General features: G+C 77.4%; 47 protein-coding genes (1 of these 47 running past the window's edge). 24 read left to right on the top strand and 23 right to left on the bottom strand.

The window, feature by feature from the left end; genetic code table 11:
* Window positions 1–346: the 5' portion of a phosphoribosylamine--glycine ligase gene (purD, locus tag AB8M62_RS13575; RefSeq protein ID WP_369069914.1), read on the bottom strand. Its footprint begins 932 nt before the window's first position; only the first 346 of its 1,278 coding nucleotides appear in the window; it begins with the start codon at window positions 344–346; the stop codon falls past the left edge of the window.
* Window positions 347–426: 80 nt separating this feature from the next.
* Here purD and AB8M62_RS13570 point away from each other — a divergent pair, with 80 nt between their 5' ends.
* From AB8M62_RS13570 to AB8M62_RS13555, 4 genes are all read left to right on the top strand, one after another.
* Window positions 427–1,539 (top strand): FUSC family protein, encoded by a 1,113-nt coding sequence (locus AB8M62_RS13570; RefSeq protein ID WP_369056461.1) that lies wholly within the window; start codon window positions 427–429, stop codon window positions 1,537–1,539.
* A 179-nt stretch (window positions 1,540–1,718) separates the two neighbouring features.
* A complete protein-coding gene (locus tag AB8M62_RS13565) occupies window positions 1,719–2,096 on the top strand; it encodes a VOC family protein (RefSeq protein ID WP_369056462.1) in 378 nt (125 codons plus the stop codon).
* A 122-nt stretch (window positions 2,097–2,218) separates the two neighbouring features.
* The gene (locus AB8M62_RS13560; RefSeq protein WP_369056463.1) at window positions 2,219–3,172 is read left to right on the top strand and encodes a siderophore-interacting protein; all 954 of its coding nucleotides are present in this window, start codon (window positions 2,219–2,221) and stop codon (window positions 3,170–3,172) included.
* Between the two features lie 56 nt (window positions 3,173–3,228).
* Window positions 3,229–4,050 (top strand): siderophore-interacting protein, encoded by an 822-nt coding sequence (locus AB8M62_RS13555; protein WP_369056465.1) that lies wholly within the window; start codon window positions 3,229–3,231, stop codon window positions 4,048–4,050.
* 4 nt (window positions 4,051–4,054) lie between these two features.
* Here the strand turns inward: AB8M62_RS13555 and AB8M62_RS13550 are convergent, their stop codons facing one another.
* Entirely contained in the window at window positions 4,055–4,996 is a 942-nt protein-coding gene (locus tag AB8M62_RS13550; RefSeq protein ID WP_373694942.1) for a 3-methyladenine DNA glycosylase, read from the bottom strand.
* A 64-nt stretch (window positions 4,997–5,060) separates the two neighbouring features.
* Here AB8M62_RS13550 and AB8M62_RS13545 point away from each other — a divergent pair, with 64 nt between their 5' ends.
* The 4 genes from AB8M62_RS13545 (at window position 5,061) to AB8M62_RS13530 (ending at window position 8,896) form a co-directional block, all read left to right on the top strand.
* Window positions 5,061–5,993, top strand: coding sequence for a DMT family transporter (locus AB8M62_RS13545; protein WP_369069930.1), 933 nt, complete (start codon window positions 5,061–5,063; stop codon window positions 5,991–5,993).
* Between the two features lie 229 nt (window positions 5,994–6,222).
* A complete protein-coding gene (locus AB8M62_RS13540; protein WP_369069913.1) occupies window positions 6,223–7,704 on the top strand; it encodes a flavin-containing monooxygenase in 1,482 nt (493 codons plus the stop codon).
* The gene (locus AB8M62_RS13535) at window positions 7,676–8,515 is read left to right on the top strand and encodes an SDR family NAD(P)-dependent oxidoreductase (protein ID WP_369069912.1); all 840 of its coding nucleotides are present in this window, start codon (window positions 7,676–7,678) and stop codon (window positions 8,513–8,515) included. Before AB8M62_RS13540 ends, AB8M62_RS13535 begins: the two co-directional genes overlap by 29 nt.
* A 45-nt stretch (window positions 8,516–8,560) precedes the next feature.
* Complete coding sequence (locus AB8M62_RS13530) at window positions 8,561–8,896, top strand: bifunctional 3-phenylpropionate/cinnamic acid dioxygenase ferredoxin subunit (RefSeq protein ID WP_369069911.1); 336 nt, start codon at window positions 8,561–8,563, stop codon at window positions 8,894–8,896.
* Window positions 8,897–8,911: 15 nt separating this feature from the next.
* Here AB8M62_RS13530 and AB8M62_RS13525 read toward each other — a convergent pair whose 3' ends face one another.
* Entirely contained in the window at window positions 8,912–10,990 is a 2,079-nt protein-coding gene (locus AB8M62_RS13525; protein ID WP_369069910.1) for a chorismate-binding protein, read from the bottom strand.
* Between the two features lie 211 nt (window positions 10,991–11,201).
* Between AB8M62_RS13525 and AB8M62_RS13520 the strand changes: the two genes are divergently transcribed.
* The 3 genes from AB8M62_RS13520 to egtC are packed head-to-tail and all read left to right on the top strand — an operon-like array spanning window position 11,202 to window position 14,473.
* Window positions 11,202–12,464: a glutamate-cysteine ligase family protein gene (locus AB8M62_RS13520; RefSeq protein ID WP_369069909.1), complete on the top strand. Its 1,263-nt coding sequence runs from the start codon at window positions 11,202–11,204 to the stop codon at window positions 12,462–12,464.
* A complete protein-coding gene (gene egtB / locus AB8M62_RS13515) occupies window positions 12,461–13,774 on the top strand; it encodes an ergothioneine biosynthesis protein EgtB (protein ID WP_369069908.1) in 1,314 nt (437 codons plus the stop codon). The genes AB8M62_RS13520 and egtB overlap by 4 nt, the downstream gene beginning before the upstream one ends.
* Window positions 13,775–14,473: an ergothioneine biosynthesis protein EgtC gene (gene egtC / locus AB8M62_RS13510; RefSeq protein ID WP_369069907.1), complete on the top strand. Its 699-nt coding sequence runs from the start codon at window positions 13,775–13,777 to the stop codon at window positions 14,471–14,473. It abuts the gene before it with no gap.
* Here the strand turns inward: egtC and AB8M62_RS13505 are convergent.
* Window positions 14,430–15,113: a TetR/AcrR family transcriptional regulator gene (locus AB8M62_RS13505; protein ID WP_369069906.1), complete on the bottom strand. Its 684-nt coding sequence runs from the start codon at window positions 15,111–15,113 to the stop codon at window positions 14,430–14,432. The genes egtC and AB8M62_RS13505 overlap by 44 nt on opposite strands.
* A 47-nt stretch (window positions 15,114–15,160) precedes the next feature.
* Between AB8M62_RS13505 and AB8M62_RS13500 the strand changes: the two genes are divergently transcribed.
* Window positions 15,161–16,120: a DMT family transporter gene (locus AB8M62_RS13500; RefSeq protein ID WP_369069905.1), complete on the top strand. Its 960-nt coding sequence runs from the start codon at window positions 15,161–15,163 to the stop codon at window positions 16,118–16,120.
* On the opposite strand, the gene AB8M62_RS13495 is transcribed toward AB8M62_RS13500, so the two are convergent.
* Window positions 16,101–17,477 (bottom strand): L-serine ammonia-lyase, encoded by a 1,377-nt coding sequence (locus AB8M62_RS13495; RefSeq protein ID WP_369069904.1) that lies wholly within the window; start codon window positions 17,475–17,477, stop codon window positions 16,101–16,103. The genes AB8M62_RS13500 and AB8M62_RS13495 overlap by 20 nt on opposite strands.
* A 123-nt stretch (window positions 17,478–17,600) precedes the next feature.
* Here AB8M62_RS13495 and AB8M62_RS13490 point away from each other — a divergent pair, with 123 nt between their 5' ends.
* Together AB8M62_RS13490 and AB8M62_RS13485 are read left to right on the top strand one after the other, a co-directional pair.
* Window positions 17,601–18,860, top strand: a complete 1,260-nt coding sequence (locus tag AB8M62_RS13490; protein ID WP_369069903.1) for an NAD(P)/FAD-dependent oxidoreductase — start codon at window positions 17,601–17,603, stop codon at window positions 18,858–18,860.
* 102 nt (window positions 18,861–18,962) lie between these two features.
* Window positions 18,963–19,439 (top strand): Lrp/AsnC family transcriptional regulator, encoded by a 477-nt coding sequence (locus AB8M62_RS13485; RefSeq protein WP_369054676.1) that lies wholly within the window; start codon window positions 18,963–18,965, stop codon window positions 19,437–19,439.
* Here AB8M62_RS13485 and AB8M62_RS13480 read toward each other — a convergent pair.
* A complete protein-coding gene (locus AB8M62_RS13480; protein WP_369069902.1) occupies window positions 19,400–25,441 on the bottom strand; it encodes an Ig-like domain-containing protein in 6,042 nt (2,013 codons plus the stop codon). The two genes, AB8M62_RS13485 and AB8M62_RS13480, sit on opposite strands and share 40 nt — an antisense overlap.
* 289 nt (window positions 25,442–25,730) lie before the next feature.
* Between AB8M62_RS13480 and aroC the strand changes: the two genes are divergently transcribed.
* The gene (gene aroC / locus AB8M62_RS13475; RefSeq protein ID WP_369054679.1) at window positions 25,731–26,972 is read left to right on the top strand and encodes a chorismate synthase; all 1,242 of its coding nucleotides are present in this window, start codon (window positions 25,731–25,733) and stop codon (window positions 26,970–26,972) included.
* Window positions 26,973–27,014: 42 nt separating this feature from the next.
* Here the strand turns inward: aroC and AB8M62_RS13470 are convergent, their stop codons facing one another.
* From AB8M62_RS13470 to AB8M62_RS13445, 6 genes are all read right to left on the bottom strand, one after another.
* The gene (locus tag AB8M62_RS13470) at window positions 27,015–28,505 is read right to left on the bottom strand and encodes a M20/M25/M40 family metallo-hydrolase (RefSeq protein ID WP_369069901.1); all 1,491 of its coding nucleotides are present in this window, start codon (window positions 28,503–28,505) and stop codon (window positions 27,015–27,017) included.
* Window positions 28,506–28,619: 114 nt separating this feature from the next.
* A complete protein-coding gene (locus tag AB8M62_RS13465) occupies window positions 28,620–29,078 on the bottom strand; it encodes a GNAT family N-acetyltransferase (protein ID WP_369069900.1) in 459 nt (152 codons plus the stop codon).
* The gene (locus AB8M62_RS13460) at window positions 29,075–30,361 is read right to left on the bottom strand and encodes an adenylosuccinate synthase (protein ID WP_369069899.1); all 1,287 of its coding nucleotides are present in this window, start codon (window positions 30,359–30,361) and stop codon (window positions 29,075–29,077) included. Before AB8M62_RS13460 ends, AB8M62_RS13465 begins: the two co-directional genes overlap by 4 nt.
* 107 nt (window positions 30,362–30,468) lie before the next feature.
* Window positions 30,469–31,566 (bottom strand): NAD(P)/FAD-dependent oxidoreductase, encoded by a 1,098-nt coding sequence (locus tag AB8M62_RS13455; RefSeq protein ID WP_369069898.1) that lies wholly within the window; start codon window positions 31,564–31,566, stop codon window positions 30,469–30,471.
* Window positions 31,563–31,991 (bottom strand): DUF3151 domain-containing protein, encoded by a 429-nt coding sequence (locus AB8M62_RS13450; RefSeq protein ID WP_369054686.1) that lies wholly within the window; start codon window positions 31,989–31,991, stop codon window positions 31,563–31,565. Before AB8M62_RS13450 ends, AB8M62_RS13455 begins: the two co-directional genes overlap by 4 nt.
* Window positions 31,988–34,645, bottom strand: a complete 2,658-nt coding sequence (locus tag AB8M62_RS13445; protein ID WP_369069897.1) for an ATP-binding SpoIIE family protein phosphatase — start codon at window positions 34,643–34,645, stop codon at window positions 31,988–31,990. Before AB8M62_RS13445 ends, AB8M62_RS13450 begins: the two co-directional genes overlap by 4 nt.
* Before the next feature lie 243 nt (window positions 34,646–34,888).
* Between AB8M62_RS13445 and AB8M62_RS13440 the strand changes: the two genes are divergently transcribed.
* On the top strand, window positions 34,889–35,311 hold the full coding sequence (locus tag AB8M62_RS13440) for an STAS domain-containing protein (protein ID WP_369054689.1): 423 nt from the start codon (window positions 34,889–34,891) through the stop codon (window positions 35,309–35,311).
* Between the two features lie 90 nt (window positions 35,312–35,401).
* On the opposite strand, the gene fbaA is transcribed toward AB8M62_RS13440, so the two are convergent.
* A complete protein-coding gene (gene fbaA, locus AB8M62_RS13435; RefSeq protein ID WP_369069896.1) occupies window positions 35,402–36,424 on the bottom strand; it encodes a class II fructose-bisphosphate aldolase in 1,023 nt (340 codons plus the stop codon).
* A gap of 121 nt (window positions 36,425–36,545) precedes the next feature.
* On the opposite strand from fbaA, the gene AB8M62_RS13430 reads away from it, so the two are divergent.
* On the top strand, window positions 36,546–37,124 hold the full coding sequence (locus AB8M62_RS13430) for a type 1 glutamine amidotransferase domain-containing protein (RefSeq protein WP_369054692.1): 579 nt from the start codon (window positions 36,546–36,548) through the stop codon (window positions 37,122–37,124).
* A gap of 10 nt (window positions 37,125–37,134) precedes the next feature.
* Window positions 37,135–38,136, top strand: a complete 1,002-nt coding sequence (locus tag AB8M62_RS13425) for a TIGR03557 family F420-dependent LLM class oxidoreductase (RefSeq protein ID WP_369054769.1) — start codon at window positions 37,135–37,137, stop codon at window positions 38,134–38,136.
* Between the two features lie 183 nt (window positions 38,137–38,319).
* Here the strand turns inward: AB8M62_RS13425 and AB8M62_RS13420 are convergent, their stop codons facing one another.
* The 7 genes from AB8M62_RS13420 to AB8M62_RS13390 all read right to left on the bottom strand — a co-directional run bounded on the left by AB8M62_RS13420 (window position 38,320) and on the right by AB8M62_RS13390 (window position 49,394).
* A complete protein-coding gene (locus AB8M62_RS13420; RefSeq protein WP_369054694.1) occupies window positions 38,320–38,724 on the bottom strand; it encodes a DUF1801 domain-containing protein in 405 nt (134 codons plus the stop codon).
* 72 nt (window positions 38,725–38,796) lie between these two features.
* A complete protein-coding gene (locus AB8M62_RS13415; protein WP_373694941.1) occupies window positions 38,797–41,841 on the bottom strand; it encodes an alpha-mannosidase in 3,045 nt (1,014 codons plus the stop codon).
* A gap of 55 nt (window positions 41,842–41,896) precedes the next feature.
* The gene (locus AB8M62_RS13410) at window positions 41,897–42,829 is read right to left on the bottom strand and encodes a carbohydrate ABC transporter permease (RefSeq protein ID WP_369069895.1); all 933 of its coding nucleotides are present in this window, start codon (window positions 42,827–42,829) and stop codon (window positions 41,897–41,899) included.
* Window positions 42,829–43,653 (bottom strand): carbohydrate ABC transporter permease, encoded by an 825-nt coding sequence (locus AB8M62_RS13405; RefSeq protein ID WP_369069928.1) that lies wholly within the window; start codon window positions 43,651–43,653, stop codon window positions 42,829–42,831. The genes AB8M62_RS13410 and AB8M62_RS13405 overlap by 1 nt, the downstream gene beginning before the upstream one ends.
* Window positions 43,654–43,774: 121 nt before the next feature.
* Window positions 43,775–45,127, bottom strand: a complete 1,353-nt coding sequence (locus AB8M62_RS13400) for an extracellular solute-binding protein (RefSeq protein WP_369069894.1) — start codon at window positions 45,125–45,127, stop codon at window positions 43,775–43,777.
* A 73-nt stretch (window positions 45,128–45,200) separates the two neighbouring features.
* Window positions 45,201–46,448, bottom strand: coding sequence for an ROK family protein (locus AB8M62_RS13395; RefSeq protein WP_369069893.1), 1,248 nt, complete (start codon window positions 46,446–46,448; stop codon window positions 45,201–45,203).
* A 30-nt stretch (window positions 46,449–46,478) separates the two neighbouring features.
* Window positions 46,479–49,394, bottom strand: a complete 2,916-nt coding sequence (locus AB8M62_RS13390; protein WP_373694940.1) for an FAD-binding and (Fe-S)-binding domain-containing protein — start codon at window positions 49,392–49,394, stop codon at window positions 46,479–46,481.
* Between the two features lie 142 nt (window positions 49,395–49,536).
* On the opposite strand from AB8M62_RS13390, the gene AB8M62_RS13385 reads away from it, so the two are divergent.
* The 5 genes from AB8M62_RS13385 (at window position 49,537) to AB8M62_RS13365 (ending at window position 54,118) form a co-directional block, all read left to right on the top strand.
* Entirely contained in the window at window positions 49,537–50,367 is an 831-nt protein-coding gene (locus AB8M62_RS13385) for a GNAT family N-acetyltransferase (protein WP_369069892.1), read from the top strand.
* Window positions 50,368–50,424: 57 nt separating this feature from the next.
* Window positions 50,425–51,507, top strand: coding sequence for a hypothetical protein (locus AB8M62_RS13380; RefSeq protein ID WP_369069891.1), 1,083 nt, complete (start codon window positions 50,425–50,427; stop codon window positions 51,505–51,507).
* A gap of 78 nt (window positions 51,508–51,585) precedes the next feature.
* Window positions 51,586–52,542, top strand: coding sequence for a DUF5996 family protein (locus tag AB8M62_RS13375; protein ID WP_369069890.1), 957 nt, complete (start codon window positions 51,586–51,588; stop codon window positions 52,540–52,542).
* A gap of 53 nt (window positions 52,543–52,595) precedes the next feature.
* The gene (locus tag AB8M62_RS13370; RefSeq protein ID WP_369054704.1) at window positions 52,596–52,901 is read left to right on the top strand and encodes a GNAT family N-acetyltransferase; all 306 of its coding nucleotides are present in this window, start codon (window positions 52,596–52,598) and stop codon (window positions 52,899–52,901) included.
* A 131-nt stretch (window positions 52,902–53,032) separates the two neighbouring features.
* Complete coding sequence (locus tag AB8M62_RS13365) at window positions 53,033–54,118, top strand: alkene reductase (RefSeq protein WP_369054705.1); 1,086 nt, start codon at window positions 53,033–53,035, stop codon at window positions 54,116–54,118.
* An 18-nt stretch (window positions 54,119–54,136) separates the two neighbouring features.
* On the opposite strand, the gene AB8M62_RS13360 is transcribed toward AB8M62_RS13365, so the two are convergent.
* The 3 genes from AB8M62_RS13360 to AB8M62_RS13350 all read right to left on the bottom strand — a co-directional run bounded on the left by AB8M62_RS13360 (window position 54,137) and on the right by AB8M62_RS13350 (window position 56,615).
* Complete coding sequence (locus AB8M62_RS13360; RefSeq protein WP_369054707.1) at window positions 54,137–54,664, bottom strand: AMIN-like domain-containing (lipo)protein; 528 nt, start codon at window positions 54,662–54,664, stop codon at window positions 54,137–54,139.
* Window positions 54,665–54,759: 95 nt separating this feature from the next.
* Complete coding sequence (locus AB8M62_RS13355; protein ID WP_369069889.1) at window positions 54,760–55,569, bottom strand: TIM barrel protein; 810 nt, start codon at window positions 55,567–55,569, stop codon at window positions 54,760–54,762.
* A gap of 20 nt (window positions 55,570–55,589) precedes the next feature.
* Entirely contained in the window at window positions 55,590–56,615 is a 1,026-nt protein-coding gene (locus AB8M62_RS13350) for a Gfo/Idh/MocA family oxidoreductase (RefSeq protein WP_369069888.1), read from the bottom strand.
* 106 nt (window positions 56,616–56,721) lie between these two features.
* Here AB8M62_RS13350 and AB8M62_RS13345 point away from each other — a divergent pair.
* On the top strand, window positions 56,722–57,671 hold a 950-nt coding region (locus AB8M62_RS13345), incomplete at its 3' end, for a LacI family DNA-binding transcriptional regulator (protein WP_369069887.1).

Raw genomic sequence — 57,671 nt, 5'->3', positions numbered from 1 at the left:
GCACGTTCGCCGCCGCCATGACCTCCTTGGCGAACGCCTTGGACCCCTCCAGGCGGGCGGCCGCGGCCGACGGCCCGAAGCAGGGGATCCCCGCGGCCCGCACCGCGTCGGCGACCCCGGCGACCAGCGGCGCCTCGGGCCCGACGACGACGAGGCCGGCGCCCAGGCGCTGCGCCAGCTCCGCGACGGCCGCCGGGTCGGTGGCGTCCACGGGCTCGGCGGGCGCCTCCAGCGCGGTGCCGGCGTTGCCGGGCGCCGCGACCACGCGGTCCACGCCGGGGTCGAGGGACAGGGCACGCACGAGGGCGTGCTCACGGGCACCGGAGCCGATGACGAGGACGTCCACGGGCGAGGAGCCTAGGGCCTCGCCCGGTGCCGCCCGGCTCCCCGGGCGCGGCCCGCGGGCACCTGCGGGACGATCACCGGGTGCCCGCTCCGACGTCCGGCCGGCTGCCCCGCCGGCTGCCCCGCGCCGTGGCGCTGCGCCGGCGCGCGCGGGTCGGCTGGCGGCGCTGGCAGGGCTCGTGGTGGTCGGTGCTGCAGTGCGGGCTGGGCGCGGGCGTCGCGTGGGTGCTCGCGCAGGCCCTGTGGGACCAGGCGTACCCGGTGTTCGCGTGCGTGGCCGTCGTGGTGTGCCTGGGCGTGCAGAACAACCAGCGCCTGCGCCGGGTCGGCGAGCTGGGCGTCGGCGTCTCGATCGGCGTCCTGCTCGGGGAGGCGATCGTGCACGTCATCGGGCGCGGGCCGTGGCAGATCAGCGCCATCGTCGTGACCGCCATGTTCGTGGCGCGGTTCCTGGACTCGGGGATCCTGCTGGTCAACCAGGCGGCGCTGCAGGCGGTGTTCATCGCGGCGTTCCCGCCGCAGCAGGGCGGCGGGACGGGTCGCTGGCTGGACGCCATGACCGGGGTGGCCGTCGCGCTGGCGATCGCGGCGCTGTTGCCGCAGGACCCGCGCCGGGAGGTGCGCGGGCGCGCCCGCGCCTACGCGGGCCAGCTCGCGGACCTGCTCGACGACGCCGCGCACGCCGTGCGCGCGCACGACGCGGCCGAGGCCGAGCGCGTCCTGCAGGCGGCGCGGGACACCCAGAAGGAGCTCGACGGGTGGGCGCAGTCGGTGACCGCCGGGCAGGAGGTGCACCGGCTGTCCCCGCTGCGCCGGCGCAGCCGCGTGGAGATCGAGCGGCAGCGGGCCCTGCAGACCGGCGTGGACCGCGCCACCCGCAACCTGCGGGTGGCGCTGCGGCGCATCACGACCGCGCTGACCTACGACGAGCAGCTGCCCGTGTCCCTGGCCGGGGCGATGGAGCAGCTGGCCGCGTCGGTGCGCTCGCTGGGCGAGCCGGCCTACGAGGGCGAGACCGTGCCGCCGTCGCGGGCGGGCCTGCAGGAGCTGGCGGTGCAGCTGGGCCCGCGCACGCTGGGCGCGGAGTCCCTGTCGGCGACGACCGTGGTCGCGCAGCTGCGCTCGGCGGTCGTGGACCTGCTGGTGGCGCAGGGCGTCCCGCCGTCCGAGGCGCACCGCCTGCTGCCGCACTGAGGGGGTTGACACCACCCGCGCCCGGCGGGAGCGTCGTCGCGAGCCCCGGACGGGCGAGTCGCGAGGAGGTACCCGACCACCGGTCGGCGCGAGGCACCGCACAGCCGCGGTCCCTCGCGGCACGGGCACGGCCCGGCGACCGGTCCGCCCCCCCGGAGCCACCGCGCGAGGAGACCACCGTGTCCGCGTCCTTCAACCACACGATCATCGGCACCACCGACCGCCACGCCTCGGCCGCGTTCCTGCGCGAGCTGCTGGAGCTGCGCGACGCCCCCTCGTGGGGCGCCTTCACCAACCTCCTGACCGACGACGGCGTGCTGCTGCAGTTCGCCGAACCGCCCGTGGAGGTGCAGGTGCAGCACTACGCCTTCCTCGTGGACGACGAGCTGTTCGACCGCGCGTACGGGCGCCTGCTCGAGCGGGGGATCGTCCACTGGGCCGACCCGCGCATGCAGCGCGAGGGCGAGTGGAACACCGAGCACGGCGGCCGGGGCGTGTACTTCAAGGAGCCGAGCTCCGGTCACGCGCTGGAGCTGCTGACCCGGCCGTACGTCTGATCCGCGCCCGTCGCGGGGCGTGGGCCGGGTCCGTGTCCCGGCTCACGTTCCCCGCGGCCCGCGGGTGCGGTTAGCCTGTCCTCACCGGCTACCGCCGGGACGCACCGCGGGAGGGGACGCAGATGGCGGCGAGCACGGCCACGGCCACGAGGGCGGCGGTCGCCGACCCCGCCTACCGGGTGTTCCCGGCCCGGGTGGCCCGCACCGCCCGGCTCTGCCCGAGCTTCGTGCGCGTCACCTTCACCAGCGAGGAGCTGGACGGCTACGGCCCCGGCGGCTTCGACCAGCGCCTGAAGCTGCTGCTGCCGCAGGGCTCCTCGGTGCCGCCGGCCGTGCCGGAGGCCGACTGGTACGGCTGGTGGCGGGCCCTGCCCGACGACGTGCGCCCCACCATGCGCACCTACACCGTCCGCGCGTTCCGCCCGCAGCTGCGCGAGCTGGACGTCGACTTCGTCCTGCACGGCGTGGACGAGGGGCACGCGGGCCCGGCCTCCTCGTGGGCCGCGGGCGCGCGCCCCGGCGACGAGGTGTGGCTGATCGGGCCGAGCGTGCCGGGCACGGGCCGCATGTGGGGCGTGGAGTTCGCCCCGCCGGCCGAGGCCCGCACCGTGCTGCTGGCCGGCGACGAGACCGCCGTGCCCGCCGTCTGCTCGATCCTCGAGCAGCTCGACCCCGCGCTGCGGGTCACGGCCCTGCTGGAGGTCCCGCACGCCGGCGACGCCCTCGACGTGCCCGCCGGCGCCGACGTGCGCTGGCTGCCTCGCGGCACCGGCGCCGCCGCGCGCCCGCACGGGCAGCTGCTGCTGGAGGCCGTGCGCGAGGTCGCCGGCCCGCTGCTGGACGAGGTGAGCGCCCCGGCGGCGGACTTCACCGACGTCGACGTGGACGCGCAGATCCTCTGGGAGGTGCCGGAGCAGCCGGCGGCCGCGGGCCCGGAGTGCCTGTACGCGTGGCTGGCCGGGGAGTGCGGCGTCGTCAAGGAGCTGCGCCGGCACCTCGTGCGCGACCTGGCGGTCCCGAAGCAGTCGGTGGCCTTCATGGGCTACTGGCGCGCCGGCCGGGCGGAGGGCGCGTGAGGAACCCGTTCCGGCGCAACGCCTCCGCCACGCCCGCCGCGGTCCGCCGCCAGCGCCTGGCCGTCGTGCAGCGCACCGAGCGGCTGACCCCGCACCTGGTGCGCCTGGTCCTGGGCGGCGACGACCTGGCCGACCTGCGCGCCGAGCACGCCGACTCCTACGTCAAGCTCTGCTTCCCGCGCCCCGGCGTGGTCTACGACGAGCCGTTCGACGTCGCGCGCGTGCGCGCCGAGCGTCCCCGCGCCGAGTGGCCGGTGCAGCGCACGTACACGCTGCGCGCGGTCGACCCTTCCCGCGGCGAGGCCGTCGTGGACGTCGTCGTGCACGGCGACGAGGGCGTGGCCGGGCCGTGGGCCGCGGCCGCCCGCCCCGGCGACACGGTCGTCCTGCTGGGCCCCGGCGGGGCCTACACGCCGGACCCGGCCGCGCCGTGGCACCTGCTGGCCGGGGACGAGAGCGCGCTGCCCGCCATCGCCGCCTCCCTGGAGCGCGTGCCCGCGGGTGCGACGGCGGTCGCGGTCGTGGAGGTCGCCGACCCCGGCGAGCAGCTGGACCTGTCGTGCCCGGGCGACCTGCACCTGACGTGGGTCTACCGGCGCCCGGAGGCGGACCCGGAGCTGCTGCTGACCGCGGTGCGCGAGGCCGTCGCCGACGCGGGCCCGCCCGCCGGGGCGCCGCACGCCTTCCTGCACGGGGAGGCCGACAGCGTGCGCGCGGTGCGCCGCTGGGCGCGCACCGAGCTGGGCGTGCCGCGCGAGCTGCTGTCCGCCTCGGGCTACTGGCGCCGCGGTCGCACCGAGGACGGCTGGCGCACGGAGAAGGCGGAGTGGGCCTCGGCGACCGAGGCCGACGACGCGGCCGCTCCCGCGGGCGTCTGAGCGCTCAGGCGCCGTCCCCGCCGTCCCCGCCCGGCGGGGACGCGGCCAGGAGGACGTCGCAGGCCCCGACGAGGGCCGCGCGCAGCGGCGCGGCCCGCTCGGCGAACCCCCGCTGGGCGCGCGCGTACTCCGCCTTGCCCTGCGGCGTCTCGACGCGCACCGGCTCCAGCCCGAGCCCGCTGACGTCGTACGGGGAGGCGCGCATGTCGAGCACCCGCACGTCGCGGGCCAGCGCGTAGCAGTCCAGCAGCAGCTCCCCCGGCACGGCCGGGGACAGCTTCACCGCCCACTTGTACAGGTCCATCGACGCGTGCAGGCAGCCCGGCTGCTCCAGCTCCGGCTGGCTCTCGCGGGTGGGGCGCAGCTCGTTGCGGGGCACGGCCGAGGGGGTGAAGAAGCGGAAGGCGTCGTAGTGGCTGCACCGCACGCGGTGCGTCTCGACGACCTCGTCGGTGCCGGCGTGGCCCAGCCGCAGCGGCAGCCCGGCGTGGCGGACCTCCTCGGGGGAGGCGCGGTGGACCATCGCCCACTCGTGCAGGCCGAAGCAGCCGAGCTGCGCGGGCCGGCCCCGCGCCCCGTCCAGGACGGCGCGCGCCCAGCGGACGGTCCTGCCCCGCTGGGCGGCGAGGGCGGCGGTGTCGACGGCGGCACCGCGCGCCGTGGCGCGGTAGTGCGCCCACCCGGCGCGCTCGGCGGCGCCGAGCAGCTCGACGCCCGCGCCGGGGTGCCAGCGGCGCAGCCGACCGGGCGCCCACGCGTAGTAGGTGTGCAGGAAGTCCTCGACGGGGTGGGCCTCGCCGCGGGCGCGGCGCTCGCGCACGGCGGCGGTGAGGGCGTCGGCGCGCGCGGTGTGGGCGGCCTCGCGGGCCCGCCAGTCGGCGGGGTCGAGGGCGCTCGCCGCTCCCGGCGCGTCCGGGGCGGCGGCGGGCACGGCACCGCTCTCCACGAGCTCCACGGTAGCGAGGACGGACGGGTGCCCCTGTTCGCCGCCGCCTGGACGGGCCCCTCAACTGCTACCGTCGTCCGTAACGACAACAGATAGCGCTACCGGCACGGCGAGCCCACCGCTACGCGCGACCCGCAGCGGGTGGCTGTGGGGCGGCACCGGGGTCCTGGCCTTCTCCCTGACCGTGCCGCTGACGCGCGTGGCGGTGGGCGGGCTGCCGCCCCTCGTCGTGGGCGCCGGGCGGGCCGTGCTGGCCGCCCTGGCCGCGGCCGTCCTGCTGGCGCTGCTGCGCGCCCCCCGGCCCGCCCGCCGGCACCTGCCCGGCCTGGCCGTCGTGGCCGGCGGTGTCGTCGTCGGCTTCCCCGTCCTGACGAGCCTGGCGCTGCAGCGCGTCAGCGCCGCGCACGCGGCCCTGGTCATCGCCGTGCTGCCGGCGGCGACCGCCGTCGCGGCGGTGCTGCGCGGGCGCGAGCGGCCGGCGCCGGTGTTCTGGGTCGCCGCGGGCGCGGGGGCGCTGGCCGTGGCGGCCACGACGCTGCTGCTGGGCCCGGCCGGGCCGCCCTCGGCCGCGGACCTGCTGCTGGTGGGGGCCGTCGTCGCGGCGGCCGCCGGCTACGCCGAGGGCGCGCGCACGGCCCGCGAGCTCGGCGCGTGGCAGACGATCTGCTGGGCGCTCCTGCTGGGCCTGCCGGTCACCGCGCCCGTCGCGGCGGTGGCGTGGGTCGCGGGCGGGGGTGCTCCAGCGGGTGCGGGGGCGTGGCTCGCGTTCGCCTACCTGGGACTGGTGAGCAGCCTGGCGGGGTTCTTCGCCTGGTACCGGGGCCTGGCGATCGGCCCGGTGACCAGCGTCAGCCAGACGCAGCTGGTGCAGCCGGTCCTCACGGTGCTGTGGTCGGCGCTGCTGCTGGGCGAGGCGCTGACGCCGGCCGTCGTGCTCGGCTGCGCCGCCGTCGCCGCGGCCGCCTGGGCGGTGCGCGCCCGCGTCGCCCGCCCCTGACCCCGCCCCTCCCCCTCCCCCGCACCGTCCCCTTCCCCGCCCCCTTCCCGCACCGCCCCCTTCCCGCACCGCCCCCTCCCCGCCGTGATCTTGCAGGGAAACCCAGCGAGATCACGGTGATCATGGATGGGTGAGTGTTCAGCCGCGCGTGATCACGGAGGGGGGAGGAGGGGCGGGCGGGACGGGGTGAGCGTTTGACAGGGGTGGGCGGGCGCCGGACGGTGGGGGCGTGGACGACGGGGACCAGCCGGAGCACGTCGACGTCCTCGTCGTGGGCGCCGGCGTCTCCGGGATCGGCGCGGCCGTGACGCTGACGCGCGAGCGGCCGGGCGACGCGGTGCTCGTGCTGGAGGCGCGCGAGCGGGTAGGCGGCACGTGGGACCTGTTCCGCTACCCGGGCGTGCGCTCGGACTCCGACATGGCGACGTTCGGGTACGCGTTCGCCCCGTGGCCCGGCGAGCAAGTCCTCGCCGACGGCGCCTCGATCCGCGCGTACGTCGAGCGCGTGGCCCGGGACACCGGCGTGGACCGCCTGGTCCGGTTCGGCCACCGCGTCGTCGCCGCGGAGTTCTCCAGCGCGCGCGGGCGCTGGGACGTCGAGGTCGACGTCGCCGGTTCGCGCCGGAGGTTCTCCTGCCGGTTCCTGCTGGGCTGCACCGGCTACTACCGCTACTCCTCCGGGCACCGGCCGCGGTTCGCCGGCGAGGAGGGGTTCACCGGCACGCTCGTCCACCCGCAGGAGTGGCCGCAGGACCTGGACGTGACGGGCCGGCGGGTCGTGGTCGTCGGCAGCGGCGCGACCGCCGTCACCCTCGTACCGCAGCTGGCGCGCACGGCCGCGCACGTGACGATGCTGCAGCGCAGCCCGACCTGGATCACCTCGCTGCCCTCGCGCGACCCGCGGGCGGCGCGGCGCTCGCACCGGCGCGTGCGGGCGCAGCGGATCGCGGCGCACTGGCTGACGTACCGCCTCGCGCGGCGCGCGCCGCGCCTGACCGGCCGGGTCCTGCTGCGCGGTGTGCGCCGGCGCCTGCCCCCGGGTTTCGACGTCGCCACCCACTTCACGCCGCGGTACGCGCCGTGGGACCAGCGCCTGTGCGTCAGCGCCGACGGCGACCTGTTCCGCGCCCTGTCCGACGGTTCCGCCTCGGTCGTCACCGACGCCCTGGACTCCTTCACGCCCACGGGGGTGCGGACGGCCTCGGGGCGCGAACTGCCCGCCGACGTCGTGGTGACCGCGACGGGCCTGGAGCTGCAGCTGTTCGGCGGCGCGGCGCTGCGCGTGGACGGCCGCGACGTCGACCCGGCTCGCGCGCTGGTGCACCGCGGCTCGATGGTCTCGGGGGTGCCGAACTTCGCGTTCGTCCTCGGGTACACGAACAGCTCGTGGACGCTGCGGGTGGGCCTGGTGGCCCGGCACGTCGTGCGGGTGCTGGACCTGCTGGACGCCTCGGGCGCGGCCACGGTCGTGCCGGGGCCGGTGCCCGACGGGCCGACGCGGCCGCTGTTCGACCTGGGGTCGGGCTACGTGCGGCGCGCCGCGGAGCGGCTGCCCCGCCAGGGCGTCCGCGACCCGTGGCGGCTGCGGCAGAGCTACCCGCACGAGCGGTGGCGCTTCCGCCGCCTGCCGGTGGACGCCGGGCTGGTGCTGGGTCCGGCTGCGCGGCAGGAGGTGCCGGCGCGTGCGAGCGTTCCGGTTCGCGGGCGCTGAGGCCGTCGTCACGGGCGCCGCGCACGGCATCGGGCGCGAGCTGGCCCTGCAGCTGGCGCGCCGCCGCAGCGCGCTCGTGCTGCTGGACCGCGACGGCGACGGCCTGGCGGAGGTGGCGGACCTGGCGCGCCGCGAGGGCGTCGCGGTCACCGGGCACGTCGTGGACCTGACGGACCCGGACGCCACGACGAGCACCGCGCAGCGGCTGGCGCGCGAGCACCCCGGCACGACGCTGCTGGTGAACAACGCCGGCGCGGTGCTGACCGGGCGGTTCGAGCAGGTGACCGTGGAGGAGTTCCTGTGGTCGCTGGAGGTGAACCTCGTGGCGCCGGTGCGGCTGACGTCGGCGCTGCTGCCGGTGCTCCGGGCGAACCCGGGTTCGCACGTGGTGTTCCTGTCCAGCCTGTTCGGCCTGGTGGCGCCGCCGGGGCACACGTCGTACGCGGCGGGCAAGTTCGGGGTGCGGGGTTTCGCGGAGGCGCTGCGCGGGGAGCTGCGCCCGGCCGGGGTGGGCGTGACGACGGTGCACCCCGGCGGGGTGGCGACCGGCATCGCCCGCGGGGCGCGCCGGGGCAGCGGGGTCAGCGCCGAGCAGGCGCGCACCGGGACCGAGCAGTTCGAGCGGCTGCTGCGGCTGCCGCCGGAGGTGGCGGCGCGCACCGTGCTGGACGGCGTGGAGCGACGGCGCGCCCGGGTGCTGGTGGGGCGCGACGCCCGCGCGGCCGACGCGCTGGTGCGCGCGCTGCCGACGGTGTTCCCCGACCTGGTGGCCCGGGGCGCGGTCCGGCTGGCGCGCCGGCTGCCGCCGTGACCTACTGTCCAGCGACCACCCACCACCGACCCCGACGGGGGAGCCGTGCCAGCCCAGACCGGACCGAACGACGTCGTCGCCTGCGCCGTGGGCGACCTGCCGCCCGGTGAGGCGCTGCGCCTGGACCTGGACGTGCCCGTGTCGGTGTTCAACGACGAGGGCGAGTTCTACGCCCTCGACGACACCTGCTCGCACGCCGAGGCGTCGCTGGCGGAGGGTTACGTGGAGGACTGCGCGGTGGAGTGCCCCCTGCACGCCTCGGCGTTCGACCTGCGCACAGGGCGGCCCTCCGGCCCGCCCGCCGTCCGCCCGGTGCGCACGCACGCGGTGTCGGTCGTCGACGGTCAGGTCGTCGTGCACGTCGGCACGCCCCGCGCCTGACCCCCGCGTTCCACCTCAGCCCTCCAGCGGGCCCACCACGTCGAGGAAGGGGCGCGCCTTGACGAGCACCTCGGCGTGCTCGTCGGCGGCGTCGGACAGCTGGGTGACCGCTCCCCCGACCCCGTAGGTCAGCCGGCCGCCGTGGTGGACGAAGGAGCGGATCACCATGCCCAGCACGGCGGAGCCGTCGGCGCCGAGGACGCCGAGCACCCCGGAGTAGATTCCGCGGGGGGCGCCCTCGAGGCGGCGCAGCAGCTGCACGGTGCGCAGCTTGGGCGCGCCGGTCATCGACCCGCCGGGCAGCAGCGCGCGCACGCAGCGGACGGTGGGCACCTCCTCGGGCAGCTCCGCGGCGACGGTGCTGGTCATCTGGTGCGAGGCGGGGAAGGCGTGGACGCCGAACAGCTCCTCCACGCGCACGCTGCCGGGCACGGCGACGTGCGCGAGGTCGTGGCGCACGAGGTCGACGACCATGAGGTTCTCGGCGCGGTCCTTCTCCGAGGCGGCCAGCTCGGCGCGCAGCCGCGCGTCCTCGACCGGGTCGGCCCCGCGCGGGCGGGTTCCCTTCATGGGGCGGCTGCGGGCGGTGCGGGTGCCCGTGGCGGGGTCGGGCACGACGTCCAGGAAACCCTCCGGCGACAGGCTGACCACGCTCGTGCCGGGGCAGCGCACGACGCCCGCGGACGGCACGGGCCGCTCGGCGACGAGGGCGCGCAGGACGCGCTCGGCCGCGAACTCCCCCACCTCGGCGGACAGCGCCGTCGTCAGGCACAGCTCGTAGGACTCCCCGCGCCGGATGAGCTCGTGGCAGGCGCCGACGAGGTCCAGGTACTCCGCGCGCCCGTGCCGCGCGCGCGGCCCGTCCCCGCCCACCCGCACGCCGTGGCCGGGCGGGACGGGCGGTGGGGGCGCGCTCAGCAGCGCGGCGGCCTCGACGGTGAAACCCCCGGCGCCCTCCCCCAGGGCCAGCAGGTGCACCTCGCCGCTGCGGTGGTCGAACTCCACGACGCGGTCGCCGAACACCCAGACCGCGTCGGGGGTGGCGGCGAACCCGGCGGGCGGGTCGAGGTCGGCGCAGGCGGCCTCGTAGCCGAGGAACCCGACGAGTCCCGGGTGGCCGGGCACCTCGGGCAGCCGGGCGCAGGCGCGCTCCAGCCACTCCACGGCGCTCAGGTGCTCGCCCACCACGGCGCCGGCCCGCTCGACGTCGACCCGCGGGAGGGCGTCGTCCGCGCGCGCCCACCAGCCGGCGTCCCCGGCGACGGCCACCGAGACCGAGCGCCCGCAGCGGCCGAAACCTTCCTCGTCACCGGCCAGGCAGGCGGCCACGGGGGCGCCGGAGAACAGCACCTCGTGGGCCAGCGCGGGCGTCCAGCCGGGCGCGGGCCGCACGGTGCGGCGGGCGACGGGACCAGTGACGACCTCCCGCGGACCGTTGCGCGGCAACGGGTCCGGCACCTGGAGGGCGGGGACCGCCACCCGGCCGGCGTCCGTGCCGCACCGCGCGGTGAACGCGCGCAGCAGCTCCCGCCCGGCGCGGGAGCTGACCGACTCGGGGTGGAACTGCACGCCGTACCAGGGCCGCTCGCGGTGGTGCAGCGCCATGACCTCCCCGTCGGCGGTCCAGGCGTCGACGACGAGGTCCGGGCCGGGGTCGGTGACGACGAGGGAGTGGTAGCGCACGGCCTCCAGCGGCCCGGGCAGCCCGGCGAACAGGCCGTCCCCGCGGTGGTGGACGGGCCAGACGCGGCCGTGGACGGGTTCGTGCGCGGGGCCGACGGTGCCGCCGGCCGCGGCGGCGATCGCCTGGTGGCCCAGGCACACGCCGAGCACCGGCACGCGCGCGGCGGCCAGGACGGCCGAGCAGTGGCCCAGGTCGGTGGGCACGTGCGGGGACCCCGGGCCCGGGGACAGGACGACCCCGTCGTGGTCGTCGAGGTCGGCGAGGGAGAAGCCGGGGTCGTCGTTGGCGACGACGCGGGGGCGCACGCCGGTGACCTCGTGCAGCAGCTCGACGAGGTTCCAGGTGAACGAGTCGTAGTTGTCGACGACCAGCAGCCGCGGCCCGTCCCCCGCCGCCCGCACCTCCCGCACGCCGTCCATCGTCGCGCACCGCGCCGCCCCCGCGGGTCCACCGGCCCGCGGCGGGCGGCCGGAGCGACCAGCCGGAGGCCCGGCCGGGCGCGCTCGGAGGGCCTTGCCGGTGCCGGGAGCGCGTGCCAGGCTCGCGACGAGGCCACCACCGGTGGTCCCACGCCGACCCGCGGCTCCCCCAGGAGCCGGTCCGGACCTGGAAGGGGCCCCCGTGTCAGCGACGTCCTCCCTCGAGCGGTCGCCCGGTGACGGGGCGGTGGAGCACGACACCCCCCTCGACGTCGACCGCGTCCTCGCGCACGTCACCGCCGGCGCCCTGCGCGAGGGGCCGGTGGGCTCCGTCGGCCTGGAGCTCGAGCGGCACGCCGTGGACGTGCGCGAGCCCGGCCGCCGCGTCGCCTGGGACCGTCTCACCGGCGCGCTGCGCGGGGTGGTCCCGGTCGCCGGCAGCCGCGTCACCCTGGAACCGGGCGGTCAGGTCGAGCTGTCGGGCCCGCCGCTGCCGGGGGCGGCGGCCGCCGTGGAGGCGCTGCGCCGCGACGCCGCGCAGGTGGACGCGGTCCTCGCCGCCGACGGCATCGCCCTGCTGAGCACCGGCACCGACCTCGTGCGCGCTCCCGAGCGCGTCAACCCCGCGTCCCGGTACGCGGCGATGGCCGGGCACTTCGCCGCCGTCGGCCACGCCGCGGACGGCGCCGCCATGATGTGCTCCACCGCCTCGCTGCAGGTCAACCTCGACGCCGGTCCCGCCCACCGCTGGCCGCACCGGCTGGCGCACCTGCACCGGCTGGTGCCGGCCCTCGCGGCCCTGGGCGCCTGCAGCCCGCTGCTCGCCGGCCGCGCCGACGGCACCCGCTCCACCCGCCAGGGCGTGTGGCGCCGCCTCGAGCCCGGCCGCTGCACCCGCCCCGCCGCCGGCCCCGGCGGCACCGGCGGTCCCGCCGGCGCCGACCCCGCGGGGGCGTGGGCCGCGTTCGCGCTCGCCGCCCCCGTGATGCTCGTGCGCGACGACGCGGGCGCCTGCCGCGCGGTGCGGGAGCCGGTCAGCCTGGCCGACTGGGCGAGCGGGCGCCGGCCGCTGGGTGGACGGGCACCCACCGCCGCCGACGTCGACCTGCACCTGAGCACCCTGTGGCCGCCGGTGCGGCTGCGCGGTTTCCTCGAGCTGCGCGTCCTGGACACCCTGCCCGCCGCCTGGTGGCCCGGCCTGGCCGCCGTGGTGGCCGCCGTCGTCGACGACGAGGGCGCCGCCGACGCGGCCGCCGCCGTCGTGGACGCGTGCGGTCGCGACACCGCCCGCGCCGCACGCGGCCTCCTGGACGCCGCCCTGCCCGCCGTGCCCGGCGCCCTGCGCGGGTGCGTCGAGGCGTGGGCCGACCTGCTCGACGCCGGGCGCCACCCGGCCGACCTCGTCCTGGACCGGGCCCGCCGCAGCGGCCCGGCCGCCTGCCCGACCGCGGAGGAGCTGCGATGACCGGTGCACCGACGGACACCCCGCCCGGGGCGCGGGGTCTCGGGGCGGCCCTGGCCGCCCTGGAGTCCGCGCGCCGCGCCACCCTGGCCCTCGCGGACGCGGACGACGCGGAGCTGACCGCCCAGCACTCCCCGCTGATGAGTCCGCTCGTGTGGGACCTCGCCCACGTCGGCCAGCAGGAGGAGCACTGGCTGCTGGGGGTCGCCGACCCGGGCCGCGACCCCGTCTTCCACCCGGCGGTCGCCTGCCTCTACGACGCCTTCGAGCACCCCCGCGCCACCCGGACGCTGCTGCCGCTGCTGGACCCGGCCGCCTCCCGCCGCGCCCTCGCCGAGGTGCGCGGGCGCGTCCTGGACGCGCTGGAGCGCGCCCGGCCCGACGACGGGCACTTCCCCGCCGGCATGGTCGCCCAGCACGAGTTCCAGCACGGCGAGACCATGCTCGCCACGCACAACCTGCGCGCCGGCGACCCGCTCCTGGTCCCCACCCCCGTCCCGCCGGGCCGGCTCGTGCCCGCCGACGCCGTCCTCGTCCCGGCCGGCCCGTTCCCCCTGGGCGCCGACCCCGCCGCCGAACCCTGGGCGCTGGACAACGAGCTGCCCCAGCACGAGGTGCACGTGCCCGCGTTCCGCATCGCCCGCGTCCCCGTCACCAACGGCGAGTGGTCCGGGTTCGTCGCCGCCGGCGGCTACGACGACCCGCGGCTGTGGACCGCCGAGGGCTGGGCCCACCGCGGCGAGCAGGGGTTGCGGGCACCGATGGCGTGGGAACCCGACGGCGCCGGGTGGTGGACGCAGCGGCGGTTCGGCGCCGTGCGGGCCGTCGACCCCGCAGAACCCGTGCAGCACGTGGACTTCCACGAGGCGCAGGCGTACGCGCGCTGGGCGGGCGCGCGGCTGCCCACCGAGGTGGAGTGGGAGAAGGCCTGCGTGTGGGACCCCGCCGCCGGCCGGCGGCGGCGCTGGCCGTGGGGGTCGGGGCCCGCGACGCCGGCGCGCGCGAACCTCGGCGGCACCGCGCTCGGGCCCGCCCGCGTCGGCGCCTACCCCGCGGGCGCCTCCGCGTACGGCGTCGAGCAGATGATCGGCGACGTGTGGGAGTGGACGAGCTCCGTCTTCGCCCCCTGGCCGGGTTTCTCGACGATGCTGTACGCCGACTACTCCGCCCCGTTCTTCGACGGCCGCTACCGCGTGCTGCGCGGCGGCGCGTGGTCGACGGCAGCCGACGCGGTGCGCCCCTCGTTCCGCAACTGGGACCTCCCGGTCCGGCGGCAGATCTTCACGGGTCTGCGCCTGGCCTGGGACGCCTGAGTGTGCCGCCACCTCGCCTGGCTGGGGGTCCCCCGGACGCTGGCGGAACTCCTGCTGGAACCCCGGCACGGCCTGCTGCACCAGAGCTGGGAACCGCGCCGGCAGGCGCACGGCACCGTCAACGCCGACGGCTGGGGCGTCGGCTGGTACAGCCCCGCCGGTCCGGAACCCGCCCGCTGGCGCTCCTCGCGGCCGATGTGGGCGGAGGCGTCGCTGACGTCCGTCGCCCCGCACGTCGCCTCCGGCTGCGTGCTCGCCGCGGTGCGCGACGCCACCGTCGGCATGCCCGCCGACGAGAGCGCCTGCGCCCCCTTCGCGCGCGGGCGCTGGCTGCTGTCCCACAACGGCGTCGTGGACCGCGCCGTCCTGCCCGCGGGGGCGTGGGCGGACGCGGAGTCCGTGTGCGACAGCGCGGTCCTCGCCGCGCACCTGCTCGCCGCCCCGCAGGAGCTGGCCGGGCGGGTGGCCGCGGCCGGGGCCGCCGACCCCGCCGCGCGCCTGAACGTCCTGGCCACCGACGGCGAGCGCCTCGTCGCCACCGCATGGGGCGACACCCTCAGCGTCCTGACCACCGCCGACGGGGTCGCCGTCGCGAGCGAACCGTGGGACGACGACCCCGCCTGGCGCGACGTGCCCGACCGCACCCTCGTCACCGTCACGCCGGGAGGTGTGGAGCTGACCCCGCTGGAGGTCCCGTGAGCACCGCCGGCCGGTCCGCCGCGGCCAGCAGCGCGCGGGCCGCCTCGCGCGCCGAGCGCGGGGCGTCGCGGTCCCCGCCGGCGGTCATCGTCACCATCGCCCCCTCGTGCAGCAGGTGCAGCTGGGCGCCCAGCCGCCCGTCACCGGCGAGGTCGACGAAGAAGCGGCGCATCCACGCCTTCTCGGCGCGCACGACGGGCACGGCCGGGTGGTCGGTGCCGCCGACCTCGGCGTAGGCGTTGACGAACGCGCAGCCGCGCTCCTGCGCGCCCATCCAGTCCTCGACGGCGTCGAAGGCGGCGAGCACGCGGTCGGCGGGCGCGGGTCCGGCGGCCTCGACGCGGGTGAGCAGGTGCCGGCGCCAGCGGTGGGCGCGGCGCAGCAGGTAGAGGGCGACGAGCGCGTCCTTGGACCCGAAGCGGTCGTAGAGGGTCTTCTTCGTCGTCCCGGCGGCCTCGGCGATGAGGTCGACCCCGACGGCGCGCACCCCGCGGGCGTAGAACAGCTCGCTGGCGGCGTCGAGCAGCCGCGTCCCGGCGGGGGTCAGCTCCGGCAGCGGTTCCAGCACGGGCGCCACGTCCGCACCCACCACGTCGACCACGTCCACCCGCTCGACCTCCACCCGCCCATCGTCGCTCACGACCGCTGCACTGCGCAGTATACCGACCGGTGTGGTTACCTGGGACGGTGACCGCTCAGGACACCACCTCGGCACCCCCCGACCGGGCTGCGACCGGGTCCCCCGGCCGGCGCTCGCGCGACCTGCTGCTCGGCGCCGGTCTCGTCGTCTGCTGGAGCTCCGGCTTCATCGGCGCCGAGCTCGCCGCTCCCCACGCCCCGCCGGCCACCACCCTGGCCTGGCGCTACCTGCTGACCACCGTCCTGCTGACCCCCTGGCTCGTCCGCGCCGCGCGCACCTGGGGCCCGCGGCTGCGCCCCGCGGACGTCCTGCGCCAGGTCGCCCTCGCCCTGCTCAGCCAGGTCGGCTACCTCGCGGGCGTCTTCGCCGCCGTCTCCGCGGGCGTCCCGGCCGGCACGACGGCGCTCGTCGCCGCGCTCCAGCCGGCCCTCGTGGTGCTGCTGGTGGCGCTGACGAGCCGGCGCGCGGTGGGCAGCCGCCGCCTGGTGGGCCTGGTCGTGGGCACGGCCGGCGTGGCCGTCGTCGTCTCCGGGGACCTGCGCGCCGGCGCCTTCGGCGGTGCGGCGGTCCTCCTGCCGGTGGCCGCCACCGCCTCCCTGGCCGTGGGCACCGTCCTGCAGCGGCGCTGGCCCGCGCCCGGCGGTCCCCTGACCACCCTGGCCGCGCACAGCGCCGTGAGCGCCGTCGCGTTCACCGCGTGGGCGCTGGCCACCGGGGCGCTGGTCCCGCCGCCGGTGCCCGGCTTCGCGGGCGCGGTGCTGTGGTCGGCGCTGCTGGCGGGCATCGGCGGGTACGGCACCTACGTCGCCGTCGTGCGCCGCTCGGGCCCGGCCCGGGCCAGCACCCTGCTGTGGCTGACGCCGCCGGTCACGGCCCTGTGGGCGTGGGCGGTCTTCGGCGACCCGCTGCGCCCGGCCACCCTCGTCGGCCTCGCCGTCTGCGCGGCCGCCGTCGTCGTGTTCGGCCCCGCGCGCGAGGAGGGTGCCGTCAGCACTCCACGACGTTGAGGGCCAGCCCGCCGCGGGAGGTCTCCTTGTACTCCTCCTTCATGTCGGCGCCCGTCTGCCGCATCGTGCGCACCGCGTCGTCCAGGCTCACGTGGTGCCGGCCGTCCCCGCGCAGCGCCATCCGCGCCGCCGTCACGGCCTTCACCGCCCCCACCGCGTTGCGCTCGATGCACGGGATCTGCACGAGCCCGCCCACCGGGTCGCACGTGAGGCCGAGGTTGTGCTCGATGCCGATCTCGGCGGCGTTCTCCACCTGCTCCGGGGTGCCGCCGAGGACCTCCGCCAGCCCCGCGGCGGCCATCGCGCACGCCGACCCGACCTCCCCCTGGCAGCCGACCTCGGCGCCGGAGATCGAGGCGCCCTCCTTGACGACCACCTCGACCGCGGCCGCGGCGAGCAGGAACCGCACGACCCCGTCCTCGTCGGCGCCCGGCACGTGCCGCAGGTAGTGGTGCAGCACGGCCGGCACGATCCCGGCGGCGCCGTTGGTGGGGGCGGTGACCACGCGCCCGCCCGCGGCGTTCTCCTCGTTGACGGCGATCGCCCACAGCCCCACCCACTCCAGGGCGCGCAGCGGGTCGGTCCCCTCCGGCTCGGCGAGCAGCCGCTCGCGCAGGGCCGCCGCGCGCCGGCGCACCCGCAGGCGGCCCGGCAGGGTGCCCGTGGCGCGCTCACCGCGGGCCACGCACTCGCGCATGACCTCCCACACCGCCAGCACGCCCGCGCGCACCTGCTCCTCGCTGCGGCCGCGGGCCACCTCGTTCGCCATGACGACGTCGCTGACCCGCAGCCCCGTGCGGGCGGTGACCTCCAGCAGCTCCGCGCCCGTGCTGAACGGGTGCGGCACCGGCGTCGGGTCCGCCAGCAGCGTCTCGCGGTCCGTCTCGTCCTCGTCGAGGACGAACCCGCCGCCCACCGAGTACCAGGTGCGCCGCTGCACCAGCGCCCCCGAGCCGTCGAGCGCCTCGAACACCATGCCGTTGGCGTGGAACGGCAGCCGCGCGCGCCGGTGCAGCACGACGTCGTCGTCGACGGAGAACGCGACGGGGTGCCGGCCCGCCAGCGGCAGCCGCCCGGAGGTGCGCACGGCCTCCACGAGCGGGCCGGCCGCGTCCGGGTCGACCAGCTGCGGCTGCTCCCCCGCCAGGCCCAGGACGACCGCGGGCACCGTGCCGTGCCCGTGGCCGGTGGCGCCCAGGGAGCCGTACAGCTCGCAGCGCACCCGCGCGGTGCGCTCCAGGTCCTCCGCGGCGGCCAGGCGCTCGGCGAAGGCGTGCGCCGCCCGCATGGGGCCCACCGTGTGGGAGCTGGAGGGCCCGATGCCGATGGTGAAGAGGTCGAAGACGCTGGTCGTCACGACCGGCACCCCCCGTCGTCGCGCGCTGCCGCCGCCGGTGCGGCCGGCGGTCCGGCCCCAGGCTCTCACCGGCGCGCGCCGCCCGGGGAGGTGGTCCCGGGCGGCCTGGGGGATGCTGCCGGGGTGCCGCAGCTGCGCCGGGTCGTCGTCGTGGGGGCCTCGCTGGCGGGGCTGTGGAGCGCGCGGGCGCTGCGCGCGGAGGGCTTCGACGGCGACCTCGTGGTCGTCGGCGCCGAGCCGCACGCCCCCTACGACCGCCCACCCCTGTCCAAGGGCGTCCTGCTGGGCACGAGCGGCCCGGCGGACCTGGCGCTGGCCGAGGACGGCGACGAGGACCTGGGCGTGGACTGGCGGCTGGGCGTGCCCGCGGCCGGCCTGGACACCGACGCCCGCGCCGTCCTGCTGGCCGACGGCGGGGAGCTGCCCGCGGACGGCGTCGTCGTGGCGACGGGCGCGCGGGCGCGGCGCCCGCCGGGCCTTCATGACGCGGGCGCGCTGCCGGCCGGCGTCCACGTGCTGCGCACGCTGGAGGACGCCACCGCCCTGGCGGGCGAGCTGCGGCCGGGCAGGCACCTCGCCGTCGTCGGCGGCGGGCTGCTGGGCGGGGAGGTCGCCGCGGCGGGCCGCGCCCGCGGGCTGGAGGTGACCGTCCTGGACCGCGGCGACGCCCCGGTCCGCGGGGTCTTCGGCGCGCGCGTCGGCGACGCCGTCGCCCGCCGGCACACCGCGGCGGGCGTGCGCTGGCGCACCGGCGCGGCCGTCACCGGGGTGGGGACCGGCGCGGGCGGCGCCCCCGAGGTGCGGCTGGCCGGTGGCGAGGTCGTGGCCGCCGACGTCGTCGTCGCGGCCGTGGGCGCCGACCCGGCGACGGACTGGCTGCGGGACGCGCGGGTGGCGGGCGCCGACCGGGAGGCCGTCGAGCTGGCCGACCCCGCGCTCGGCGTGGTGACCGACGACCGGGGCGCCACGGCGGCGCCCTGGCTGGTGGCCGTCGGCGACGCGGCCGCCGTGCGGGGCCCGGACGGCCGGGCGCGCCGCGAGGAGCACTGGACGCCCGCGGTGGAGCGCCCCGCGGTGGCCGCGCGCACGCTGCTGTCGGGCGGCGCCTCCACGGACCGCTTCGGCGCGGTGCCGTACGTGTGGTCGGACCTGCGCTGGTCGGGCGCGGACGCGCCGGACCCGCTCGCGGTGCGCGTGCAGCTGGCCGGGCGCCCCGAGCCCGGCGACGAGGAGAGCCTCGTCGAGGGCGGGCCCGAGGAGGGGCCGCTGGTGGCCGCCTGGCACCGCGACGGGCGGCTGACGGCGGTCGCGGCGCTGTCCTCGCCGCGCACCTTCGGCCGGCTCCGGCGCGAGCTGCGGCGGGCGGCGGCGACCACCGGCTGACCCCGCCGCACGGCTCCCGGCGCCCCCGCGCACCGTCCGTGCACAGCAGGTACCGCGCGCCGTGCGCACATCGTCGGCGGGCACCGCCCCGCGTGCGACAGGATGTCGCCCGTGCGCCGCCTCGACACCATCGACGCCCGGATCCTCCTCGCCCTCGACGAGGACCCGCGGGCCACGGTGCTCGGCCTGTCCCGCCAGCTGCAGCTCGCCCGCGGCACGGTGCAGGCCCACCTGGAGCGGCTGGAGACCGACGGCGTGCTGCACCGCTTCTCCCGCCGGCTGGCACCGGCCGCGCTGGGCTTCTCGGTCTCCGCGTTCGTGATGATCGAGATCCAGCAGGGTCGGCAGGAGGAGACGCTGGCGCAGCTGCGCGAGACGCCCGAGGTGCTGGAGGTCCACGGCATCACCGGCGACGGCGACCTCATGTGCCGGGTCGTGGCCCGCGACGCCGAGGACCTGTACCGCGTCGGGCAGTGCCTGCTCGCCATCCCGGGCGTGGTGCGCACCCGGACCTCCCTGGCGATGCGCGAGCTCGTCCCCTACCGGATCGACCCCCTGCTGTCGGACCTCGCCGACTGACGGGGCGGCCTGACCGGCTGACGGGCCCGCCGGCCCGAGGCAGGCAATCGGTCGCGCGGTCCCCCGCGCGGTCCGGCGGCCCGGGGCCGCGCGGCTGGACGTGACCCCGGGGCGCGCAGGCCGTCCAGACCGGCCAGCGCGTCCTCGGCGTGCCAGCGCCGCGGTGCCGGCCCGCGGTCCCGACGCCGCCCGTCCCCGTCCCTCCCGGTGGGGGCGGGCGCCGGACCGGCGGCCCGCGCCGCGGCCGGCGCGACCGCGGCCGGCGCGGAGCCCCCGCGGCGCGCGATGAGCAGCGCGCCGAGGCCGGCCACCAGCAGCACCAGGCCGGTCACGGCGACGCTCAGGTCGGCGCCGGTGCGCGCCAGGCGCGACGGCGTCCTCGACGCGGTGGCCGCGCCGCCCGTCCCCGCGGTGGTCGCCGGGGTGCGGGCCGTCGCGGTGCCGGCCGTCGCGGTGCCGGCACCGCCCGTCCCCCGGCCCACCGACGTCACCGGGAGGACCGGTCCGCGGACGGGCGCGCCCGCACCGGGTGCGGAGGTGCCGCCCGCACCCGCCCCGGGCGCGGTGCCGGTGCCCGGAGGTCCGGAGGTCGGCGGGGTGGTCACCGGTGGCGCAGCCGGGTCGGTCGGCGCCGGGGCGGGGTCGGTCGGGGACGCCGCGCCGAGGACGGTGATCGTGCGGGTCCCGCTGCGGCTGGTCCCGCCGCCGGGGCCCTCGACGACCTGGGTGGCCGTCAGCCGCACGGGGCCGTCGGGCAGGTCGGCCGACGGCACGAGGCTCCAGGTGCCGTCCGCCGCCGCGGTGGCGACGCCGAGCGTGGCGCCGGAGGCGTCGCGCACCACCACGGTGGCGCCGGGGTGACCCGTTCCGGACACCGCCGGGCGCCGGTCGGCGACCCGCTGACCCTCGGCCGGTGCCGTGATGACGACCGGCTGCACCACGGGCGCCGCGCTGCCGCCGGTGTCGGCGCGCAGGACGCGGACCGTCTGCGACATCGACTGGCGGTTCTCCGGCGCGTCGTCCTCGCCGTCGAGCAGCGCGGCGCCGGCGGACAGCAGGCGGACCCCGCCCTGCGTCCGCGCACCGGCCACCGCGGACGTCTGGCCGCGGCGCCACGCGATGTCCTGCAGCGCGACGACCCAGGTCAGGCCACCGGCGTGCGGGACCCCGACCACGCTCCACGTGCCGTCGGCGCGCACCACGGCGGTGAGCGGCGCGTCGTCCTCGTGGTTGGTGCGCAGGGAGACGCGGCCGCCGGGCTCACCGGTCCCCGTGACGGTGATGGCGTCGCCCTCGTCGACCCACGAGTAGTCCACAGGCGTGGTGATCTCCACGGGCACGGGCGAGCCGGCGTCGACGACGAGCGTCGTGGTGTTCGACGCGACGTCGGCGGAGCCCGTGCGCTGGGTGGCGACGACCCGGTGCGGACCCGCCGCCAGCGGCTCGGTGAGCTTGACGTTCCACAGGCCCACGGTGGTGCCGGTGGCGGCCGGGCCGACGACCACCGTCCCGACGACGGCGCCGTCGACGCGCAGCGTGAGGGTCGAGCCCGGCTGGCCGTGCCCCGAGACGGTCGGGCGGCGCTTCGGTGTCACGGTGCCGTCGACCGGTCCGGTGATGACCGGCGCGACCGCGCCCCCGGCGGTGACGGTGACCGCGCTGGCCGCCGAGGTCCTCGAGGGGCCCGTGGGCTCCAGCTGCTCGGCCGTCAGGACGTGCCGGCCGGGGGTGAAGGGCGCCGACGGCGCGAGGGAGAAGTTGCCTGCCGCGTCGGTGACGATGCGCCCCAGGACACGGGTGCCGTCGCGCACGACGACCATCGCGCCCGGCTGGCCGCGGCCGAAGATCGTCACGTTCGGGTCGCCCGTGGTGGTGCCGTCGAGCGGGTGGAGCAGGACCGGGTCGCGGCGCGGCGCGGTCGGCGTGGCGGTCGGGGTGACGGTCACCGTCACCGTGGGGGTGGGGGTGCTCGTCGGCGGCGTGGTGACCGGCGGCGCGCTCGTCGGCGGCGTGGTCACGGGCGGCGTCGTGACCGGCGGCGCGCTCGTCGGCGGCGTGGTCACCGGCGGCGTCGGCTCGTCCGTGGGGACCGGCGGCGTCGGCCGGTCCGTGGGCACCGGGGAGGTCGGGTCCGGCGTCGGGTCCGGGCTCGGGGTGCCGATCGCCAGCACCAGGACGGTGACGGGCGCCGAGGGCGCGGACGTGTTCCCGGTGGGGTCCGTCTGGACGGCCTCGACGGTCGTGCGCAGCTCGACGAGGACGGTCGCGGGCCCGGGGCGCACGCGGACAGTCCACGTGCCGTCGGCGGCGACGGTGGTGCGCCCGAGGACGCCGGAGGTGCCGGCGTCGCGCAGGACGAGCGCGGCTCCGGGCTCGCCCGAGCCGGAGACGGGGTAGGCGCCGTCCCGGTCGAGGACGACGCCGGCGACCAGGCGAGCCGTGCCGGTGATCACCGGCGGCTCGGGGCTCGCGGTGTCCAGCACGAGGGTCACCGGGGCGCTCAGCGGGGAGACGGTGCCGAGGGGGCTGGTGAGGCGGGCGCGCAGCTCGTGCTCGCCGTCGCCCACGGTCCCGGGCAGCTGGGCGGTCCACGCGCCGTCCACGACGTCGGTCGTGGCCACGACGAGGTCGTCGACGAGGACCTCGACGATGCCGTCCTCGGCGGCCGTCCCGGTCACGGTGCGGTCGCCGGCCGGCGTGCGGTCGCGCGGGGAGGTGATCACGGGGGCCGGCGGTTGGTGGGTGTCCACGGTGAACCGCACGTCGGCGGGGGCGGAGACGTTGCCGGCGCGGTCCACCTGGACGACGGTCCAGACGACGGGGCCGTCGGCGGTGCCCGCGGGCACGGCGACGTCGGGGAACGCCCACGCGCCGGTGACGTCCGCGGTGGTCTCGCGCAGCGGGGTGCCGTCGGCACCGCGCAGCACGACCCGGGCGCCGGGCTCGGCGCCGGTGCCGGAGACCGCCTCCACGACGGTGGTGACGGCGGTGCCGGTGGTGGGCCGCTCGACGGTCAGCGGGCCCGGCGCGGTGCGGTCGACCTCGACGCTCGTGGTGGCCGGCGGGGAGACCGGGCCGCCCACCGTCTGCACGGCGGTGACGACGTGGAGGCCGTCGGCCAGGTCGAGCGCGGCGGACCACCTCCCGCCGGGGCCGGCCGTCACGGTGTCGGTGGCGGTGCCGGAGGTGACGGTGACCCGCGCTCCGGGGACGCCGGCGCCGGAGACGGCGACGGGCGCGTCGCGCGTGACGGTGCCGGCGACGGGCGTGTCGACGGTGACGGCGCCGGGCAGCGGCCGGAAGACCACGGTCAGCGAGACGGGGGCCGACTCCTTCCCGTAGGGGCTGACGGCGCGCGCGGTGAAGGTGGTCCCGCCGGTGTGCGGGCCGACGGCGATCGCCCAGGTGCCGCGCTCGTCGGCGAGGGTCCAGCCCTCCGCCGCGCCGGACAGCTCGACGCGGGCGCCCGGGGCGGCCGTGCCGCGCAGGACGGCGCTGGTGCCGTCGACGGTGGAGCCGCCCGCGGGGTCGGTGAACACCGGCGGCTCGGGCGCCCGCTCGGCGCCCGTGTCGACCCTGACGAGGACCGGGGCGCCGGTGGGGCCGGGGGCGCCGGCCACCTCGTGGGTGCCGGTGACGGACCAGGTGCCGTCGCCGAGCACGAGGTCCACCAGGAGGCTGCCGTCGGCGGCGACCGGCACGCCGGCGGCCTCCACGGGCGCACCGGTGGTGCCGGGGGCGGGGACGGCGCGCACCCGGACGGTGCCGGTGCTCGTGGCGGTCCAGGGCAGCACGCGGCCGCTGACGCGCGCGGTCGTGGTGGGGAAGGCGCCGTCCGGCGGGTCGAGCGCGACCACGCCGAGCCCGGCGAGCGGGTCCAGGACGGGGGGCGTGACGGTGTAGCCGACGCGGGTGGCCGGCGAGGTGTTCTGCGCCCGGTCGGTCTGGGCGACCTCCAGGGCGTGGGCGCCGGTCGCGTCCGCGGGCAGGCCGCCCAGGACCCAGTGGCCGGTGCCGTCGACGACCGCCGTCCCGACCGCGGTCCCGTCGAGCAGGACGCGGACCGTGGCGCCCGGCTCGCCGCGGCCGGTGACGGTCGTGGGCGCGAGGGGCAGGTCGGCGCCGTCCTGCGGGGTGAGGACCTCCGGCGCGTCCGGCACCCGCGTGTCGACGACGACGGTGTGCGCGGTGGCGGCGGAGACGTTGCCCGCGCGGTCGACGGCGGTCGCGGTGAGGGTCGTCGGTCCCTCGGGCAGCGCGGTGCCGGCCGGCCAGGTCAGCGTCCAGACGCCGGCGCCGTCGGCGCGGAACGGCCCGAGGACCTGCCCGCCGACCTCGACGAGGACGTCGGCACCGGGCTCGGCGGTGCCCGTGACGACGGGCCGGTCGGTGCTCACGGGCGCCAGCGGGGCCGTGACCACGGGCGGCTGGGGGGCGTCGGCGTCGAGGGTGCGGACCCACTCGGCGCTGCGGCCGGACGCGTTGCCGGCGGCGTCGACGGCGACGGCCACCAGCGCGGTGCGCCCGGCGGGCAGGACGACGTCGACGCTCCACGTGCCGTCGGGGCGGGTGCGCGCGGTGGTGAGCTCGGACCCGTCGGGGCGCAGCAGCCGGACGAGGCTCGAGGGCTCCGCGGTGCCCTGGAGGGTCGTGCCCGCGGTGCGCACGTGCAGGTCGGTGGGCGTGGTGATGCCCGGGACGCCGGGGGCGAGCGTGTCGACGGTGACGGTGACGGCGCCCGAGGGCGGCGAGCGGTCGCCGGAGGCGTCGAGCACGGCGGTCAGGCGGGTCGGGCCGTCCCGGCCGAGCAGGACGGGCATCGTCCAGGTGCCGTCGGCGGCGACGGTGGCGGTGCCGAGCGGGACGTCGTCGCCGACGACGGTGACCCGGTGGCCCGCGGCGCCGTCCGCGGTCCCGGACACGGTGAGCGCGCGGGTGCCGCGCAGCTGGTCGGCGGCGGGGTCGGTGATGCGCGGTGCGGGCAGGCCGCAGTCCACGCCGCCGGTCGGGGCGGTCGCGGAGACGGACAGGGGGTAGAGGCGGACGTGGGCGGTGGCCGGGCCGGAGACGACGCGGACGTCGAGGAGGCCCGCCGTGCTCGCGGAGGCGGTGCTGCCGGAGGACGTCCGGGTGACGGGGTTCAGCCGCAGCTTCACGGCGCCCAGCAGCAGGCTGAGCTCCGAGCCGTCCGCCCGCAGCGTGCGGGTCGTCCCCCCGGCGGTGACGGCGACGTCGCTGACGGCGTGGCTGACCTCGGGGGTTCCCGTGCCCGTGGAGGTCGCCCGGACCACCTGCTGCGGCAGGGTGAACCGCACCGCGCCGTCGAGGAGGCTGACGGACGCGGGGTCGGTGGTGACCGTGGACCGGACGGCCCGCGCGCTGCCCGTGCCCGCGAGGCCGCTCTCGCCGGTGGAGCGCAGCGCCCCGACCTCGACGAGACCGGGGACGACGAGCTCCGCGCTCTCGGACACCGTGCGGGACAGCGGCGTGGCGGCGGGCAGGCAGACGGAGTCACCGGCCCAGCGGGCGTTCGCGGTGCCGCGGACGGTGCCGAGGCCGACGAGCCCGGCGACGTCGACGTCGACGCCCCCGGTCGCCGGCGCGGGGTTGTCCTGCGGCCCGCTCTGGCGGGCGAGGTCCGCGGGGACGGTGAGCCCGCCGAGGACCGTGGTGCTCAGGGCGCCGACGCGGGCGGTGGTCCGCTCGGGCAGCAGCGTGCCCGCCTGCGCCGAGGCGGGAGCCACGGCGAGGCCGGCCAGGGGCACGAGACCCAGGAGGTCCGCGTCGACGACGGCCGCCGACGCGGTGGTCGACGCGCTGAAGGGCCGCGACCGGTCACCGGGCGTCGCGGCGGCGCCCGTCGCCGCGGGCACGAGGAGACCGGCGCCGACGGTGGCGGCGAGCAGACCGGTGAGCGCCCGGCGGGCCCGCGGGCCGAGGACGTCCCGGGCGGGGCGCGGCAGGCGCAGCACCAGGGCGCGGGGGTTCCGCTCACCGTTCACGACCACCACTCCTCGACGCCCCCGGGCGCCGTACGGCACCGCTCAGCGACCGCTCGGAGCGGCAATCGCTAGTGATGACTAGAAGGGGCAGCTAGTCATCGTTAGTGGTTCGTCGGCCGCGCGGTGGACCACCTGGAGGATGGTTGAGCGCGCGACCGGCCCGTCGACGATCGGACCCCTCCGTTGGGGGACAACGACTTCCGACCCTCCAGCACCCCGTCCCCCGGCGGGGGGCCGCGGGTCGCCGCCGTGGACGGCCGGGGACCGCGCGTGCGGCAGAATCGGGGTCGTGTTGCGTTGGCTGACGGCAGGCGAGTCCCACGGCCCCGCCCTCGCGGGCATCCTCGAGGGGATGCCCGCCGGTGTGGAGGTGAGCAGCGCCGACATCCGGGCGGCGCTCGCCCGGCGCCGCCTCGGCCACGGCCGCGGCGCCCGGATGGCCTTCGAGCAGGACGAGCTGGAGGTCATCGGCGGCGTCCGCCACGGGCGCACCCAGGGCGGGCCGGTCGCGCTGCGCATCGGCAACACCGAGTGGCCGCGCTGGCAGGAGGTCATGGCCGCCGACCCCGCCGACGCCGACGGCCGCCGCTACGACGAGCCGGGCCGGCTGCCGGCCCGCGGGCGCTCCGCGCCGCTGACCCGCCCGCGCCCCGGGCACGCGGACCTGACGGGCATGCAGAAGTACGGCTTCGACGACGCCCGCCCGGTCCTGGAGCGCGCCTCGGCGCGCGAGACCGCGACCCGCGTGGCGCTCGGCGAGGTGGCCCGCCGCTTCCTGGAGCAGGCCGTCGGCGCCGAGGTGCTCTCGCACGTCGTCTCGTTCGGCACGGTCAGCGCCCCCGCGGGCGTCGTCCCGGCCCGCGGCGACCGCGACCGCGTCGACGCCGACCCGGTGCGCTGCGTGGACCCGGGGACCAGCGCGCGGATGGTGGCCGAGGTGGACGCCGCCCACTCCGAGGGCGACACCCTCGGCGGGGTCGTGGAGGTCGTCGTGCACGGCCTGCCGCCGGGCCTGGGCTCGTACGTGCACTGGGACCGCAAGCTGGACGCCCGGCTGGCGGCGGCCCTCATGGGCATCCAGGCCATCAAGGGCGTCGAGGTGGGCGACGGGTTCGAGACGGCCCGCCGCCGCGGCTCGGCCGCCCACGACGAGATCGAGCGCACCGACGGCGGCGAGGGCGCGGACGGGATGACGGTGCGCCGGCGCACCGACCGCGCCGGCGGCATCGAGGGCGGCATGAGCAACGGCGAGGTGCTGCGGATCCGCGCGGCCATGAAGCCGATCTCGACGGTGCCGCGCGCGCTGGACACCGTGGACACGGCCTCCGGCGGTGCGGCGCAGGCGATCGCGCAGCGCTCCGACGTGGCGGCCGTCCCGGCCGCGGGGGTCGTGGCCGAGGCGATGGTCAGCCTCGTGCTCGCCGACGCCGTGCTGGAGAAGTTCGGCGGCGACACCGTCGAGCAGGTCCGCGCGAACGTGCGCTCCTACCTGGACGGGCTGTCGATCCGCACCGCCGCCGCGGGTTCCTGACCGGCCGCGCCGGGGACCCGCGGGACCCCGGCGCGGCGTCCGTCAGGCGGCGTTCCCCGTGGGCGCCTCGAGCGCGCCGGCCGCGGGGTTGCGGCTGAGGTCCTCGAAGAACCCCTTCTTCGTGCGGGCCATCGTCATCGTGGCGTGCGCGGCCGCGTCGCCGAGGACGGCGAGCGCCGCGGTGGAGACGTTGCCGGTGTCGTCGCAGGGCGTGTGGTAGCAGGAGTCGTAGGCCTCACCGGCGGTGCCGCCGAACCGCTCGGCCTCCTCCTCGGTCTTCACGCCCTCCGCGCCGCTGAACAGACCACCGGCGGGGATCCCGACCGCGATGAACGGGCCGTAGTCCGAGCGGCCGTCGAAGTCGGTGGGCACCGAGCCGCCGCGGGGTTCGAGGAAGTCGGTGAACAGGCGCTCGATCCGCGCGGACCCGGGCGGGCCGGCCAGCGGGGTGTCCGAGCCGTCGCCGTCGTAGACGAACGGCACCCAGTTCGGCGAGCCGAGCATGTCGAAGTTCAGGGTCGCGTAGGTCGCGCGCAGCTCGCGGTCGGACAGCTGCGCGACGTAGTGCTCCGAGCCGAGCAGGCCCAGCTCCTCCGCGCCCCAGAAGGCGAACCGGACGCGCTGGCGGTTCTGCACGCCCAGCTCGGCCATCTGCTCGGCGATCTCCAGGACGGCCGCGACACCGGTGCCGTTGTCGTTGATCCCCGGGCCCTCCAGCGTGGAGTCCAGGTGGGCGCCGACGACGACGGTGCGCGACGCGGCGCCCGTCGGGGAGTCGGCCAGGACGTTCCAGGTGGTGCGGTCCTCCAGCAGGGTGTCGACGTTGACGGCCAGCTCGACGTCGCCCGCGGTGGCGGCGGCGACCAGCGCGGCCCCGGCGGCGGCGCTGAGGCCGACGACGGGGATGCCGGTGCCGGGTGCGCCGAGGGTGCCGTTGAGGAGCTCCTCGGGGTCCTCGACACCGGCGTTGACGACGACGGCGGCCACCGCACCGGCGTCCTCGGCGTTGGCGGCCTTGACGGCGAAGGAGCACGTCCCGCGCTGGAGCACGGCGACCGCGCCGGCGGGGAACCCGGCGAAGTCGCCGGCCTCGCAGCCGCTCGTGGACGGCAGTTCGTCGGCGAAGTCCACGACGCGGGCGGTGCCCTCGACCTGCCCGTTGCCGGAGAACGTGAGGGGGCGGGTCTCGTAGTCCGCGGCCTCCGGGGAGGTCTGCGCCAGCGAGGTGGGCGTCAGCTCCTCGTAGTAGGGGAACGTGAACTCCTGCAGCTCCACGTCGTACCCGGCGCGCAGCAGGCGCTCCTGCACGTAGCGGGCCGACGCCTCGTACCCGGGGGTGCCGGAGGCCCGGTTCCCATCGTTCTCGTTGGCGATGCGCTGCAGGACGCGCAGGTGGCCCACGATCCCGTCGACGGTGACGGCCCCCGTCAGCCGCGTGGTGTCCACCTCGTCGACGGCCGCGGCCGGGGCCGCCGGGACGACGAGGGAACCCGCGGCGAGCAGGGCGACGGACAGGACGGCTGGTCGGCGCACAGCGCTCCTCCGGTTCGGACGGTCGCCGGCGTCCGCCGGAGGACCGTCTCCGATGCGATGCGTGAGAACCTAGTGACGCCGAGTGTTCTTGGGAACCCCTGTGCCGCCCCTGCGTCAGGCGGTGCGCAGCATCGGCAGGTGCGGGATGCCGTCGTCGAGGTACTCCTCGCCCACGACGCGGAACCCGAACCGCCCGTACCAGCCGGCCAGGTGCGACTGCGCGTCCAGCAGGACGTCGGCGTCCCCGGCCAGCTCGATCCCCTTGCGCAGCAACGCACCGGCGGCACCGGCGCCGCGGGCCGCGCGCGCCGTGGCGACGCGCCCGATGCGCGCGCGCCCGTCCGGTTCGGCCAGCAGCCGCGCCGTGGCGGCCACGCCGCCGCCGGCCGTCTCGGCCCACAGCTGCACCGCACCGGGTTCGGCGTCCCGGCCGTCGAGGTCGGGGTAGGCGCACTCCTGCTCGACGACGAACACGTCCACGCGCAGCTTCAGCAGCGCGTACAGCGTCAGCGCCGGCACCTGCGCCGTCGGCGCGTGGTGGACGCTCAATCCAGGGGCGAGGCCCGCGCTCATCCCAGCAGGTCGTGGCGCACGACGGTCTGCTCGCGGTCCGGGCCCACGCCCACCGCGGAGATCCGCGCCCCCGACATCTCCTCCAGCGCCTCGACGTAGCGCTGCGCGTTCTTGGGCAGGTCCGCGGTGGTGCGCGCGCCGGTGATGTCCTCGCTCCAGCCGTCGAAGAACTCGTACACCGGGGTTGCGTGGTGGAAGTCGCTCTGCGACATCGGCATCTCGTCGTGGCGCACGCCGTCGACGTCGTAGGCCACGCACACCGGGATGCGCTCCCAGCCGGTGAGGGTGTCCAGCTTCGTCAGGACGAAGTCGGTGACGCCGTTGACCCTGGCGGCGTAGCGGGAGATCACCGCGTCGTACCAGCCGGTGCGGCGGGGGCGGCCGGTCGTGGTGCCGAACTCCCCGCCGTCCTGGCGCAGCTTCTCGCCGTCGGCGTCGAGCAGCTCGGTGGGGAACGGCCCCTCGCCCACGCGGGTCGTGTACGCCTTGACGACGGCGATGATGCGGTCGATGCGGTTCGGCGGGACGCCGGAACCCGTGCACGCGCCGGCGGCCGTGGCGTTGGAGCTGGTGACGAACGGGTAGGTGCCGTGGTCGATGTCCAGCAGCGTGGCCTGGCCGCCCTCGAACAGCACCACCTCGTCGCGGTCCAGCGCCGCGGACAGCTCCAGGCCGACGTCGCGGACCATGGGCCGCAGCCGCTCCGCGTACGACAGCAGCGTCTCCACGGTCTCGTCGACCGAGACCGCGCGGCGGTTGTAGACCTTGACGAGCAGGTGGTTCTTCTGGTCGAGGGCGCCCTCGACCTTCTGCCGCAGGATGCTCTCGTCGAACAGGTCCTGCACCCGCACGCCCACCCGGTTGATCTTGTCCGCGTAGGTGGGGCCGATGCCGCGGCCGGTCGTGCCGATCTTGCGCTTGCCCAGGAACCGCTCGGTCACCTGGTCGAGGCTGCGGTGGTAGGGGGCGATGACGTGCGCGGAGGCGGAGACGATCAGCCGGGAGCAGTCCACGCCGCGGGCCTCGAGGGCGTCCAGCTCCTCGTACAGCACGGCCGGGTCCACGACGACGCCGTTGCCGATGACCGGGGTGACCCCGGGGGTGAGGATGCCCGAGGGCAGCAGGTGCAGCGCGTACTTCTCGTCGCCGACGACCACGGTGTGCCCGGCGTTGTTGCCGCCGTTGAACTTCACGACGTAGTCGACGCGGGCGCCGAGGGCGTCGGTCGCCTTGCCCTTGCCCTCGTCCCCCCACTGGGCGCCGACGAGCACGATCGCGGGCATGAGATCCCCTGCTTCCTTCAGGCGGCTGAGCCGGCCGACCGCGCCGGGCCGGCGCCGGTGACCGCGGGCAGCTTACCGGTGCCCGCGGTCACCGACCCCGCGCGCGCTCAGCCGAGGCGGCGGGCCAGTTCCAGTCCCAGCCGGTGCCCCGACACCCACGCCGTCTCCACCTTGGACGTGCGGCCCCAGGCGTCGCCGCACACGCCGATGCCGCTGGCCTCGTCGAAGCCGAACGGCTCCTCGGCGTGCTGGCGCAGCGGCTGCGCCAGCGACCAGCGGTGCGCGCGCGCCCAGTCCGGCTCGGGGGTGGGCTCCCCCGTCAGCAGCGGGCCCAGCTCGGCGACCACGTCGCCGATCGCACCGGCGGGGTCGTCGAGGTGGCCGGCGGAGAAGTCCGGGCCGGCGTGCGCGACGAGCACGGGCGCGCCGTCGCCGCGGCGCGCGCCGTCGTCGGCGAGGAAGACCAGCAGGTCGGAGTCGTTGACGAAGGCGCCGTCGAAGTCCGGCCACCAGCGCTGCGGCCAGGCGGCGTACACGGCGATGCACGGGCGCCAGTTCCAGCGCGCGGACACGTCCAGGCGGGTGGCGACCATGCGCGGCAGCAGGTCGGCTGCCTGCGGGTCGGGCATCGCCAGGACGACGGCGGCCGCGGGCGCCCCGTCCACGACGGGCCCGTCGGCGGTGGCGTCGACGGACTCCACGTCGGTGGTGCCGCTGACCTCCAGGGGCGCGCGCCCGGGCGGGGCGGCGAGGTCGTCGACGAGGGAGCGCAGGCCCGCGGGGGCGGCCCAGCGCACCGGCCCGCTGCTGCGGCCGTCCTCGGCGTCCGGGCGCAGCCGGGCCCCGTCGCGGGCCCGCCCGGAGACCACGGCGAAGGTGTCGGTCCACGGCCGGGCCAGCCCGCGGGCCTCCCAGTCGCGCACCTGGGCGCTGAAGGCGTCGTCGGAGGCCGTCAGGTAGGAGGCGCCGAGGTCGGCGACGTGCACGCCCACCGCGGTCTGGACGCGCCGGCCGCTCATCCGCCCGCCGGGGCGGCGGCCGCGGTCCAGGACCCGCACGGGCACGCCCGCGTCGGCCAGGGCGCGCGCGCACGCCAGCCCGGAGACCCCGGCGCCGACGACGACGACGGGCCGCTCGGCGGTGGCCGCGCGCGCCGGGGCGTCGGGCTCGGGGGTGTCGCGGGGCGTCTCGCGCTCGGCGGTCACCGGGCGGCGTCCGGCAGCAGCTGCCCGACGGCCGCGGGGTCGCAGTCGCCGAGGAACTGCCGGCAGCGGGTGGACTCCTCCTCCTCGCCGATGGCCGTGGCGGCGCGCTGGAGGGCGGCCAGCGCCCGCAGGAAGCCGCGGTTCGGCTCGTGCGCCCACGGCACGGGGCCGTGCCCGCGCCAGCCGGCGCGGCGCAGCGCGTCCAGGCCGCGGTGGTAGCCGGTGCGGGCGTAGGCGTAGGCGGTCACGGCCTCGCCGGCGTCCAGGGCGCGCTCGGCCAGCAGCGCCCACGGCAGCGAGGCCGAGGGGTGGGCGGCGGCCACCTCGCGCGGGTCGCCGCCGCCGGCCAGGGCGGCGTCCACCGCGGGCGCGGCGGGCAGGTGGGTGGGCGGCGGGCCGCCCAGCAGGTTGGTCGGGCTGGTCATCGTGCTCCTGGGTCCGGGTCTGGGTCGGGGTCTGGGTCCTGGGTCCGGGGTCCGGTCGTCGGGGGCTCGCCGGGCGGGGGCTCGTCGGGCGCGGGGACGGGGTGCAGCTCCACCCAGACGAGCTTGCCGCGGCGCGTGCGCTGCCAGCCCCAGCGGCCCAGCCGCTCCACCAGGCGCATGCCGTGGCCGCCGCCGCCGTCGCCGCGGGGGTCGACCACGCGCGGCGCCTCGGGGCTGTCGTCCTCCACCTCCACGCGCAGCCCGGTGGGCAGGTCGAACAGGCGCAGCCCGACGGTGCCCCAGCCGTGCAGGACGGCGTTGGCGACCAGCTCGGAGACGACCACCTCGGCCCGCGGGCCGCAGTCCAGGCCCCACACGGCGCAGGCGCGCAGGGTCGCGTGCCGGGCCTTGCCCACGGAGGAGGGGTCCGGCGGCAGCTGCCAGCGGCGCCGGCGCGGCGTGTCGGCCGTGCGGGCCGGGGAGTCGCCGGCGTCCGCCGGGTCCTCGGGCACGCGCACGACGACGAGGGCCGTGTCGTCCTCCGGGGCCTCGCCCAGGCCCTGCAGCAGCTCCTCGCCGATGCCGGCGGCGTCGTGGGCGCGCACGCCCTCCAGCGTCTCCACCAGCACCGTCAGCCCGTCGCGCATGGGCCGGGACCGCTGCTCGATGAGGCCGTCGGTGTAGAAGACGAGGACGTCACCGGGCCCCAGGGCGCGCTCGCGCGTCGGCCGGGGCCGCTCCCCCAGCCCGACGAGCGTCCCGGTGGCCTCGCTGAGCACCTCCACGCGCTCGCCCGCGCGGCCGGCCGCCCGGCGCAGCAGCGGCGGCAGGTGCCCGGCGCTGGACCACGACACCTCCCAGCCGCCGTCGTCCAGGCGCTGCAGCGACGCGTACACGAGGCTGGCCATGCGCGGCACGCTCATGGCGGCGACCAGCGCGTCCACGCGCCCCAGGACGCTGCCGGGGTCGTCCAGCTCGTGGGCGCAGGAGCGCACCACGGAGCGGATCTGCCCCATCGCGGCGGCGGCCTCCAGGTCGTGGCCGACGACGTCGCCGACGACGACGGCCGCGAGGTCGTCGGTGGTCTGCAGGACGTCGTACCAGTCGCCGCCGACCTGGGCGTGCTCGGCGTTGGAGTCGTAGAACGTCCACACGTCCAGGCCCGGGACGACCGCCTGCTCGGGCAACATGCTGCGCTGCAACGTCTCCGCCAAGGTGTGTTCCCGCTGGTGCAGCCGCGCGGTCTCCACCAGGAGCCCCGCGCGGCGGGCGGCGCCCGCGAGCACCGCCAGGTCCTTCCCGTCCCTGCCGTCCCCGCCGCCCGGGCGGGGCAGCGTCACGAGCAGGCCCACGACCGTCTCACGGCCGACCATCGGGGTGAGCACCGCCTCCGCGGCGCGCCCGGCGAGGCCGGGCAGCCCGGCCAGCCGGGCGGCGATCCAGCCGGAGGGGGTCGCCGCGAGCTCGCCGGCACCGGCGGTCGCGGCGGCGCCGAGCGGGGCGGGGCGCACGGGCTGGTGCGGGTCGACGTCCAGGTGCGGGTCCGGCGGACGGGTCCGGGCGGTGCGCGGCAGCCGGTGGCCCGCCAGCCCGCCCGGGCCGCCCAGGTGCGGGCCGGCGGCGGCGGCCACGAGGGCCTCGGTGGGGCGCACGGCCCCCGTGTGGTCGCCGGTCAGGACGACCGCGGCGTCGGCGGCGACGTGGGTGACCAGCAGGTGCGCGACGCGGTCCAGCCCGGCGGCGACGTCGTCGACGACGACGACCTCGTCCAGCTGCTCCAGCAGCGCCAGGCGCTGCGCGCTCTCCTCCTCGGCGGCCAGGGCGCGGTGCAGCTGCGCCTCGGCGCCGGCGCGGCCGGTGACGTCGCCGTGCCAGGACACGACGTGGCAGACGGCGCCGGTGGGGTCCAGCAGGGGCGTGGTGCGCACGTGGTGCAGGAAGGACGTGCCGTCGCTGCGGCCCGCCAGCACGGTGACGGCCGCCGGTTCCGCCTCGCGGACGCTGCGCGACAGCGCCGCGCGCACCAGGTGCCGGGCGTCGAGGTCGTCGGTGCGCAGCAGCGCGGCGGCGGGACCGCCCACGACCTCGCGCGCCGGGGTGCCGGTGGCGCGCGACCAGCCCTCGCCGGCGTGGACGACGACGACCTCGGGCGCCCCGTCCGGGCCGCCGGGGCGCACGGCGCTGACGGCGAGGCCCGCGACGTCCGCGAAGCCGCCGGGCCCGACCGCCCCGGCGCCCTCGGGGCGGTGCAGGGCGAGCAGGGTCCGCGGGGCGGTGCGCGCGGGGACGCCGTCCTCGGCGTAGGGGGTGGCCGACAGCCACAGCCCGTCGGGCAGCGGGGCCCCGACCAGGTGCTCGCCGCGGGCGGCGCGCGCCCACAGGTCGGCCTCGGCGGCCCCGGCGCCCGGGCGGGCGCGGACCAGCCAGCCCGCCAGGTCGGCCAGGTCGCCGGTGAGCCGGTCGTGCGGGGCGGCACCGGCCAGGGCGCGGGAGGCGGCGTCGGCGCCCAGCAGGGGGGCGCCCGCGCCCGGACGGGGGTCCGGGCCGGCGGAGGGGTCCGAGGGGGCCGAGGGGGCCGAGGGAGCACGGCCCACGAGCAGCACGGCGACCGGTTCCTCGTGCAGCGCGACCGGCTGCGGCGGGTCGGCGCTCATGCGGGTTGTCTCCTCCGGGGCTGCGGGGCGATGGCGCGCGCGGACGACGCCGACCCGGTGGATAGCATGCAGCCGAGCCCGACGGTCCGCGCGTCGAGGAGGCCGCCCGAGCAGCCCGGGTGACCTCCGTCCCGCGCGCGGTCCAGCGTGTTCTACCGTGCGGTACCAGCCACACGGCCGACATCCGCGCCTGCAGAGACCCGGGCCGGCTCGACAGCCTGCGTGCAGCCCAGCGGAGGAGCCATGACGAAGGACTCGACACCGGACGCCGCCCCCGGGGGCGAGGCGCCACGGGTGCCCGAGGTGCGCTCGGTGGACCCCGGGTCGGTGCACGTCCTGTACGAACCGCGCGCGACCCGCGTCGTCCTGACCGGCGAGATCGACGCCGAGCTGGGCCCCGACCTGCTGGAGGCCGCGGAGGACGCGCTGTCCTCGGGCCGGCCGCTGCAGGTGGACGCGCACCACGTGACGTTCATGGACTCCACGGGCCTGGCGTTCCTGGCCCGCCTGGCCTCGCGCAGCCGCGGGCGCCGGGTCACCCTCATCCGCCCGCCGGCGGTGGTGAAGTTCCTCATCGAGACGACCAACATCGTCCAGCTGCTCGACGTGGTCGACGAGGAGCCGGGCCTGTCGGACGACGACGACCTCGGGCCGCAGCCGGCCTGACGCGCCCGGCACCAGCCCCGCCCCGCAGCACCAGGGCCCGCCACCGTCGCACGGTGGCGGGCCCTGTCGCTGCCGGGGGAGCTCAGGCGGTCACTTGACGTGCTTGCCGGCGCTGCGCAGGCCCTGGGCGGCCTCGACGACGCGGGCGGCCATCCCGGCCTCGGCGGCCTTGCCCCAGGTGCGCGGGTCGTACTGCTTCTTGTTGCCGACCTCGCCGTCGACCTTCAGCACGCCGTCGTAGTTGCGGAACACGTGCTCCACCACCGGGCGGGTGAAGGCGTACTGCGTGTCGGTGTCGATGTTCATCTTCACCACGCCGTGGTCGACGGCGGCGGAGATCTCCTCCGGCAGCGAGCCGGACCCGCCGTGGAAGACGAGGTCGAACGGCTTGTCCCTGCCGACCTCCCCGCCGATCTCGTCCTGGATCTCCTTGAGGATCTCCGGGCGCAGCTTGACGTTGCCCGGCTTGTAGACGCCGTGGACGTTGCCGAAGGTCAGGGCCGTCATGTAGCGGCCCTTCTCCCCCGTGCCGAGCGCCTGCACGGTGGCGCGGGCGTCGGCGACGGTCGTGTAGAGCTTGTCGTTGATCTCGTGGGCGACGCCGTCCTCCTCGCCGCCGACGACGCCGATCTCGACCTCCAGGACGATCCGCGCGGCGCTGGTCAGGGCCAGCAGCTCCTCGGCGATCTGCAGGTTCTCCTCCAGCGGCACGGCCGAGCCGTCCCACATGTGGGACTGGAACAGCGGCTCGCGGCCCTCCTTGACGCGCTCGGCGGAGATGGCGATGAGGGGGCGGACGAAGCCGTCCAGCTTGTCCTTGGGGCAGTGGTCGGTGTGCAGGGCGATGTTGACGTCGTACGCCTTGGCGACGTGGTGGGCGTACTCGGCCAGGGCCTGCGCCCCCAGGACCATGTCCTTGACGGTCGAGCCGGACAGGTACTCGGCGCCGCCGGTGGACACCTGCACGATGCCGTCGCTCTCGGCCTCCGCGAAGCCGCGGATGGCGGCGTTCAGCGTCTGCGAGGAGGAGACGTTGATCGCGGGGTAGGCGAACGACCCGGCCTTGGCGCGGTCCAGCATCTCGGCGTAGACGTCCGGGGTGGCGATGGGCATGGCTGCTCCTCTGCTGACGGCTCTGGCGGGGCCGATCCTTCCACGCCGGGCCCGGCCGCGCGGGAGGAGCCGCGCGGCGCTGCGGATGCCGCCCGCGCGGGCCCGTGCCAGCGTGGGCGGCATGGGTGCTGAAGAGCTGGACGGCAAGAAGGTCGCGTTCCTCGTCGCGGGCGAGGGCATCGAGCAGGTGGAGCTCACCGAGCCGTGGAAGGCGGTGCAGGAGGCGGGCGGCCGGCCGGTGCTGCTGTCCCCGCAGCCGGGCAGCGTGCAGGCGTTCGACCACCTCGACAAGGCCGACACGTTCCCCGTGGACGTCGTCGTCTCCGACGCCTCGCCGAGCGAGTACGCGGCGCTGGTGCTGCCCGGCGGCGTCGCCAACCCGGACGCGCTGCGCACCGACCGCTCCGCGGTGACGTTCGTGCAGCAGTTCGCCGCCTCGACCCGGCCGGTGTTCGCGATCTGCCACGCGCCGTGGACGCTGATCGAGGCCGACGTGGTGCGCGGGCGCCGCACGACGTCGTGGCCGAGCCTCGCGACCGACCTGCGCAACGCGGGCGCGGAGTGGGTCGACGAGGAGCTCGTGGTGTGCGAGGGCGGACCGGGGCCGCTGGTCACCAGCCGCAAGCCCGACGACCTGCCGGCGTTCTGCTCCGCCCTGGTGCAGCACGTCGCCCGCGTCGACGTCCCCGCGGGGGCCTGACGTGGCCGAGGTGCGCATCGGCTACACGTGCATGAGCGAGCAGTCGGACCCCCGCTGGCTCGTGCGCGACGCGCGGGCCGCGGAGGAGGCCGGCTTCGACCTCGTCGTCTTCTCCGACCACTACTCGCCGTGGCTGACCTCGCAGGGCCACGCGCCGTACGCGTGGAGCGTCCTGGGCGCGGTCAGCCAGGTCACCTCCCGCGTGGAGCTGATGACGTACGTGACGGCGCCGACGATGCGCTACCACCCGGCGGTGGTGGCGCAGAAGGCGGCGACGGTGGGTCTGCTGTCGGAGGGCCGCTTCACGCTGGGCCTCGGCTCCGGCGAGAACCTCAACGAGCACGTCGTCGGCGAGCGCTGGCCGGCCGTCGAGGAGCGGCAGGACATGCTCGTCGAGGCGCTGGAGATCATCGACGAGCTGTTCGAGGGGCAGCTGCTCACCTACGCCGGGGAGCACTTCCGGGTGGACTCCGCCCGCCTGTGGGACCTGCCGGAGCGGCGGGTGCCGATCGCCGTCGGCGTGTCCGGGGACAAGTCCTGCACGCGGTTCGCGCCGCTGGCCGACCACATGATCGCCGTGGAGCCGGACCCGTCGTTCGGGCCGGCGTGGGACGCCGCGCGCACCCCCGACCAGCCGGCCGCCAGCCGCCGCATCGGGCAGCTGCCGGTGTGCTGGGACGCCGACCGCGACGCGGCGATCGCCCGCGCGCACGACCAGTTCCGCTGGTTCGCGGGCGGGTGGAAGGTGAACGCCGACCTGCCCACCACCGCGGGGTTCTCCGGCGCGACGCAGTTCGTGCGCCCCGAGGACGTCGCCGAGGCGATCCCCTGCGGGGACGACGTGGACGCCGTCGTCGAGGCCGCGTCGGCGTTCTTCGCCGCGGGGTTCACCGACCTCGCCCTCGTGCAGGTCGGCGGCGAGCACCAGCAGCCGTTCCTGGAGGCGGCGCAGCGGGAGCTCCTGCCCGCGCTGCGCGAGGCCGCCGCCTCGAACGACCCCAGCCCCAGCTGACGGGTCCTCCCCAGCGTCGGGGGGGGGGGGCCCCCGCCGCGGGGGGGGGCCGCGCGGGGGCGCGTGTCCGGGGGGGCCGCCGGCCCGCCGCGCCCCCCCCCCCCCCCCCCCCCCCCCCCCCCCCCCCCCCCCCCCCCCCCCCCCCCCCCCCCCCCCCCCCCCCCCCCCCCCCCCCCCCCCGGTTCAGGACAGCCGGGCGGCCACCTCGACGGACCGCGCCAGCACCTCGCGCAGGACGGCGGTGTCGAGGTCGTCGAGGCGGCGCAGGTTCAGGCAGCCGCGCCCGGCCCCGTGCGGGCCGAGGCGCTCCAGCAGGTCCGCGTACTCCTCGACGGCCCCCGACAGGTACACCGACGTGTGCTGCTTGCGCGGGGACACCCCGACGAGCGGGGTGTCCCCCTCGTGGCCGGAGGCGTACCGGTAGTGGCGGGAGCCGAACCCCACGATCGCCGTCCCCCACAGGACGGGCGGCTCCCCCGTCACCTCGGCCGCGAGCGCGACGAGGCGGCGGGCGTCGGCGCGGCGCCGCTCGTCGGGCACCGCGTCGAGGAAGGCCCCCACGTCACCGCCGGTCGGCACCGTCGACACCCCGGTGAGGGTGCATCCGGGGCCCCGGCGCTGTCGAGACCCCGCGCCGCTGTCGGGCCCCGCGACGGGCCCTCAGCCCCGCGCCAGGCGCAGGGTGACGATCTGGAACGGCCGCAGCTCCAGCGCCGCGGCGCCGTCGGCCACCTCCCGCAGCGCGCGCGGCTCGACGGGCCGCTCCAGCAGGTCGGTCTCGGTGACCGAGGCGACCGCGAAGGACGGGCGCACGGTGGCGCGGGCCCGGCCGCCGTGCGCCTCGTACAGGCGCACGACGACGTCGCCGCCGCGGTCCTCGGCCAGCTTCACGGCCTCCACGACGACGCCGTCGCCCTCGACGGCGACCAGCGGCTCGACCGGCGCGGACCCGCGCGCTCCGGGCACCTCGCGCAGCGGCAGGTTCAGCCGGTACCCCTCGCGGACGGCGTCGGCGATCGCGGCGCCGACGACGAGGGAGGCGCGCAGCCGGTGCTCGCCCTGGTCGGCGTCGGGGTCGGGGAACAGCGGCGCGCGCAGCAGCGACAGCCGCACCGTCGTGGTGGTGCCGCCGTCGTCGCGGGTGGTGCGGCCGGTGTCGTGGCCGTAGGTGGAGTCGTTGGCGACGGCCACGCCGTACCCGGCCTCGCCCACGTGGACCCAGCGGTGCGCGCACGTCTCGAACCGGGCGGCGTCCCAGGAGGTGTTGGCGTGGGTGGGGCGCAGCACGTGCCCGAACTGCACCTCGCTGGCGGCGCGGTCGGCGTGCACGTCGAGGGGGAAGGCGAGCTTGAGCAGCTTCTGCCGCTCGTGCCAGTCCACGTCGAACGCCAGCTCGACCGAGCGGGCGCCCGCGGCCAGGGACACCGTCTGCTCGACGCGGGAGTCGCCGAAGGCGCGCACGACGCGCACGGCCACGCGCTGCGGGGAGTCCTCGACGAGCTCGACGGACTCGGCGGCGGTCAGGTCGGTGGTGTGCCGGCGGTAGTGCTCGTCGACGTCCCAGGCGTCCCACTGGGTGGGGGTGTCGCGGTGCAGCTGCAGCAGGCCGCCGCGCCGCCCCGGCGCGAGGACCTCCCGGCCGGCCGCGACGTCGAGGACGGAGGCCAGCAGGCCGTCGCCGTCGACGAGGACCCGGACGTGGTCGTTCTCCAGGACGAACCCGTCCCCCTCGGCCTTCGCGCGGGCGTCGGCGCCGGGGCGCGCGGGCGCGGCGCCGAGCGCGGGCACGCCGTCGCGGGCGAACGGCCCGGCGTTGAACACGACGCTCTCGCCGCTCCCGCCACCGTCCCCGGCCAGCGCGCGCAGCGAGGAGGCGATCAGCTCCTCCAGCTCGGCGGCGACCTCGGCGTAGCGGGCCTCGGCCTCGCGGTGCACCCAGGCGATCGAGGAGCCGGGCAGGATGTCGTGGAACTGCTGCAGCAGCACGACGTGCCAGATCCGCTCCAGCGCCTCGTACGGGTACGCGGCGCCGCGCTGCACGGCCGCGGCGCTCGCCCACAGCTCCGCCTCGCGCAGCAGGTGCTCGCTGCGCCGGTTGCCGCGCTTGGTGCGCGCCTGCGAGGTGTAGGTGCCGCGGTGGAACTCCAGGTACACCTCCCCGCTCCACACCGGCGGGTCGGGGTACTCCTCCTCGGCGCGGCGGAAGAAGTCGTGCGGGCCGCCCAGCTCGACGACCGGGGAGCCCTCCAGCGAGCGGGTGCGCGCGGCCGCGGCGAGCATCTCGCGGGTGGGGCCGCCGCCGCCGTCGCCGTAGCCGAAGGGCAGCAGCGAGGTGCGGGCGCGGCCCTTCTCGGCGAACTGCCGCTCGGCGCGGGCCAGGTCCTCCCCGCCCAGGTCGGAGTTGTACGTGTCCGCGGGCGGGAAGTGCGTGAAGATCCGGGTGCCGTCGATGCCCTCCCACGCGAACGTGTGGTGCGGCATCCGGTTCACCTCGTTCCACGACGGCTTCTGCGTGAGGAACCAGCGGGCGCCCGCGGCGCGGGCGATTTGCGGCATGGCCGCCGTGTAGCCGAAGGAGTCCGGCAGCCACACGTCCAGCGGCTCCACGCCCAGCTCCTCGGCGAAGAACCGCTTGCCGGCGACGAACTGGCGGGCCAGCGCCTCCCCGCCGGGCATGTTGGTGTCCGACTCCACCCACATGCCGCCCACGGGCACGAACCGCCCCTCGGCGACGCGCCGCTTGATGCGCTCGAAGAGCTCCGGCTGGGTGTCGCGCACCCACGCGTACTGCTGCGCCGAGGAGCACGCGAACACCAGGTCGGGGTCCTCGTCCATGAGGGCCAGGACGTTGGAGAAGGTGCGGGCGCACTTGCGGGCGGTCTCGCGCGTCGGCCACAGCCACGCGGAGTCGATGTGGGCGTGGCCCACGGCCGTCACGCGGTGCGCGCTGGCCGAGGCCGGCTGCGCCAGGACGCCCGCCAGCGCGGCCCGCCCCGCGGCGGCGGTCCCGGCCACGTCCCACGGGTCCACGACGTCGACGGCCGTGTCGAGGGCCACCAGGACCTCCGCCCGGCGGGCGGAGGCCTCCGGCAGCTGCCCGAGCAGCCCGCGCAGCGTCCACACGTCCTGCAGCAGCTCCCACACCGCCACGTCGAGCTCGGCGACGTCGGCGGCCGCCAGGCGGTACAGCGGGTCGGTCCCCGCCGTCGCCGGGTCGCCCAGCCGCGTCGGGGAGGCGAACACCCCGTCCCCGGACACGTCCGGGTTGGACGAGGCCTCCAGCAGGACGTCGACCCCGGGCCCGCCGCCCAGCGCGGCCAGGGGCACGTACCGGTTGCGCGGGTGCAGGCCCTTCACGACGGTGCCGTCCGGGCGGTAGGCGGTGGCCTCGGCCTGGAAGCCCGGCTGCACGGCCGAGTAGCCGAGGTCGGCGACGACCTCCAGGCGGGTGCCCTCGGCGCCCCAGCCGTCCGGGACGTCCCCGCGCAGGCGGAACCACGTCGTGCCCCACGGCCGGCCCCACGCGGTGCCCACGGCGAACGGCGAGAACTCCTGCGCGACGGCCTCGGCGAAGGGCACCGGCTCGCCCGGCGCCGCCCACGCCGACACCTCCAGCGGGTGCCGGCGCCGGTAGGCCGCCGGTTCGAGGCGCTCGCGGACGAAGCGATCCACGCGCATCTCGACCAGGGCGGGGTTGACGTGCACGCGGGGCTCCTCGGGCGGTGCGGACGGGGCGGGGTGGTGCCGGTGGTGGGGCGGGTCAGCCCTTGACGGACCCTGCCAGGGCGAAAGAGCCGCCCGCCAGGCGCTGCACGAGCAGGTACAGCGCGAGGACCGGGGTGGCGTACAGGACGGAGAAGGCGGCCAGCTGCCCGTAGGCGATCGCGCCCTGCGTGCCGAAGAACGTGAAGATCGACACGGCGGCCGGCTGCTTGGCCGGGTCGAGCAGCAGGACGAAGGGGACGAAGAAGTTCCCCCACGCCTGGGTGAAGACGAAGATGAACACCACCGCGATGCCGGGGCGCATGAGCGGGACGACGATGCGCCGCAGCGCCGACATGGCGCTGGCGCCGTCGACCCAGGCGGCCTCCTCCAGCGAGACCGGCACGCCGTCCATGAAGTTCTTGAGCATCCACACGGCCATCGGCAGCGACGTGGCGGCCAGGAACAGCACGGTGCCCAGCAGCGAGTCCAGCATCCCCAGCGCCACGAACAGCGCGTACACCGGGACCATGATCGCCGTGATGGGCAGGCAGCTGCCGAAGAGGATGACGTACATGAACGAGCGGTTGAACCGCATCCGGTACCGCGAGAGCGGGTACGCGGCCAGGGTCGCGACGACCACGGTGACCAGGGCCGCGCCGCCGGAGACGACGAGGGAGTTCCACAGCGGCAGGAACGTCAGGTCGTAGGTGAGGACGGTGCTGAAGTGCTCCAGCGTGGGCCGGGTCGGCACGGACACCGACACGGTGGCGTCGGGGTCCACCGAGGCCAGCAGGATCCACGCCAGCGGCACGAGGAACGCCACGCCCACGACCGCCAGCGCGAGGTTCGCGGCGACGCTGGTCCCGCGCCGCTGCGGGGAGGTCAGCCGCGGGGCGGGCGGCGCGTCGGGGACGACGACGGGCGGGGCCGCCGGGGTCCGCCCCGCGGCTCCCGCCGAGGCGCCCGCGGTGGGGCGGGTGTCCGCCATCAGTCCACCTCCGGCTTGAGGACGCGCACGTACACGGTCGCGAACAGGGCGCCGACGACGAGGGTGACGACGGCGATGGCGGTGCCGTAGCCCACCTGCCCGAACCGGAACGCCTCCTGGAAGGCCAGCACGGGCAGGGTGGAGCTGGACGTGCCCGGCCCGCCGCCGGTCATCACCCAGATGAGGGTGAACACCCCGAGGGTCTGCAGCGTGGTGAGCATGAGGTTGGTGCCGATGGAGCGGCGCAGCAGCGGCAGGGTGATGCGGAAGAACCGCTGCCGGCCGCTGGCGCCGTCCAGCGCGGCGGCCTCGGCCAGGTCCGGCGGCACCTCGGCCAGCGCCGCGCCGTAGACCATCATCGAGAAGGCGGTGCCGCGCCAGACGTTGGCGAGGATGACGGCCGTCATGGGGAACGTCACCAGCCAGGCCGTGCCCCCGGCCCCCTCGCCGCCGACCAACCCGAGCACGGCGTTGAGGGTCCCGTCGCCGGAGAAGAACGCGTACAGGGCGAAGGCCGCGACGATCTCCGGCAGCACCCAGGCGGTGACCACGAGGCCGCTGACGAGGGACCGCAGCGGGCCGCGGGCCGCCCGCAGCAGCAGCGCGACCACCATGCCGAGGACGTTCTGCCCCACGACCGCCGAGGCGAGCACGAACAGCAGCGTCAGCCACGCCGACTGCCAGAACTCCCCGCTGGAGACGAGCGTGGAGTAGTTGTCCAGCCCCACGAACTCCGGGTCGGCGGCGCGGTAGCCGGACAGGGCCGTGTTGGTCAGCGACCCGTAGAGGGCGTAGGCGATGGGGCCGGCCAGGAACACCAGCATGAGCGCGACGGTGGGCGCCAGCGGCGCCAGCCGGGCGAGGAGGACGAGCCGGCCCCCGCCGTCGCCGCGGCCGGTGGCGCGGGCGGGCGCGGGCGCGGTGGCTCCGGCGGGGGCGCTCACGTCAGTCCGCCGCCTGCGTGCCGTCCTCGCCGACGATGGCGACCAGGCCGTCGTCGTAGGCCTGCGCGGCCTGCTCCGGCGTCGCGGCGCCCGTGGCGACGTCCTCGGTGGCCGCCTGGATGTTCGCGGAGATCTGCGAGTAGTCCGGGGTGGCGGGCCGGAAGTTCGTCACCGGCACGAGGGAGGAGAAGAACTCGAACGAGGGGTTGTAGTCGAGGTACTCGGGGTCCTCGGCGACGTCGGTGCGCACGGCGATCTGGCTGTTCTCGGTGTTGTACTTCAGCGTGTTCTCGCGGTTCAGCGCGACGGTGATGAAGTCGAACGCGGCCTGCGGGTCGGCGGCCTGCGAGCCGACGGACAGCAGCCAGCCGCCCGACATGGAGGTGCGGCCGGGGTCCTGCCCCTCCTGGGTGGGCATCGCGGCGATGCCCATCGTCTCCTCCCACTCGGGCCACTCGTTCTCCCCGGAGATCCACTGACCGGGCAGCCACGAGCCGTCGACCGCGATGGCCAGCTCGCCCTGCGGCAGCATCTCGGTGGCCACGCGGCTGCCGAGGGCGGCGTCGAGGGCGAGGGCGGTGTCGGGGCCGAGCTCCTCGGAGAAGACGGTGTCGTAGAAGGCGAGGCTGTCGCGGAACCCCTGCGAGCCGGTGATCCACTTCTGGGTGTCGGCGTCGTACAGCTCGTCGCCCGTGCCGTACAGGAGCATCTCGAAGCCCTGCATCGACGTGGCTTCGCCGGCGGCGCGGCTGGCGTAGACGTTCAGGGGCACGACGCCCGGCACGCGCTCCTTGACGGTGCGGGCGGCCTCGAGGACCTCGTCCCAGGTGGTCGGCTGCCAGTCGGTGGGCAGCCCGGCCTGCTCGAACAGCTGCTTGTTGAAGTAGATGCCGCGGGTGTCGGTGCCCATCGACACGCCGTAGGTCTGCCCGTCGTCGCCGAGGCCGGCCTGCTTGGCGGTCTCGTCGAACTGCCCCCACTCCTCCCACCCCTCGAGCAGGTCGTCGATGGGCGCGAGGTAGCCGGCCGCGGCGTCGGAGCGGACCTGGAAGGAGTCCTCGTAGATGACGTCGGGGGCCGTGGACGGCGAGCGGTTCAGCAGGGCGAGGCGGGTGAAGTACTGCTCCTGCTCGGCCTCGATGGGCACGAGCTCGATCGTGCGGCCCTCGTTGGCCGCCTCGTACTCGCTCTTGGCCTTCTCCAGGACGTCCTCGAGCTGGGTGAACTGCGCGGTCCGCTGGTAGGCGACCCGGATGGTGTCCTCGTCACCGCCGCCCCCGCTGGAGCCGCCGCAGGCGGTGAGGCCGAGGGCCGCGACCGCGACCAGGGCGGTCAGGGAGTGCCGTCTGCGCATCGTCGTGCTCCTCCTCCACGGGGGTCGCCGCTGACCCCGTGGGGAGTATGTAAATCAAGTGGAGTTGCTTTCGTCAAGGGGTCAGGAGGAGGACGGACGAGCGCGGGCTGAACGCGTCGTCCAGCACCAGGCACGCCGCGCCCACCGCCGTCACGTCGCGACCGACGCGCGTGCCGCGGATCTCCACCGGGTGCAGGGCCGAGGCCACCTCGTGCGAGCGCACCAGCGGCGGCACCACCCGCAGGAACCGGCGCTCCAGCCGCGGCCACAGCGGCCCGCCGAAGACGACGAGGTCCACGTCCAGCAGGTTCTGCACGCCCGAGACGGCCCGCGCCACGCGCGCCGCCGCCGCGTCCAGCACCGCCACCGCGGCGGGCTCGTCCTCGTCCGCCAGCCGGCACACCGCCGCCAGCGCGCGGTCCACGCTCAGCTCGCCCTCCAGCGGCCACGGCCCCAGGCCCGCGGCGTGCGCCTGCTCCACCAGCGAGCGCGGCGCGTTGCGCTCGCCCAGGCAGCCGCGCTGCCCGCACTCGCACAGCGGGCCCTCCCCGTCGGCGGCCAGGTGCCCCAGCTCCCCCGCGTTGCCCGAGGCCCCGCGCATGACCTCCCCGCGCAGCACGAGGCCCGCGCCGATCCCGGTGCCCAGGTAGACGAACGCGAAGCTGCCCGTCGGTCCCGCCCCGCCCGCCCACATCTCCGCGACCGCGGCGGCCACGACGTCCTTGTCCAGCAGCACCGGCAGGCCCGTGGCGGCCGCCAGCTCCTCGCGCACCGCGACCCGCCGCCAGCCGGGGAGGTTCGGGGCGCCGACCACCGCACCGCCCGGCCCGTCCACCGGCCCCGGCACGGCCACCCCCAGCCCGGCCAGCCGCTCCGGCGGCACCCCCGAGGCCGCCACGACGGCCGCCACCTCCGCGGCCACCAGCGCCAGCACCTCCGCGGGCGGCTGCTCGGGCGCCAGGGGTACGTCCGAGCGGGCCACCACCCCGCCGCGCAGGTCCAGCACCACGGTCGTGACGACCACCGGGTCCAGGTGCACGCCGACGGCGTAGCGCCCGTGCGGGGCCAGCTGCAGGATCGTGCGCGGTTTGCCGGGGCCCCCGCCGCGCTTGCCGGCCTCCTCCACGAGGCCCTGCTCCAGCAGCCAGCGGCTGATGTTCGAGACCGTCTGCGCCGACAGGCCCGTCAGCGCCGCCAGCTCCACGCGGCTGAGGCCGTCGGCGTGCCGGCGCACCGCGTCCAGCACCACCGCGCGGTTGTAGTCGCCGACGCGGGGCAGGTTCGACCCGCGGCGCACCGCGGAGGAGGCGGGGGGCAGCACCGCGTCAGCGTGCCACGCCCCCGCCGTCCGTCAGTCCCGCTGCGCGCGCAGCCCCTCGGCCAGCAGCTGCGCCAGGTGCTTCGGGCGCACCCCGGCGAGGTTCTCCGCCTGCGTGCGGCAGGAGTACCCGTCGGCCACGACGGTCGCGTCGCCGCGCTCGCGCAGCGCCGGCAGCAGCTTCTGCTCGGCGACCTGCACCGAGACGTCGTAGTGGCCCTCCTCGGCGCCGAAGTTGCCGGCCAGGCCGCAGCAGCCCGAGAGCACCTGCGCCTGGACGCCCGCCTTCGCCAGCAGGGCCGCGTCGGGCGAGAAGCCCATGACGGCGTGCTGGTGGCAGTGCGGCTGCACGACGGCCCGCTGGTCCACGGCCGGCGGCTGCCAGTCCGGGCGCAGCTCGGCCACCAGCTCCGCGAGCGTCTTGACCCGGCCCCTCAGCGCGTGGGCGCGGGGGTCGCCGGGCAGCAGCTCGGCGGCGTCGTCGCGCAGCAGCGCCGTGCACGACGGCTCCAGCCCCACGACGAGCGCGCCCTCCGGCAGGTGCGGGGCGTCCAGGGCGTCCAGGCTGGCGCGCAGCTGGCGCTTGGCGCCCTCCAGCTGGCCGGTGGACACCCACGTCAGGCCGCAGCAGACCTTCTCCCGCGTCACCGAGACCGTGAACCCCAGGTGCTCCAGCACCTCCACGGCCGCGCGCCCGACCTCGGGGGAGAACGCGTCGGTGAAGGAGTCCACCCACAGCACGACCGGCTCGCCGCCGCGCAACCCGCCGCCGGCCAGCTCGCGGCGCTTGAACCACGTGCGGAACGTCCGCTCGGCGAACTTCGGCAGCGGGCGCTCCTGCGCGACGCCGCCGACCCGCTTGGCCAGCCCCGCCAGCGCCGGCACACCGGTGAGCGCGTTGACCAGCCGCGGCGCGAACGCCGCCGCGCGCGTCCAGCGCGGCAGCCAGCCGAGCAGGTAGTGGTTCGTCGGGCGCAACCGGCCGGCGTAGTGCTTGTCGAGGAACTCCGCCTTGTACGTGGGCATGTCCACGCCGGCGGGGCAGTCGTGCGTGCACCCCTTGCAGGACAGGCACAGGTCCAGGACGTCGAGGACCTCCCGCGAGCGCCACCCGTCGGTGACGAGGGTGCCGTTGACCATCTCCTGCAGCAGCCGCGCCCGGCCGCGGGTGGAGTCCTTCTCGTCGCCGGTGGCCAGGTAGCTGGGGCACATCACCCCGCCGGAGTCGGCGCGGCACTTGCCCACGCCGACGCAGCGGTGCACCGCGCGGGTCAGGTCCCCGCCGTCGTGGGAGTAGGCGAAGCGCAGCGGCAGGCCGAGGGCGTGCGCGGGCCGGGCCGCGGGCACGCGCAGGTCCGCGTCCACGGGCGCCGGGCGCACGATGACGCCGGGGTTCAGCAGGTCCTCGGGGTCGAAGGCGCGCTTGACCTCCTCGAACGCGGCGACGGACTCCGCGTCGTACATCAGCGGCAGCAGCCCGCCGCGGGCGCGGCCGTCGCCGTGCTCGCCGGACAGGGACCCGCCGTGGGAGGCGACCAGGCGCGCGGCGTCCTCCAGGAACGCCTTCGTGCGCGCGGCACCGCCCGGGGCGCCGTCCTGCTCGTACAGGGGGAAGTCGATGCGCACGTGGATGCAGCCGTCGCCGAAGTGGCCGTAGGCCAGGCCGTCGACGCCGTGCGAGGCCATCAGCGCGTCGAACTCGCGCAGGTAGGCGCCGAGGTTCTCCGGCGGCACGGCGGCGTCCTCCCAGCCCGGCCACGCCGGCTGCCCCTCGGGGGAGCGTCCGGCCAGGCCGGCGCCGTCCTCGCGGATGCGCCACAGCTTCCGCGCCTCGGCGGCGGTGGGGATGACCACGGAGTCCAGCGCCCGCGAGTCCGCGACCATCGCGCGCGCGGCGGCCAGCGACTCCTCCGGGGTGTCGCCGCCCATCTCCACGAACAGCCAGCCGTCGCCGGTGGGCAGGCCCTCCACCGAGCCGCCGCGGCGCACGACGACGTCGGCCAGGCGGCGGTCGATGCCCTCCACGGCCAGCGGCGCGTGCTCCAGCAGCGCGGGGGTGGCGTCGGCGGCCTCGTGCATCGAGGCGTAGCCGAGGACGACGAACGTCGTGGCCGGGGACTGGCGCACCAGCCGCACGCGCGCGGTGAGGATCGTGGCCAGGGTCCCCTCGGAGCCGGTGAGCAGGCGGGCCATCGCGGTGCCGGTGGGCCCGCCGGTCTCCGGCAGCAGGTGCTCCAGCGCGTAGCCGGACACCTGCCGGCCGAAGGTGGCGAAGCGGGTGCGGATGGTCGCCAGGTGCGCGGAGGCCACCCCGCGCAGCTCGTCGAGCAGGTCGGCGGGCGGGTCGTCGGTCCACCAGCGCCGCCCGCGCCCGTCGAGGACCTCCAGGGCCACGACGTTGTGGCTGGTGCGCCCGTAGGCCAGCGCGTGCGAACCGCACGCGTCGTTGCCGATCATGCCGCCGAGGGTGCAGCGGGCGTGCGTGGACGGGTCCGGGCCGAAGCGCAGGCCGTGCGGGGCCGCGGCGCGCTGCAGGTCGTCCAGGACGACGCCCGGCTCGACCAGGGCGGTCATGCCCTCCGCGTCGACGTCCAGGACGCGGTGCAGGTGCCGGGAGAAGTCCAGGACGACGCCGGTGCCGACGGCGTTGCCGGCCACCGAGGTGCCCGCGCCGCGGCTGGTGAACGGCACGCCCAGCTCCCGGCACACCGCGTGGGCGGCCACGACGTCCTCGGCGCTGCGCGGGAAGACCACCACCTGCGGCACCACGCGGTAGTTGGAGGCGTCGGAGGTGTACTCCGCGCGCCGGCGGGTCGAGGCGTCCACCTGCTGCGCGCCCAGGCGCTCGCCCAGGCGGCGCACGAGCTCGGTGCGCACGAGCTCCCCGGGGCCGTCGGGGGCTCCGTCGGGGGCGCTGCCGGTGACCCGCGCCGGGTCCAGGATCGTCACCCCTCCAGTGTGCCGAGCCGCGGAGCGTGCTCCGGACGCGCCCACGACCCCGGCGGACGCGCCCGGAACCTCCCGGGGCCCCCGCTCGTGAGGGGGGTGGACGAGCAGCGCACCGACCGCCGAGCGCCCTCCGGGAGGACCCGTGGCCGAGACGGAGAGCACCCGCGACCCCGACGTCGCGGGCCCGGGGACGGGACCCCCGCGCGGGGAGTCCCTCGTGCTGCCCGAGCGCGCGGCGCCCGACGGGGCCGGCGCGGCGCCCGGGCCGTCCCCCGCGACCACCGCTCCCGGCGCCCCGGACGCGGGTGCCGCACCCGGCGCGGACCCCGTGGTCGTGCTGCGCGACGCGGCGCCGGGCGACCTGGCCGCCACCGCGGCCCTGCAGCAGCGGTACCTGCCGCTGGGCCTGTTCCCGCAGCTGGGCGACCGCTTCGTGCGGCGCTGGCACCGCACCTTCTGCGACTCCCCCGCCGCCTGGGCGGGCGTCCTCGTCGACCCGGACGGGGTGTGCGGGTACGCGCTGCTGGCCACCGACCAGCGCGCCTACCTGCGCGACGTCCTGACCCGCGACCGCCTGCCCCTGGCGGTGCTGGGCGCGGCCGGGCTGCTGCGCCGTCCCGGGCTGGCCGTGCGGTTCGCCCGCACCCGCGCGCGCCGGTACGCGCGCCGCCTCCTGCGCCCCGTCCGCCGCCCGGCGTCGACTGGCGATCACGCGGCGTCACCTGAGACGGTGGCCGTGCTGCACGCCGTCGTCGTCGACCACCGCGCGCGGGGCCGCGGCCTGGCCGCCGCGCTCCTGGACCGCTGCGCGGCGCGCGCCCGTGCCGCGGGCGCCACGCGCATCGCGCTGGTCACCGACGCCGACGGCGCCGAGCAGGGTGCCGTGGAGCTGTACCGGCACCTCGGCTGGACCGAGGTGGGCCGGCACCGGCGCGACGGCCGCGAGCTGGTCGACTTCCAGCTCGACCTGTGACGAACCCCTCACGGGGACGGACACCGACCGCACGACACGAGGGACGACCCAGCGCGCGTGACCCCCACCCACCAGCAGCCCCACCAGCAGCCCCACCAGCGGCGCGCCTCGCGCCGCGCCGTCCTGGCCGGCCTGGCCGGCGCCGGGACGCTCGCCGCCTGCTCCGGCGGGCAGGCGCCCGCGGCGCAGCCCTCGCCCGCGGCGCCGAGCCCCACCCCGCCCCCGGCGCCCGCACCGCCGCCGAGCCCGACGCGCGCGCCCGTGGTGCTGGACCTGCCCGCGCCCGAGCCGTACGTCCTCCTGCCGGGCGAGGTGGAGCCCGGCTGCAAGGAGGCGGCCGTGGACTACGTCACGACGGCCCTGACGACCGGGTCGGCGCAGCTGGACCCGGAGTCGCCGTTCCTGGACGTCGCCACGGCCCTCGACGGGCGCCTGCGCGCCGCCGGGCTCGACCCAGCGCACGCGGCCGGTCTGCTGGGCCTGCTGCCGCCGGCGGGCGTGTCCGCCGCCGGCGTCGTCTACCCGCAGTACGGCGGGCTGAGCAGCGGCCGGCGCACCGCGAGCGTCATCCTGGTCGCCGAGCAGTCCCTCCTGGACGCCGCGGCGCCCGACGAGCTGCGCCGGCGCACCCTGACGGTCGACGTGCGGCTGGTCCGCTCCGGCGACACGTGGGGCGTCACCGACGTGCTGGTGCCCGACGTCGACTTCGAGCTGGCCGTCCCGGCGCGCCCGCAGGTGCGGGCCGTCCTCGACGACGACCGCATCGCGCTGCCGGACCCGGCGCGCTTCGACCTGCTGCAGGAGGACGTGCACGTGCGAGTCGCCGAGCTGCTGTCCGCGTACGCCGAGCTGTGGCCCCTGGCGGTGCAGGACGTCCGCTCCGGGCACCCGTTCCACGTCTACGACACCGACCGGCCCTCCAACCACACCCTCGGCCGGGCGGTCGACATCCGGTCCTTCGACGGCGTGCCCGTCATCGACCGGGAGCGCTGCCCGTGGCGCGAGGCGATGGAGTTCGCCGCCGCGTGGGGGGTCACGGAGGTCGGCGGGCCGGTGGACCTGGGGCCGCGGCCGTACTTCAGCGACCTGGTCCACCAGGACCACGTGCACTGCGGGTTCGGGGCCGCGGGCCTGGCCTGAGGGGCCTCCCGCCCGGCGCGGGCACGGCCTACCCTCGGTCCCGCCGCGCCCGGCGGCGCGGCACCCGGAGGAGGACGCGTGAGCGCACCTGGAGAGCTCGGGACGGCGACGGCCGCGGGGGCCTGGCCGGCCCTGCGGGTGGACGACTGGACCGAGACCCGCGACACCCTGCACACGTGGCTGCAGGTCGTCGGCAAGGTCCGCCTCGCCCACGCGCCGCTGGTCAACCACTGGTGGCAGTCCACCCTGTACGTCAGCCCCCGCGGCCTGACGACCTCGGCCGTCCCGCACGGGGCAGGGGTCTTCGACGTGGAGCTGGACGTCGTGGAGCATCGCCTCGTCGTGCGGTCCAGCGACGGCGGCGCGCGGACGGTGGCGCTGGAGCCCAAGCCGACCGCGCGGTTCCACGCCGAGGTGATGACGGCGCTGGACGAGCTGGGCATCCCCACGCGGATCAGCGCCGGGCCGAACGAGGTCGACCCGGCGGTCCCGTTCGCCGAGGACCACGTGCACACCTCCTACGACGCGCGGGCGGTCGAGCTGTTCTGGCGCCAGCTGCTGCAGGCGGACCGGGTGATGGGCGCCTTCCGGGCCCGCTTCGCCGGCAAGGTCAGCCCGGTGCACTTCTTCTGGGGCGCGATGGACCTGGCCTGCACCCGCTTCTCCGGCCGCGGGGCGCCCCCGCACCCGGGCGGCGCGCCCAACTGCGGGGACTGGGTGATGGAGGAGGGCTACTCCCGGGAGCTGAGCAGCTGCGGGTTCTGGCCCGGCGGCGGGGACGAGGGCGCGTTCTACGCCTACGCCTACCCCGAGCCGGACGGGTTCGCCGAGCACCCGGCGGGACCGGAGGGGGCGTTCTACAGCACGCAGAACCGGCAGTTCCTGCTGCCGTACGAGGACGTGCGCCGCGCCGCCGACCCGGACGGCGCGCTGACCGACTTCCTGCAGTCCACCTACGAGGCCGCCGCCGAGCACGCGGGCTGGGACCGCGCGGCGCTGGAGGTCGACCCCGGCCGCTGGGACCACCGCCGCTGACCGCGGCACCCGACCACCACCACGCGCGCGAGCGCGGGAAGGAGCGCGCGAGCGTGGACGTCACCGTCACCGACGAGCCGGAGCGGAAGCGCTACGAGGCCCACGACGGCGAGGTGCGGGCCGGTTTCGCGGCCTACGCGCTGGCCGGGGAGATGATCGTCTTCACCCACACCGAGGTCGACCCGGCGTTCGAGGGGCGCGGGGTGGGCGGCGCGCTGGTGCGCGCGGCGCTGGACGACGCCCGCGCGCGCGGCCTGCGGGTGATGCCGCTGTGCCCGTTCGTCGAGGCGTGGATCCGGCGCCATCCCGACTACGCCGACCTGCGGTTCAACGCGCCGCCGAGCCGCGTCACCGACTGAGCCGCCCGGGGGACGGGGCGCGGGGCCGGGACCGGGACCGGGACCGGGACCGGGACCGGGACGGGAAGATCGCGGCCCCGCGGCGGGTTGGAGCCCCACGGCACCCGTCCCCGACCCGGAAGGCCCCCGTGGTGGACCTCTTCTCGCCCGTCGTCCTCGGCGACCTGCACCTGCCCAACCGCCTCGCGATGGCGCCGCTGACGCGGATGCGCTCCGATGCCGACGGCACCCCCAACGAGCTCGTCGCCGAGCACTACGCCCAGCGGGCCAGCACGGGCCTCATCGTCGCCGAGGGCACCTACCCCAGCCACGAGTCCCGCGCCTACCCCGGCCAGCCCGGCCTGGTCACCGACGCCCACCAGGAGGGCTGGCGCCGGGTGGCCGACGCCGTGCACGCGCGCGGCGGCCGGATCGTCGTGCAGCTCATGCACGGCGGCCGCGTCTCGCACACCGCGATCACCGGCACCGACCGGATCGTGGCGCCCAGCGCGATCGCCCTGGAGGGCCAGGCGCACACGCCGGAGGGCAAGCAGGACTACCCCGTCCCGCACGCGCTGACCACCGAGGAGGTGCGCGGCGTGGTCGGCGAGTTCGTCGCCGCCGCCCGCCGCGCGGTGGCGGCCGGCCTGGACGGCGTCGAGGTCCACGGCGCGAACGGCTACCTGCTGCACGAGTTCCTCGGAGCCTCCTCCAACGTGCGCGAGGACGAGTACGGCGGGTCGCCGGAGAACCGCGCGCGCCTGCTCGTCGAGGTCGTCACCGCGGTCGCCGAGGCCGTCGGCCCCGGCCGCGTGGGTGTGCGGATCTCCCCCGCCCACGGCGTCCAGGGCGTCGTCGAGGACGACCCGGCGGACGTGGCGGCCACCTACGGCGCCGTCCTGGACGGGATCCGCCCGCTGGGGATCGCCTACCTGTCCGTGCTGCACGCCGAGCCCGCCGGGGAGTTCGTGCAGGACCTGCGCCGGCGCGCGGGCGCCCCGCTCATGGCCAACAGCGGGTTCGGCGTGGTGACGCGCCGCGAGGACGCGCTGCAGCTGGTCGCCGACGGCGCGGCCGACGTCGTGGCCGTCGGCCGCATGGTCATCGCCAACCCCGACCTCGTGGAGCGCTGGCGGGGCGGGCACCCGGAGAACGAGCCGGACCCGTCGACGTTCTACGCGCGCGGCGCCGAGGGGTACACGGACTACCCGTTCCTCGACGCCGCCCGCACCGCCTGAGGGCTCACCCCTGAGCGGTCACCACCGGTGGGCCACGTCCACGACGACCCGGGACCCCGTGCCCGGGCCGTCGAGGGCGTGCACCCGGAACGGCAGCCGCGCCCGGACCCCGAGCCCGAACGTCGTCTGCCCCTCGAACGACCCGGCCCACGCGACGTGCCGGAAGGTGCGGTAGCCGCTCACGTCGGCCAGCTCACCGTTCGGCAGGAAGATCGCGTCGGTCGGCACGATCGGCTCGACGACCACCACCTCCAGCTTCGCCCCGCCGCGCAGCGGGACGACCTCGCCGGAACCGTCGAAGCGCACCTGGTCGACGTAGCGCACGAACCACCCGTCGCCGCGGCCGGCGACGTCCACCACGAACCGGTCGAAGCACGCGTGCCGCCCCGTGCGCACGTCGACGATCTCCGCGTTCCGCACCGACGGCGCCGTCCTCGGCAGCGAACCCCACCCCGTGGGGCACGCGGCCGAGGCGGTCGCCGGGGTCAGGCCGACCAGGCCCGCCCCGAGGAGCGCCGACGCCACCGCTGCTGCTGACCGCCTCATCGCGGCCTCCCTCCCCCTGCGGCGGCGGGACGGCACGGCGCCGTCCCGGTCGCCGCTCCCATCGTCCTCCCGCGCGGGCGGGACGTCGAGGGTCTTCAGGCCCGGCCGGCGACCGCCGCGCCGCCCGCTGACGAGAACACCGCGCGGAACCGCTCGACCGCGGTGCGGCTGTCGCCGGAGGCGAACGCCTCCAGCGCCACGGTGCCCGTCCAGCCGACCTCGGCCAGCGCCCCGGCGACGGCCTCCCAGCGCACCTCGCCGGTGCCGGGCTCGCAGCGGCCGGGGACGTCGGCGACCTGCACCTCGCCGGTCCAGGGCGCGCTGTCGCGCACGAGCTGCACGAGGTTCCCCTCGCCGATCTGCGCGTGGTAGAGGTCGAGGTTCATCCGCAGGTGGGGGCTGTCGACGGCCGCCACGAGCGCGCGGGTGTCGGCGGCCCGCGCGAACGGCGTGCCGGGGTGGTCCAGCGCGGTGTTGAGGTTCTCCAGGGTGAACACGACGTCGTGGCGGCGGCCCAGCTCGGCCACCCGGCGCAGCGTGCGCTCGGCGGCCAGCCAGTCCGCTCCGGTGACCACCTCGACGGGCCGCACGGGCAGGCCGCGGGCGTCCAGGCCGGTGCCGTGCAGGTTGAGGTTCGGCCGGCCCAGCACGGCGGCGGCCGCGATCGAGCGCTCCGCGCTCGCCAGCAGCCGGTCCGCGCCGCCGGGGTCGACCAGCTCGCCGTCGACGTACCCGGTCACCGACGTGAAGGTGGCGCCGGTCGCGGCCAGGGCGGGCAGGTCCTGGGTGGTCCAGTCCCACAGCTCGACGGCGAACCCCAGCTCGTGCAGCACCTCCACGCGCTCGAGGACCGGCAGGTCCAGGAACACCGTCTCGGCGCAGACCGCCAGCACGGGCCCGCTCACCCGCCCGCTCACCGGCCCGCTCACGAGGGCGTCCCGGCCGGGCGCGCGGGCAGCCCGGTGCGCACCGACTCCACGCAGGCCAGCGCGACCGCGAGGGCGCGGCGGGCGTCGCGGCCGGTGACGGACGGGGCGCGGCCCTCGCGCACGGCCGCGGTGAACTCGGTGAACTCGGCGGCGTAGGCGTCGGCGAACAGCTCGACGTCGGAGCGGACGGTGGCCGCGTGCCGGCCGTGCGCGTCCCAGCGGCGCAGCGACCCGGTGGCGCCGTCGCCGAAGGTCAGCATGCCGCCGGAGCCGAACACCTCCCCGCGCACGTCGTAGCCGTAGGCGGCGGAGAAGCTGGCCTCGGCGGTGGCGATGGCGCCGTTGTCGAAGCGGATCGTCACGACGGCGGTGTCGAGCAGGCCGGCGTCGCGGAACGCCGGGGCGACGAGGGCGTCGGCGACGGCGTACACGGAGACCGGCTCAGCGCCGGGGTTCAGGTGCAGCAGCGTGTCGAAGTCGTGGATCAGGGTGAGCAGGAAGACCGCCCACGGCGGGACGGCCGAGGGGTCCGCGAGGCCGGGGTCGCGGGTGAGGGAGCGCATCAGCTGCGGGGTGCCGATCGCACCCTCCTCGACGGCGGCGCGGGCCGCGGCGACGTCGCGGGAGAACCGGCGGTTGAACCCCACCTGGAACGCGACGCCCGCGGCGTCGGTGGCGGCGGTCCCCCGGTCGACGTCGGCCAGGGTCAGGCCCGCGGGCTTCTCGCAGAACACGTGCTTGCCGGCGCGGGCGGCGGCCTCGACGAGGTCGGCGTGCGCGTCCGTGGTGGCGGTGACGACGACGGCGTCGACGCCGTCGTCGGCGAACAGCTGCGCCGGGTCGGTGGCCGCGCGGGCTCCCCACGGCGCCGCCACCCGCTCCGCCGCCCCGGGCCGGGGGTCGGCGACCGCGACGAGCGCGGCCCCCGGCACCCGCCGGGCGATCGTCGCGGCGTGCGCCGTGCCGATCCGCCCGGCGCCCACCACCCCCACGCGCACCGCGTCCGACCCCGCACCAGCCACCTGGACCTCCCTAGAACGATCTAAGCCTGCGGACAGGGTGGAGCCGCCGCGGCGGCGTCGTCAAGCGTTCGGGCTGGATCGTTCTAGGTCTGCCTAGACTGCAGCGGTGGCGGACGTGACGATGGCCGACGTGGCCGCGCGGGCCGGGGTGTCCCGGGCGCTGGTGTCGATCGTGCTGCGCGGCGCCCCCGGCGCCAGCCCGGCCAACCGCGAGCGGGTGCTGCGCGCCGCCGCCGAGCTGGACTACCACCCCGACCACCGGGCCCGGCTGCTGCGCTCGGCCCGCACCCGCACCCTGGGCGTCGTCCACGCCCTGCACCGGCCCTTCCACGCCGAGCTGGTCGAAGCCCTGTACGGGGCCGTCGAGGGCACCGGCTGGCGCCTGGCGCTGGAACCCAGCGCCGGCAGCCGCCCCGAGCGCGCCGCCGTGCGGGCCCTGCTGGACCTGCGCTGCGAGGCCGTCCTCCTCGTGGGTCCCGCCCTGCCCCGCGCGGACCTGGCCGAGCTGGCCGGGCGCGTCCCGCTCGTCGTGCTCGCCCGCGCGCTGCGGGGGGTGGCCGCCGACGTGGTGCGCACCGACGACGAGGCCGGCGCCCGCGCCGCCGTGGAGCACCTGCTGGGCCTGGGGCACGAGCGCGTGGCGCACCTGGACGGCGGGCGCGCGCCGGGCGCGGCCGAGCGCCGGCGCGGGGTGCGCGCGGCCCTCACCGCGGCCGGCCTGCCGGTGACGCTGCTGCCCGGCGGGCTCACCGACGCCGACGGGGTGCGCGCCGCGCCGGCGGTCCTGGCGCCCGGCGGACCCGGCGCGGTCCTGGCCTTCAACGACGCCTGCGCGGCCGGGCTGCTCGCCGCGGCCCGCGCGGCCGGGCGCGACGTCCCGGCGGACCTGTCGGTCGTCGGCTACGACGACAGCGCCGTCGCGGCCCTGTCCACCGTGGCCCTGACCACCGTGGGGGGGGGGGGGGGGGGGGGGGGGGGGCGGCGGCGCCGCGCCGCCCGGCGGCCGCCCGGCGCGCGCGCGGCCCCCGCGCCCCCCCCGCCGGCCGGCGCGGGCGG

It is taken from the genome of Kineococcus terrestris (assembly GCF_041020755.1).
GTDB lineage: Bacteria > Actinomycetota > Actinomycetes > Actinomycetales > Kineococcaceae > Kineococcus > Kineococcus terrestris.
Note: the sequence above shows the minus strand (reverse complement) of the source record. Positions and strands in the feature narration are given on the sequence as shown.

What these genes read in the sequence shown, in the direction of transcription:
- AB8M62_RS13560 (WP_369056463.1), top strand. Translation starts at nt 2,219, where the DNA reads ATGGCGGCGAGCACGGCCACGGCCACGAGGGCGGCGGTCGCCGACCCC.
- egtB (WP_369069908.1), top strand. Translation starts at nt 12,461, where the DNA reads ATGACCGGTGCACCGACGGACACCCCGCCCGGGGCGCGGGGTCTCGGG.
- AB8M62_RS13485 (WP_369054676.1), top strand. Translation starts at nt 18,963, where the DNA reads ATGTCGCCCGTGCGCCGCCTCGACACCATCGACGCCCGGATCCTCCTC.
- AB8M62_RS13465 (WP_369069900.1), bottom strand. Translation starts at nt 29,078, where the DNA reads ATGAGCGCGGGCCTCGCCCCTGGATTGAGCGTCCACCACGCGCCGACG.
- AB8M62_RS13460 (WP_369069899.1), bottom strand. Translation starts at nt 30,361, where the DNA reads ATGCCCGCGATCGTGCTCGTCGGCGCCCAGTGGGGGGACGAGGGCAAG.
- AB8M62_RS13450 (WP_369054686.1), bottom strand. Translation starts at nt 31,991, where the DNA reads ATGACCAGCCCGACCAACCTGCTGGGCGGCCCGCCGCCCACCCACCTG.
- AB8M62_RS13445 (WP_369069897.1), bottom strand. Translation starts at nt 34,645, where the DNA reads ATGAGCGCCGACCCGCCGCAGCCGGTCGCGCTGCACGAGGAACCGGTC.
- AB8M62_RS13440 (WP_369054689.1), top strand. Translation starts at nt 34,889, where the DNA reads ATGACGAAGGACTCGACACCGGACGCCGCCCCCGGGGGCGAGGCGCCA.
- fbaA (WP_369069896.1), bottom strand. Translation starts at nt 36,424, where the DNA reads ATGCCCATCGCCACCCCGGACGTCTACGCCGAGATGCTGGACCGCGCC.
- AB8M62_RS13430 (WP_369054692.1), top strand. Translation starts at nt 36,546, where the DNA reads ATGGGTGCTGAAGAGCTGGACGGCAAGAAGGTCGCGTTCCTCGTCGCG.
- AB8M62_RS13410 (WP_369069895.1), bottom strand. Translation starts at nt 42,829, where the DNA reads ATGGCGGACACCCGCCCCACCGCGGGCGCCTCGGCGGGAGCCGCGGGG.
- AB8M62_RS13405 (WP_369069928.1), bottom strand. Translation starts at nt 43,653, where the DNA reads ATGCTGGTGTTCCTGGCCGGCCCCATCGCCTACGCCCTCTACGGGTCG.
- AB8M62_RS13400 (WP_369069894.1), bottom strand. Translation starts at nt 45,127, where the DNA reads ATGCGCAGACGGCACTCCCTGACCGCCCTGGTCGCGGTCGCGGCCCTC.
- AB8M62_RS13360 (WP_369054707.1), bottom strand. Translation starts at nt 54,664, where the DNA reads ATGAGGCGGTCAGCAGCAGCGGTGGCGTCGGCGCTCCTCGGGGCGGGC.